At 63.3% G+C, this 56,961-nt stretch carries 53 protein-coding genes, 1 tRNA gene, 1 other RNA gene and 1 pseudogene (1 of these 56 cut by a window edge); 41 read left to right on the forward strand and 15 right to left on the reverse strand.

Annotated elements, in window-relative coordinates; genetic code table 11:
• Positions 1-152: 152 nt before the first annotated feature.
• On the reverse strand, positions 153-1,574 hold the full coding sequence (locus LB555_RS11015) for a coniferyl aldehyde dehydrogenase (RefSeq protein WP_224682878.1): 1,422 nt from the start codon (positions 1,572-1,574) through the stop codon (positions 153-155).
• Between the two features lie 237 nt (positions 1,575-1,811).
• Between LB555_RS11015 and recQ the strand changes: the two genes are divergently transcribed.
• Positions 1,812-3,647: a DNA helicase RecQ gene (gene recQ / locus LB555_RS11020; protein ID WP_224682879.1), complete on the forward strand. Its 1,836-nt coding sequence runs from the start codon at positions 1,812-1,814 to the stop codon at positions 3,645-3,647.
• A gap of 62 nt (positions 3,648-3,709) precedes the next feature.
• Here recQ and LB555_RS11025 read toward each other — a convergent pair whose 3' ends face one another.
• Together LB555_RS11025 and LB555_RS11030 are read right to left on the reverse strand one after the other, a co-directional pair.
• Positions 3,710-5,053 (reverse strand): phospholipase D-like domain-containing protein, encoded by a 1,344-nt coding sequence (locus LB555_RS11025; RefSeq protein ID WP_210241776.1) that lies wholly within the window; start codon positions 5,051-5,053, stop codon positions 3,710-3,712.
• 1 nt (position 5,054) lies between these two features.
• Entirely contained in the window at positions 5,055-5,381 is a 327-nt protein-coding gene (locus tag LB555_RS11030; RefSeq protein WP_015315187.1) for a low affinity iron permease family protein, read from the reverse strand.
• A gap of 785 nt (positions 5,382-6,166) precedes the next feature.
• Here LB555_RS11030 and LB555_RS11035 point away from each other — a divergent pair.
• From LB555_RS11035 to LB555_RS11055, 5 genes are all read left to right on the forward strand, one after another.
• Positions 6,167-7,393 carry a tyrosine-type recombinase/integrase gene (locus tag LB555_RS11035; protein ID WP_224682880.1) on the forward strand — a complete coding sequence of 409 codons (1,227 nt, stop codon included), beginning with the start codon at positions 6,167-6,169 and terminating at the stop codon, positions 7,391-7,393.
• Complete coding sequence (locus LB555_RS11040; RefSeq protein ID WP_224682881.1) at positions 7,390-7,608, forward strand: hypothetical protein; 219 nt, start codon at positions 7,390-7,392, stop codon at positions 7,606-7,608. Before LB555_RS11035 ends, LB555_RS11040 begins: the two co-directional genes overlap by 4 nt.
• A gap of 302 nt (positions 7,609-7,910) precedes the next feature.
• On the forward strand, positions 7,911-8,087 hold the full coding sequence (locus LB555_RS29485) for a helix-turn-helix domain-containing protein (protein ID WP_224682913.1): 177 nt from the start codon (positions 7,911-7,913) through the stop codon (positions 8,085-8,087).
• Positions 8,077-8,526 (forward strand): hypothetical protein, encoded by a 450-nt coding sequence (locus tag LB555_RS11050; protein ID WP_224682882.1) that lies wholly within the window; start codon positions 8,077-8,079, stop codon positions 8,524-8,526. The genes LB555_RS29485 and LB555_RS11050 overlap by 11 nt, the downstream gene beginning before the upstream one ends.
• Before the next feature lie 756 nt (positions 8,527-9,282).
• Positions 9,283-10,641 (forward strand): site-specific DNA-methyltransferase, encoded by a 1,359-nt coding sequence (locus LB555_RS11055; protein ID WP_224682883.1) that lies wholly within the window; start codon positions 9,283-9,285, stop codon positions 10,639-10,641.
• Here LB555_RS11055 and LB555_RS11060 read toward each other — a convergent pair.
• Positions 10,633-11,532 carry a hypothetical protein gene (locus tag LB555_RS11060; protein ID WP_224682884.1) on the reverse strand — a complete coding sequence of 300 codons (900 nt, stop codon included), beginning with the start codon at positions 11,530-11,532 and terminating at the stop codon, positions 10,633-10,635. The genes LB555_RS11055 and LB555_RS11060 overlap by 9 nt on opposite strands.
• A gap of 474 nt (positions 11,533-12,006) precedes the next feature.
• Positions 12,007-12,096: transfer RNA gene (locus LB555_RS11065), tRNA-Ser, on the reverse strand.
• Between the two features lie 326 nt (positions 12,097-12,422).
• On the opposite strand from LB555_RS11065, the gene LB555_RS11070 reads away from it, so the two are divergent.
• From LB555_RS11070 to LB555_RS11080, 3 genes are all read left to right on the forward strand, one after another.
• Positions 12,423-13,094 carry a 50S ribosomal protein L21 gene (locus LB555_RS11070; RefSeq protein WP_015315189.1) on the forward strand — a complete coding sequence of 224 codons (672 nt, stop codon included), beginning with the start codon at positions 12,423-12,425 and terminating at the stop codon, positions 13,092-13,094.
• 100 nt (positions 13,095-13,194) lie between these two features.
• A complete protein-coding gene (gene rpmA, locus LB555_RS11075) occupies positions 13,195-13,464 on the forward strand; it encodes a 50S ribosomal protein L27 (protein ID WP_015315190.1) in 270 nt (89 codons plus the stop codon).
• Between the two features lie 118 nt (positions 13,465-13,582).
• Complete coding sequence (locus LB555_RS11080) at positions 13,583-14,170, forward strand: GNAT family N-acetyltransferase (RefSeq protein WP_140712513.1); 588 nt, start codon at positions 13,583-13,585, stop codon at positions 14,168-14,170.
• 99 nt (positions 14,171-14,269) lie between these two features.
• Here LB555_RS11080 and LB555_RS11085 read toward each other — a convergent pair whose 3' ends face one another.
• Positions 14,270-15,139, reverse strand: a complete 870-nt coding sequence (locus LB555_RS11085) for an endonuclease/exonuclease/phosphatase family protein (protein ID WP_015315191.1) — start codon at positions 15,137-15,139, stop codon at positions 14,270-14,272.
• 132 nt (positions 15,140-15,271) lie between these two features.
• Between LB555_RS11085 and obgE the strand changes: the two genes are divergently transcribed.
• From obgE to LB555_RS11110, 5 genes are all read left to right on the forward strand, one after another.
• On the forward strand, positions 15,272-16,303 hold the full coding sequence (gene obgE, locus LB555_RS11090; protein WP_140616594.1) for a GTPase ObgE: 1,032 nt from the start codon (positions 15,272-15,274) through the stop codon (positions 16,301-16,303).
• Between the two features lie 4 nt (positions 16,304-16,307).
• Positions 16,308-17,444 (forward strand): glutamate 5-kinase, encoded by a 1,137-nt coding sequence (gene proB / locus LB555_RS11095; RefSeq protein ID WP_224682885.1) that lies wholly within the window; start codon positions 16,308-16,310, stop codon positions 17,442-17,444.
• A 3-nt stretch (positions 17,445-17,447) separates the two neighbouring features.
• Entirely contained in the window at positions 17,448-18,734 is a 1,287-nt protein-coding gene (locus tag LB555_RS11100; protein WP_224682886.1) for a glutamate-5-semialdehyde dehydrogenase, read from the forward strand.
• A 72-nt stretch (positions 18,735-18,806) separates the two neighbouring features.
• Positions 18,807-19,394 carry a nicotinate-nucleotide adenylyltransferase gene (locus tag LB555_RS11105; RefSeq protein WP_041163647.1) on the forward strand — a complete coding sequence of 196 codons (588 nt, stop codon included), beginning with the start codon at positions 18,807-18,809 and terminating at the stop codon, positions 19,392-19,394.
• A 69-nt stretch (positions 19,395-19,463) separates the two neighbouring features.
• On the forward strand, positions 19,464-20,762 hold the full coding sequence (locus LB555_RS11110) for an MFS transporter (RefSeq protein WP_015315196.1): 1,299 nt from the start codon (positions 19,464-19,466) through the stop codon (positions 20,760-20,762).
• Here the strand turns inward: LB555_RS11110 and LB555_RS11115 are convergent, their stop codons facing one another.
• Positions 20,763-21,614, reverse strand: a complete 852-nt coding sequence (locus tag LB555_RS11115) for a mechanosensitive ion channel family protein (protein WP_224682887.1) — start codon at positions 21,612-21,614, stop codon at positions 20,763-20,765.
• Between the two features lie 242 nt (positions 21,615-21,856).
• Here LB555_RS11115 and rsfS point away from each other — a divergent pair, with 242 nt between their 5' ends.
• The 10 genes from rsfS to LB555_RS11165 all read left to right on the forward strand — a co-directional run bounded on the left by rsfS (position 21,857) and on the right by LB555_RS11165 (position 31,379).
• Positions 21,857-22,234 carry a ribosome silencing factor gene (rsfS, locus tag LB555_RS11120; RefSeq protein WP_015315198.1) on the forward strand — a complete coding sequence of 126 codons (378 nt, stop codon included), beginning with the start codon at positions 21,857-21,859 and terminating at the stop codon, positions 22,232-22,234.
• Between the two features lie 28 nt (positions 22,235-22,262).
• Positions 22,263-22,745 (forward strand): 23S rRNA (pseudouridine(1915)-N(3))-methyltransferase RlmH, encoded by a 483-nt coding sequence (gene rlmH, locus LB555_RS11125; protein WP_140616598.1) that lies wholly within the window; start codon positions 22,263-22,265, stop codon positions 22,743-22,745.
• Positions 22,746-22,902: 157 nt separating this feature from the next.
• Positions 22,903-24,252: a murein hydrolase activator EnvC family protein gene (locus tag LB555_RS11130; RefSeq protein ID WP_140712529.1), complete on the forward strand. Its 1,350-nt coding sequence runs from the start codon at positions 22,903-22,905 to the stop codon at positions 24,250-24,252.
• Between the two features lies 1 nt (position 24,253).
• Complete coding sequence (locus tag LB555_RS11135; protein WP_015315201.1) at positions 24,254-25,585, forward strand: S41 family peptidase; 1,332 nt, start codon at positions 24,254-24,256, stop codon at positions 25,583-25,585.
• Positions 25,586-25,767: 182 nt separating this feature from the next.
• On the forward strand, positions 25,768-26,949 hold the full coding sequence (locus LB555_RS11140; protein WP_224682914.1) for a divergent polysaccharide deacetylase family protein: 1,182 nt from the start codon (positions 25,768-25,770) through the stop codon (positions 26,947-26,949).
• Positions 26,950-26,986: 37 nt separating this feature from the next.
• On the forward strand, positions 26,987-27,508 hold the full coding sequence (locus LB555_RS11145; RefSeq protein WP_140662582.1) for an RNA pyrophosphohydrolase: 522 nt from the start codon (positions 26,987-26,989) through the stop codon (positions 27,506-27,508).
• A 97-nt stretch (positions 27,509-27,605) separates the two neighbouring features.
• Positions 27,606-28,745, forward strand: coding sequence for an alanine racemase (gene alr / locus LB555_RS11150; RefSeq protein WP_224682888.1), 1,140 nt, complete (start codon positions 27,606-27,608; stop codon positions 28,743-28,745).
• 276 nt (positions 28,746-29,021) lie between these two features.
• Positions 29,022-29,444: a nucleoside diphosphate kinase regulator gene (rnk, locus tag LB555_RS11155; RefSeq protein ID WP_224682889.1), complete on the forward strand. Its 423-nt coding sequence runs from the start codon at positions 29,022-29,024 to the stop codon at positions 29,442-29,444.
• 14 nt (positions 29,445-29,458) lie between these two features.
• Entirely contained in the window at positions 29,459-30,001 is a 543-nt protein-coding gene (locus LB555_RS11160) for a nucleoside-diphosphate kinase (RefSeq protein WP_224682890.1), read from the forward strand.
• Positions 30,002-30,122: 121 nt separating this feature from the next.
• A complete protein-coding gene (locus LB555_RS11165) occupies positions 30,123-31,379 on the forward strand; it encodes a D-amino acid dehydrogenase (protein ID WP_140713257.1) in 1,257 nt (418 codons plus the stop codon).
• 60 nt (positions 31,380-31,439) lie between these two features.
• On the opposite strand, the gene LB555_RS11170 is transcribed toward LB555_RS11165, so the two are convergent.
• From LB555_RS11170 to LB555_RS11180, 3 genes are all read right to left on the reverse strand, one after another.
• Entirely contained in the window at positions 31,440-33,584 is a 2,145-nt protein-coding gene (locus tag LB555_RS11170) for a phospholipase D-like domain-containing protein (RefSeq protein ID WP_224682891.1), read from the reverse strand.
• Positions 33,581-34,024 (reverse strand): hypothetical protein, encoded by a 444-nt coding sequence (locus tag LB555_RS11175; protein WP_224591716.1) that lies wholly within the window; start codon positions 34,022-34,024, stop codon positions 33,581-33,583. Before LB555_RS11175 ends, LB555_RS11170 begins: the two co-directional genes overlap by 4 nt.
• 188 nt (positions 34,025-34,212) lie before the next feature.
• A complete protein-coding gene (locus LB555_RS11180; protein WP_140662594.1) occupies positions 34,213-35,094 on the reverse strand; it encodes a LysR family transcriptional regulator in 882 nt (293 codons plus the stop codon).
• 159 nt (positions 35,095-35,253) lie between these two features.
• On the opposite strand from LB555_RS11180, the gene LB555_RS11185 reads away from it, so the two are divergent.
• On the forward strand, positions 35,254-36,750 hold the full coding sequence (locus LB555_RS11185; protein ID WP_224682892.1) for a CoA-acylating methylmalonate-semialdehyde dehydrogenase: 1,497 nt from the start codon (positions 35,254-35,256) through the stop codon (positions 36,748-36,750).
• A gap of 236 nt (positions 36,751-36,986) precedes the next feature.
• The gene (locus LB555_RS11190) at positions 36,987-37,292 is read left to right on the forward strand and encodes a hypothetical protein (RefSeq protein ID WP_140874737.1); all 306 of its coding nucleotides are present in this window, start codon (positions 36,987-36,989) and stop codon (positions 37,290-37,292) included.
• Between the two features lie 25 nt (positions 37,293-37,317).
• On the opposite strand, the gene LB555_RS11195 is transcribed toward LB555_RS11190, so the two are convergent.
• Positions 37,318-38,010 carry a GntR family transcriptional regulator gene (locus tag LB555_RS11195; protein WP_051041241.1) on the reverse strand — a complete coding sequence of 231 codons (693 nt, stop codon included), beginning with the start codon at positions 38,008-38,010 and terminating at the stop codon, positions 37,318-37,320.
• 69 nt (positions 38,011-38,079) lie between these two features.
• On the opposite strand from LB555_RS11195, the gene LB555_RS11200 reads away from it, so the two are divergent.
• From LB555_RS11200 to LB555_RS11260, 13 genes and pseudogenes are all read left to right on the forward strand, one after another.
• Positions 38,080-38,973 carry a dihydrodipicolinate synthase family protein gene (locus tag LB555_RS11200; RefSeq protein WP_015315214.1) on the forward strand — a complete coding sequence of 298 codons (894 nt, stop codon included), beginning with the start codon at positions 38,080-38,082 and terminating at the stop codon, positions 38,971-38,973.
• Positions 38,974-38,992: 19 nt separating this feature from the next.
• Complete coding sequence (locus LB555_RS11205) at positions 38,993-40,330, forward strand: NAD(P)/FAD-dependent oxidoreductase (RefSeq protein WP_224682893.1); 1,338 nt, start codon at positions 38,993-38,995, stop codon at positions 40,328-40,330.
• A gap of 14 nt (positions 40,331-40,344) precedes the next feature.
• Positions 40,345-41,346: a 4-hydroxyproline epimerase gene (locus tag LB555_RS11210; protein ID WP_224682894.1), complete on the forward strand. Its 1,002-nt coding sequence runs from the start codon at positions 40,345-40,347 to the stop codon at positions 41,344-41,346.
• A 335-nt stretch (positions 41,347-41,681) separates the two neighbouring features.
• Complete coding sequence (locus LB555_RS11215; protein ID WP_015315217.1) at positions 41,682-42,584, forward strand: branched-chain amino acid ABC transporter permease; 903 nt, start codon at positions 41,682-41,684, stop codon at positions 42,582-42,584.
• Between the two features lie 94 nt (positions 42,585-42,678).
• Positions 42,679-44,184, forward strand: a pseudogene (gene livM / locus LB555_RS11220) (high-affinity branched-chain amino acid ABC transporter permease LivM); the annotation flags it as partial.
• Positions 44,184-45,665 (forward strand): ATP-binding cassette domain-containing protein, encoded by a 1,482-nt coding sequence (locus LB555_RS11225; RefSeq protein WP_140822612.1) that lies wholly within the window; start codon positions 44,184-44,186, stop codon positions 45,663-45,665. The pseudogene livM and the gene LB555_RS11225, both read left to right, overlap by 1 nt.
• On the forward strand, positions 45,665-46,393 hold the full coding sequence (locus tag LB555_RS11230; protein ID WP_015315220.1) for an ABC transporter ATP-binding protein: 729 nt from the start codon (positions 45,665-45,667) through the stop codon (positions 46,391-46,393). The genes LB555_RS11225 and LB555_RS11230 overlap by 1 nt, the downstream gene beginning before the upstream one ends.
• 16 nt (positions 46,394-46,409) lie before the next feature.
• Complete coding sequence (locus tag LB555_RS11235; protein ID WP_013892487.1) at positions 46,410-46,757, forward strand: DUF6867 family protein; 348 nt, start codon at positions 46,410-46,412, stop codon at positions 46,755-46,757.
• Between the two features lie 137 nt (positions 46,758-46,894).
• A complete protein-coding gene (locus LB555_RS11240; RefSeq protein ID WP_015315221.1) occupies positions 46,895-48,013 on the forward strand; it encodes a branched-chain amino acid ABC transporter substrate-binding protein in 1,119 nt (372 codons plus the stop codon).
• Positions 48,014-48,298: 285 nt separating this feature from the next.
• The gene (gene pyc / locus LB555_RS11245) at positions 48,299-51,757 is read left to right on the forward strand and encodes a pyruvate carboxylase (protein ID WP_015315222.1); all 3,459 of its coding nucleotides are present in this window, start codon (positions 48,299-48,301) and stop codon (positions 51,755-51,757) included.
• 159 nt (positions 51,758-51,916) lie between these two features.
• On the forward strand, positions 51,917-52,177 hold the full coding sequence (locus LB555_RS11250; protein ID WP_015315223.1) for a DUF2312 domain-containing protein: 261 nt from the start codon (positions 51,917-51,919) through the stop codon (positions 52,175-52,177).
• A gap of 49 nt (positions 52,178-52,226) precedes the next feature.
• Positions 52,227-52,667 (forward strand): hypothetical protein, encoded by a 441-nt coding sequence (locus tag LB555_RS11255; RefSeq protein ID WP_224591703.1) that lies wholly within the window; start codon positions 52,227-52,229, stop codon positions 52,665-52,667.
• A complete protein-coding gene (locus tag LB555_RS11260; protein ID WP_140616614.1) occupies positions 52,668-52,967 on the forward strand; it encodes a hypothetical protein in 300 nt (99 codons plus the stop codon). It abuts the gene before it with no gap.
• Positions 52,968-53,031: 64 nt separating this feature from the next.
• Here LB555_RS11260 and msrB read toward each other — a convergent pair whose 3' ends face one another.
• From msrB to LB555_RS11280, 4 genes are all read right to left on the reverse strand, one after another.
• Complete coding sequence (gene msrB, locus LB555_RS11265) at positions 53,032-53,436, reverse strand: peptide-methionine (R)-S-oxide reductase MsrB (protein ID WP_015315226.1); 405 nt, start codon at positions 53,434-53,436, stop codon at positions 53,032-53,034.
• 103 nt (positions 53,437-53,539) lie between these two features.
• A complete protein-coding gene (locus LB555_RS11270) occupies positions 53,540-54,730 on the reverse strand; it encodes a vWA domain-containing protein (RefSeq protein ID WP_224682896.1) in 1,191 nt (396 codons plus the stop codon).
• Between the two features lie 6 nt (positions 54,731-54,736).
• Complete coding sequence (locus LB555_RS11275) at positions 54,737-55,183, reverse strand: GNAT family N-acetyltransferase (protein ID WP_140712555.1); 447 nt, start codon at positions 55,181-55,183, stop codon at positions 54,737-54,739.
• Positions 55,184-55,266: 83 nt separating this feature from the next.
• Positions 55,267-56,106, reverse strand: coding sequence for an AAA family ATPase (locus LB555_RS11280; RefSeq protein WP_015315229.1), 840 nt, complete (start codon positions 56,104-56,106; stop codon positions 55,267-55,269).
• A gap of 136 nt (positions 56,107-56,242) precedes the next feature.
• Between LB555_RS11280 and ssrS the strand changes: the two genes are divergently transcribed.
• Positions 56,243-56,398, forward strand: a non-coding RNA gene (gene ssrS, locus LB555_RS11285) — 6S RNA.
• A gap of 96 nt (positions 56,399-56,494) precedes the next feature.
• Positions 56,495-56,961, forward strand: partial view of a 5-formyltetrahydrofolate cyclo-ligase gene (locus tag LB555_RS11290; protein WP_041163649.1) — the 5' portion only. It continues 121 nt past the right edge of the window; only the first 467 of its 588 coding nucleotides appear in the window; the start codon lies at positions 56,495-56,497; the stop codon falls past the right edge of the window.

Genomic DNA, 56,961 nt, shown 5'->3' on the forward strand with positions numbered 1-56,961 from the left:
CCGGGTCGCCGACGATTTCTCGGCCAACGAAAAACCCGCGCCTCCAGGGAAGCGCGGGTTGTTGCCTGGGCGCCAATGGCGCCGCGGTACTCAAAACATCACCGCAGAGTGCGAAAGCTGCCGCATCATGGTGAAGATAGACTTAATGCGCGTCAGGTGATGCGCCTGAGCAGGCCGAAAAGCCGTTCGAACGTCTTGCCGTAGGGCGGCCGCAGAAGGCTCCCTGCGCTCAACCGCGACTGCAGGAAGATCGGTTTCTCCTTGCTGAAGGTGCGGAAACCCCATTCGCCATGATAGGCGCCCATGCCGCTGGCGCCGACGCCGCCGAAGGGCTGGTTCTCCTGCACCAGATGCAGCATGCAGTCGTTGATGGTGACGCCGCCGGCGACCGTCTCGCGCAGGATGCGCTGGCGGTTGCCGCTGTCATCGCCGAACCAGTAGAGCGCCAGCGGCCGGTCGGCCTGGTTCACATAAGCGATCGCGTCGTCGAGCGTGGCGTATTCGACGATCGGCAGCACCGGGCCGAAAATCTCCTCGCGCATCAGCTTCAGGTCCGAGCCGGCGTTGCTGACCAGGGTCGGCGGAAGCTTCCGGCCCGCATTACCGAGGTCCTCGCCGGCCGGGTTTATCTCGGTGACATGGGCACCCGCGTCGCGGGCTTCCACGATCATGGCGCGCAGACGCTGGTAATGCCGATCGCTGATGATGGCGGTATAGTCGGGGTTGTCGCGCAGCGAGGGGTAGAGCCGCGCCATGGCGATTGCGAGCTTCGCGGCGACCGTACCTGCTTGTCCCTTCGGCACCAGCAAATAGTCCGGCGCGATGCAGGTCTGCCCGGCATTCAACAGCTTGCCATAGGCGACGCTGGCAACCGCGGTGCCGAGATCGCAGGAGGGGTCGAGGATCGCCGGCGACTTCCCGCCGAGTTCGAGCGTGACCGGGGTCAGGTTGGCGGCGGCGGCGATCGCAACCTGGCGTCCGACCGCCGTCGAACCGGTGAACAGCAGATGATCGAACGGCATCGAGACGAAGGCTTTCCCCGTATCGGCATCGCCGGCGATGACGCTGAGTTCATCCGGGGCGAAATGTTCGCCAGCCAGCCTGGTCAGCAGCCCGGAAAAAGCCGGCGTCAGTTCGGAAGGCTTGACCAGCACGCGGTTGCCGGCGGCAAGCGCGGCCGTAACCGGCGCGACGGCGAGCTGAAAAGGATAATTCCAGGGCGATACGATGCCGACGACCCCGAGCGGCTGCGGGACGAGGCGATTCCGGCCCGGCAGGAACGGCAAGGTGGTGGCAACGCGGCGCTCCCGCATCCAGGCGCCGACATGGGCGAGCGCATGGCGAATGCCGGCGCGCACGACGAACAGTTCGGCCAGGCGGGTTTCATGTGCCGAGCGGCCGCCGAAGTCGGCATCGATCGCAGCGCAGATTTCAGTCTCGTGCCGCTCGGTCAGCGCCAGCAGGCGCCTCAGCCGGTCCTTGCGGACGCCAAGGTCGGGAAAGGGTTGTGCCTTGAAGGCGGCGCGCTGCAGCCGGAACCGCTCGCCCAGCAAATCCTGTCTCACCTGCAGCATCGCGCCCTCCGTGGCGTATCGGCGAGGGCAAGCTTACATCGCAACGCGGCGGAATCCATCAGGAGTGCGTGTGCCGCTGGGGAAGGCGTCGCCGGCGGTGTTGCCGAGGGCATTGACAGGGCGGTTGTGATGGGATGAGCGGTGGGCTACTCCAAGGCCTCACAAGGAGTCGCCCTTGACCATCTTGCCCGATCTCTCCCGTACGCGAAACATCGCTTGCCGCCAGGCGGCTGTCTGATGCCGGCGCAGGCGGCGGGTATCAGGGCCGGGGATCCCAAGCGGCGCGTCCTGAAGGAGGTGTTCGGCTTCGACGATTTTCGCCCCGGCCAGGCCGACGTGATGGATACACTGCTTGGCGGGCGCCATGTGCTGGCCGTCATGCCGACGGGCGCGGGCAAATCGCTCTGCTACCAGGTTCCGGCGCTGGTTCTGGGCGGGCTCACCCTCGTCGTCTCGCCGCTGGTGGCTCTGATGCAGGACCAGGTCGCTGCGCTGCGGCTTGCCGGCGTGGCGGCCGATACGATCAATTCCTCGCTCGACCGCGAGGCGAATGTCGCGGCCTGGCGCCGTGTGGCATCTGGCCAGACGCGGCTGCTCTATCTGGCGCCGGAGCGGCTGATGACCGAGCGCATGCTGGACGCCCTTTCCAGGCTCCACGTCAGCCTGATCGCCATCGACGAGGCGCATTGCATCTCGCAATGGGGTCCGGCGTTCCGGCCCGAATATGAGGATCTGTCCCGGTTGCGAGGCATCTTTGCCAATGTGCCGATCATCGCGGTGACGGCGACGGCTGATGAGAGCACGCGTACCGACATCGCCGCCCGCCTGTTCGCCGAGCAGGTCGAAACGCTGGTGCTCGGTTTCGACCGGCCCAACATCAAGCTGGCCATCGCGCCCAAGCAGGACAGCAAGCGCCAGCTGCTCGGCTTCATCGAGCGCCATGCGGGCAAGAGCGGCATCATCTATTGCTTGTCGCGCAAGAAAACGGAAGAGATCGCGGCCTTTCTGAAGCGCAACGGCGTCACCGCGCTCGCTTACCACGCCGGCATGAGCAAGGAGGCGCGTGAAGCCAATCAAAACGCCTTCATGACCTTGTCCGGCGTCGTCATGGTGGCAACCATCGCGTTCGGCATGGGCATCGACAAGCCTGATGTCGCCTTTGTCTTCCACACCGATATGCCGGGCAGCCTGGAAGCCTATTATCAGGAAATCGGCCGTGCCGGCCGCGACGGACGCGAGGCCGAGGCGCATATGCTTTACGGCCTTGGCGACATCCGCATGCGCCGGCTGTTCATCGACGACGAGGATGCCTCGTCAGAGCACAAGAGGCGGTCACACCGCCGGCTCGACACGCTGATCGGCTATTGCGAGACGGCGCAATGCCGCCGCCAGGTGCTGCTCGGCTATTTCGGCGAAGAGGCCCAGGCCTGCGGCAATTGCGACAACTGCCTCGACCAGGCGCCGCGCGCCGATGGCAGTGCCGAAGCGCGGAAGATCCTGGCGGCGGTCGCAGAGAGCGGCGAGCGCTTCGGCGCGGGCCATGTCATCGATATCCTGCTTGGCCACGAGACCGAGAAGGTGCTGGCGAGGGCTCATCAAACACTCAGCAGTTTCGGCACCGGCGCCGCGCACAGAAAGACAGTGTGGCTGTCGCTGGTCCGGCAACTGGTGGCCGGCGGGTTCCTGATGCCGGATCCCGAGGGCCATGGCGGTCTCGCCATCTCCGAAAGCGGCCGCGCGCTCGGCCGTGGCGAGATTGCATTCCAGTATCGCGTCGAGACGCGGGACCCTCTGGCGCGCGGCAGGAAGCGTTCCGGGGAAGGCGCCGCCGCCGGAGCCGAGGGCGTCGATGCTTCGCTGCTGGCGGCGCTCAAGTCGCTGCGGCTACGGCTCGCCAAGGAGCGACAGGTGCCGGCCTATGTGGTGTTTTCCGACCGCACGCTCATCGACATGGCCGACCGCCGCCCGCGCGACCTCGACGCCTTTGCCGAAGTGAATGGCGTGGGAGGGGCCAAGCTCAAGGAGTTCGGCGCGGTTTTCCTGGCCGCGATCGCCGCGCAACAGCCTGATTGAAAGCTTGATGGCGAGCGGTAGGGCTGATCAGGCTGGTCGAATGAGCAGTAAAAGCCAGGTCATCAAAGTTGGGAGCGCAGCCTGCTGGCCAGCCAGTCTGAAATTTTTTCCCGCAGGGGACGCGCTTCCCATTCGGCCAGGGTAACTTGCCGGGACCTCCCAAGGTCCTGGTTGAACAGGTCGATCTGCGTGTTCGCGAAATCCCTGCCGTAGACGTTCAGACTGGCTTCATCGTTCAGCCGCAAGGAGCGTTCGTCCAGATTGGTGGAACCAAAGCTCGTCCAGATGTCGTCAACGATCAGCAGCTTGGGATGATACATGGTGGGTTGAAACTCGTAGATACGCACTCCAGCCCTAAGCAAGTCGCCCCAGAAATAGCGCGAGCCCTTCCGAACCAAAGGCACGTCGGTGAGCGCGTTCGGAACGATCACATCGACAGACACGCCTCGCTTCCTGGCGTCCAGGATCTGCTGGAGGGCGATGTCGTCGGGGACGAAATAGGCCATTCCGATTCGCAGGTGATCCCTCGCGGCGGCTATCGCGGCCAGCATCATCAATTCCATGTTCTCCGAGCCATTTGGCTGCGAAGAAAGTATCAGCTGGGCGCCGAGCGACCCCGCCGGTTCGGGCGGAGGGTAGAACTTCCGACCCTGCAATGTCTCACCGGTCGTCTCCAACCAATTTTCGGCAAAGGCTGCCTGGAAAGCAGGCACGGCGGTCCCTTCGATCCGATAGTGCGTATCGCGCCATTCATCCGGATTGCGCGCGTCTCCCCGCCATTTGTCGGCGATGCCGACGCCGCCCGTAAAGGCCACCCGTCCGTCGACGATGAGCAGTTTGCGATGGGTCCGGTTGTTCACGCGGTCCAACGTATACCAATGGATCGGCCGGTAGCGCTGGAACCTCACGCCGGCTCCTGTCATGATGTGGATCAGGTTTTCGTCGAAAGGCAGGCTGCCGACCCAGTCGACAAGCACGCGGACCTCCACACCTTGCCGCGCCTTGGCCGCCAATGCTCGTGCGAATTCATATCCAACAGCCCCAGACCAATAGATATAGGTTTCAAAATCGATGGTGGACCGGGCCGCGCCGATTGCCCGGAGCATCGAAGGAAAAATCTCGTCGCCGTTCACAAGGGTCTGCACCGCGTTCGCGTCGGACATCTGTCCCAGCGAGTAGCTGCTCATCGACCTCGCGAACTGCGGATCCGATGCGTCGAAGCGATGCGGGACAATCGTCCGCAAAACCCGCGGTTCAGGGGTCAGGTTTATGGCAGCCAACGTGGCCAGACCGGCGACAACCGCAACGGCCACATAGCTTAATCCCTTGAGCAGCGGGCTGAATTTTCGACCCAACCGCGTTGGCTTCGCGCCCCTCAGGAACGCCACGAGACCGGCAGCGCGCATGTCAGTCGCCCTGCTGCTTGCGATCGCGATGTTTCTCGATGTCCTCGGGCTCTTCATCGTCGATGCGGGTGATGGTCGAAGCCGAACTGTTTGATCTCAGCATTTCGTCCAACTTGGCATGAATGGCCTGGGTATCGCGATGTTCAGCCCGCTGAATGAAGAGCGTCATGGCCCAGGTGAGGAGCGTGGCCGCGCCATGCCAGTTCAAGCTTTGCCGGTCGAAAACGATCCAGAAGATCGCATAGGCCAGCAGGACCAGGAATGCTGCCGGACGAGAGGTCCACGTGCCGATCGAGGTGAGCGCGCCGGTAATGGGGTGATTCGCCATCAGCAGGAACTTTCCACGGTAACGCAGGTTCCCGCGAGCGCGTCGGCGAAGGCTGCCGTGCGGCACAGTTGTCTGCAGAAAGCGCCGTCAGCCCCTGACCATCCGTCTGGGTTGGGCGTTGTCTCGAACGGCCGCAGCGTCAGAGGCTGCAATGGGAGCCTTGCGATCGCGGGCCTGTCTCGGAGCGCCGCAGCGTCGGGACGTCGTCAAGCAGGCAGCCCGGCGAGTACTGCGCCAATACCCTTTCCAGACGCGCGAGAAGGACTTTCCTCGACTTTATCTCGTACCCCAACCGCAATGTGCCTCCCATGCTTTTGCGGTTGGTGGTCAACTCCTGCTGGAGGATGCCGATGCGGATGCGTACCTCATCGGCCTGTGCTCGAAGTGCTGCCTTGATTGGCCCTCGACCTTGCATGCTGAACTCGATCTCCCCTGGAAACGGATATCGAACTTGAGGGACATGCTTTGGTTCCTCGGCATCGCTTCTTATTTTCCGACCCGCGACAGCCGGTCGCGTCCCGCCGCACGCATGTCAGCGCCTGTCGGCGATCATTATCGCCGAGGATGGGGACGAACCCGCGAATTGGCGGTAGCCGATGCCGCCGGCATTTTCTATTTGGGGGAATGGCGGAGAGGGAGACCGCTAAACCCCTGTCCGCCGTTGATTTCGCTCGTCCAATATCTTCTATGTTTTCAACGCTGTCGATGATGTACGTGTCTTCCATTGTTCGCCGGTGTTCGCTAACATCCCTAACCTGAGTTGGGGACAAAGTTAGGGACTGGTAATGGCGCGACCGCTAAATAAGCTGACTGACACCGAATGCAAGGCTGTGTTGAGGCCGGGCCGTCACGGCGATGGCGGGGGGCTCTATCTCGATGTGAAACCCACCGGCGCAAAGTCATGGGTTTTTGTCTGGACGGCAAACATCGTGAAGGACGGGAAGCAAACGCGGCGCTGGAAAGAGATGGGGCTGGGTGCTTATCCAGCAGTGAAGCTCGCGACCGCCCGCAAACTCGCGGCGGAACACCGCGAGGGGGTCGCGCATGGCCGAGACCCGATTGCCGAGCGCCGGAAGGAAGCGGAGCCCACGTTCGGCGAATGTGTCGACAAATTTTTAGGCACGATGGAAAGCCAGTGGCGCAACGCTAAGCACCAGGCGCAATGGCGAATGACGCTAACTGACTATGCCGCGTCAATCACCGCTATGAAGGTCTCCTCAATCACCACCGATGACGTCTTGCGAGTGCTCAATCCCATCTGGCAATCGAAGGCCGAGACCGCCAGCCGCCTTCGTGGCCGCATCGAGCGCGTACTCACCTTCGCTAAGGGCAAGGGGTGGCGATCTGGAGAGAACCCCGCCACCTGGCGAGGCCATTTGGACGGCGTCCTACCGGTGCGCAATCGGCTCACGCGCGGCCATCACAAAGCCATGCGCTATGTCGACGTTCCCGCATTCGTCCAGCGGTTACGCGGGCACGATGCCATGTCCGCGAGGGCGTTGGAGTTCCTTATTCTTACTGCCGCTCGCTCCGGTGAAGTGCTGAACGCGACATGGCGTGAGTTCGATTTCGACGCGGCCCTCTGGACTGTCCCGGCCAGCCGCATGAAGGCCGGTAAGGAGCATCGCGTCCCGCTATCTAAGCCGGCGGTGGTGATCGCCAAGGCGCTCCATGAAGTCCGTATTTCGGAATACGTGTTCCCTGGCCATGCGAGGGGGCGGCCGCTGTCCAATATGGCGTTTGCGAAGCTGATAGAGCGGATGAAGGTCGAGGGCGTGACGCCGCATGGTTTTCGCTCCGCCTTCCGCGATTGGGCAGGTGATGCGACACATTTCCCGCGCGACGTCGCGGAGCAGGCGCTGGCTCACCGCGTTGGCGACGCCACCGAACGGGCGTACCGACGAAGCGATGCCCTCGAAAAGCGGCGCAAGCTTATGGATGCGTGGGCCAGTTATTGCACGGTGGTCCGCAGCGGGAACGTCGTGAAATTGGAAAGCAAGAAGAGCGCATGATCCAGGCGTTTGAAGGTAACTGCGGTGGCCAGATGGATATCCTCTACACCGACGAGCAAGTGCGAGCCGCCATCGCTCGCCACAGGGCGAACGTCCGCGCCGCTTGCGAGATAGTAATCGAAGAGAACGATCCGGACGATTGGCTGGCGGTCGAGGGCGCAAAGGCGACCCTTGCCGAACTCGATCGGATGGAGCGGCGATCGATGCAAGGATAGGACTGCATGCGGCGATGCCCCCGCTGTCCACAGAGGTTATTATGCGCTCCTGGAAAATCCTAATCCTCTGAAATTGAAGGCACTTATTTATCCGTTTGGCCTAAATTTAGGCCATTACTTAGATACACTGAGGCTGACAAAATATTTTGTCTCTAAACAAGTAGTGTTGTTTTCAACGGACCCCGATATATTGCGGCGGTGATTTGCGGACGACCGTGCACGAAGAGCACGGTTCCGCTGAAACCAACGCAGCCGTGATGGGGTGAAAAGTGAATTTGTTCGAAGCCTATATAGACCGTGCCGTGCTGACCGTCCCGGAGGCGGCGCGGTGGGGAGGTGTCTGCCGGACCAAGCTGTACGGGGAGATCAGCTCTGGTCGCCTACGTCCGACGAAAATCGGGCGGAAGACCGTCTTTCGAAAGGAAGACCTATTGATGTGGCGCGACGGCCTGCCGCGTGGAGGCAACCATGCGGCCTGATCAGTCACATGTCATCAAAGGTGCTCTCCCGGTGATCGCGGCGGGAAAAAGCGGCTGTCGCGAGGAAAGCGAAAACTATCCGGCCGTTGTCGTCAAGCTCAACGCCGGCTGGCGCGTCATTGAGTGCAGGGACGGCATCCAATGGATTTTGCAGCGCCTCGCCGGAAAGAGGCATGGACAGGCGCGGTGGGAGGGGCGGAGCTACTGCCGGACCCGGCAAGCGCTTTTGCGCCTCATCCATAGGTGCTGCGGACCGGTGGGAATTGCCGAACTCGCGGTGGTCGAGGCTCTGCCTAATTGGGTCGATGGATCAGGCGTGAAGAACCGTCCATGTCTCTTGGGTGGCAACTCGGACCCTGCCGTGGAACGGGGCACCGCTCGGAGTGACCTGATTGCCGCTGTGCCGAGCAACAACGACGCCGAAGAGCATGCAGCATAGATGTCCCGGAGGAGCAGTATCTCCGGCTTGTTCGCGAAGCTGGCCAGGCAGGATCGGCCGTATTTTCGATCACTTTCGGTGTCGGCGCGGTGGGCCTGCGTCGAGCTAACCTGGGACTACTGGACCGACCGTTGCAACCCGTTGACGATTTCGGAGCGGGGTCTCGCTGACTTGCTTGGTTGCCACCGCAACACGGCAAGAAGCGTGCTGCGGGAACTCTGCGAGGGCCGCTTTCTTGTGCAAGAGCGACGAGGGGCGACTAGTGGTGCGAAAAAAGCGCGCGCTGCTATTTACAGGATGACATGGCTGGAGATCGACGAGATGCCAGGGACCGAGACATTCGACTATCGGAAGAAAACCGATCCCACACCTCCCGCATCAGCCGCACATGAAATGTACCAACAACGGCACGAAAATTGGACCGTTGAGTTGGTTGCGAAGGGAGCATCCGAAACAAGCCTCAACCTCAGGCAGAGCAAGGGGTTGAGAGCGGCGGGAACAAGCTCATCCGAGCCCGAGCCGCAGCCGACGTACTCTTCAGTAGTATCTCTTACGGAAAGAAACTCGCAGACGTCAAGCCTTTAAAGAAGCGGCCGGCAGCGAGGCACATTGCCAACGTTAAGACCCATGACCGGAGCAGTCGCTACCTCCGCATGATAGCACTCGACGTTCTCTGTTGGATCGCGGCAATCCCGCTTTGCCCCATGGCCTAAACACGGTAATGAAATGGTTACCAAAAAAAATTGGAGAAGCGCGTTGGCCACGGGACTATCAAAGAACGAAAAGCTGGGAAAAGACGCAATCACGGCAGCCAGCCCTCATCGCGATCCGCACCCACTGCCGGCCGGAAACGCGACGCCCGTGTTGGAATATGCAAACCGGCTTTCGAAGGGGGACATGGCCAAGCGGCTAGACGCGTCGTTTCAAACCGTTGCGAAGAATGGGATTTCCAAACCAGCGACAATCAAGCCGAACAGCTTGGTGCTTTCCGACAACTTGTTTGCCCTGCACGATATGGCCGCATCGGGTCAGCGGGTCACGCTTTTCTATCTTGATCCGCCATACAATACCGGGATGGACTTCCATTCTCGTGGCCTTGAGCACTCGTACAACGATGATCGCGATGTGGCCGTCTATGTCGAAATAATGCGCCGCCGACTTTTCATGATGCGGGAGGTTATGACAGACAATGGGTCAATTTACGTCCATATTGGCCATCAAATGCTCTTTCACCTGAAAATGGTGATGGATGAAATTTTTGGACCGGAGAATTTCCGGAACATGATTACGCGCCGCAAATGCAGCAGCAAGAATTTCACAAAGCACCAGTTTGCGAACCTCAACGACTATATCCTGTTCTACACAAAGTCTGACGATTACACTTGGAACCAACCAGGCGAGAGGCCCGACGAAGAGTGGATCGCTAAGGAGTACCCCAAGAAAGACGAGAGAGGACGCTACAAGCTCGTGCCAATCCACGCACCAGGTACCCGTGGTGGCGCGACCGGGGGGATGTGGCGAGGCCAAATGCCTCCGCCCGGTAAGCACTGGCAGTACACCCCAGACCGGCTCGAAGATATGGACAAGGCGGGTGAGATACGTTGGTCCCGTACGGGAAATCCCAGGCGCAAAGTCTATCTTACCGACGAGAAGCAGGTGCCTTACACCGACTACTGGAACGATTTCCGCGATGCTCACCATCAGAGTATCCCGATTACCGGATATCCGACCGAGAAGAATTTTGACATGCTGAGAATGATCGTCGGGGCGAGCAGCAATCCAGGGGACCTTGTGGTTGATCCCTTTTGTGGTTCAGGAACCACATTGCACGCCGCCCAGGAACTGGGCAGACGCTGGATCGGGATCGATCAATCCTTCACGGCAGTGAAAACTGCCATCAAGCGTTTCCGTCACGGCGTCGAGGCAATGGGCGACTTCGTCGACAGGAAAAAGGGTGGGGCGGGTCAGATAATTGATCTGTTTGGCAGTCGGGATGCCGACGAGCTTGCCCGTAAGACGCCTAGAAAAGAGACCAACTTCGACTTCGACTTTATGGTCGACGAAGAACTGCTCAACACGTACCCGACCGAAATAGCTGGCTTGGCATCAGGTTGATGCCACTCGCATAAGCCAGTCCGCAGTAACGCGCTGATCTGCGAGTTTCATCGTCGTGACCCGGACGTTGCCCTCCCATTCGCCGTCCAGGTCGACGGCGGCGCGCCACGTGTCGCCATGTGCCAGTCCTGGGCCATCGGCCAGGAACACAATCCGTATCTGGTCGCCGCTCTTCTCGCAGTATTCCCGAGCCTTCGCGACCTTGTAGGCGTTACCCCCGGTGCGATCGTCGGATTGTGCGCCGCCACGGGTTGCGTCGTAGCGGGCGAAACCGACAGCCAAGACCTCCCTGGTTTTTGCTTTCCGGATAACAAAGTCGCAGGGATATTCGCCGACAAAACCTCTGAGAACGGTTGAGAGTTCGATGTCTCTCCCCGCGCCCCGTGGTCCCTCGATAGTCATCAAATTCTCGAACTCGGTTTCGAACCAGTCGAAGAACAAACCCGTCAGAGAATAGCCGATTTGGCCACGCGTATCGTACTCGCCAATCAGTGCGGCTAACGCACCTTTCCCTTCGGGAGAAAGGGCGGCAAACTGCTTCTTGAGAAGCTCGATCGGCTTGAAGGTTGCGCCATAGTTATCAATGAGAGATTTTGTAGGCACGGAACTGACCTTCTTGGCCATTTCGGTGTCAATTACCGGTGCTACCGCGCGGCGGAACATTTTAAGCAGTGCCATGCGCTTCTTGCCGGTGAACTCGCTGCTGCGAATGCGTTCCAGTAGTTCCCCGCTGGTAGCGACCTCTCGGACCAGTTTCGAGAAGTCCTCAATAGCGTCTTTGTATTTCGCCAGTGTGACCTCAAGAATTTCTGGAAAGCGGGTGGCCTTATCAATAGCCATGACGACCGAGTTGGGGTCTTTGATGTTGCTAAGAAACTTATCTTGGGCCACTTGCGGTCCTTCGCGACTTGATCCGATCCAGACGCAACTAAGGGGCAAGTCGGTTAACGACGCGTTAACCCTAAAAAAACTTGTCAGAAAAAGGTAGAAACGGGAAGGCAGGCACTTGGCAAACTGACCTCTTGGACGGTGGGAGGCATTTGCGGAGGTGCGTCTTCCGGGGTCCCGCTTGATCTCGGTAGCGCTACGTCGGAACAGGCGACAAGAGCGCCAAACGAGATCATTTTTAATTTGGATTAAGGATCGCGGCCGCGTCCCTGTTTTATCCTTGTCAGTCAGATGCTTATGTGGATTGTCGGTCTGCCGAAAATTCGGAGTTTCGAACTGAAGATAGCCTCTCGTGACATTGCTGCTTCCACCCTTCCAGGTGCGGGTAGCCAGAGCGCTATGTTAGGGATAAAGTTAGGGTCGCCCGAGCGACCCTGAAAGGTTTCGCTTAAAAAACAAACCCTTGATCTGTGGTGATGGCGGAGAGGGAGGGATTCGAACCCCCGATGGGCTTGCACCCATGCCGCATTTCGAGTGCGGTGCATTCGACCACTCTGCCACCTCTCCGCGGTCATGGTCGGCCGTTGCCGGCGCGGCGCACTAGATAACGGCTGAACGGGCAGGTTACAAGGCCAAATCCACCGGAAATTCAGCTTCCTGTACGGGCCTCGTTCGGAGTGCCACGCTCCGTCCTCGGCAGGAGTCTGGCCCGCATGGCAGGGAACCCCGCCCGTTTGCCTTGACTCCCACGCAACCTTCGGTTAGGGACAGCGCGCAATCGGCGTGGAGGGTTCTTCCACGCCGCTTGTTTTTTGAACCCGCAGACTGACAAAAAGACGGCCGAACCGCCAGAGGCGGTTCATCAAGGCCGACCGAACAGCGAAAGGCAAAAAATGTTCGCAGTCATTAAAACGGGCGGTAAGCAGTATCGCGTTGCCGCCAACGATCTCCTGAAGATCGAAAAAGTCGAAGCCAATGTCGGCGACATCGTCGAGATCGGCCACGTGCTCGCTCATGGCGAGGGCGAGAATGTCACGTTCGGCGCGCCGTTCGTCGATGGCGCCCTGGTGACCGCCGAAGTCGTCGAGCAGGGCAAGAACCGCACGGTCATCGCTTTCAAGAAGCGTCGCCGCCAGAATTCGCGCCGCAAGATCGGCCATCGCCAGCTTTTGACCACCGTGCGGATCTCCGAGATCCTGCTGGGTGGCGCCAAGCCCGCCAAGAAGGCGGCCGTCAAGGCGGAAGCCAAGGCTGAGGTCGCTCCCGAGGCCGCGCCGAAGGAAGCCAAGGCCAAGAAGGACGCCGCCCCCAAGGAAGACGCGAGGGCCGAGGCCGTCGCCGCGCCGCTGTTCAAGGCGCCGAAGGGCGAGCCGGACGACCTGACCGTGATCAAGGGCATCGGCCCGGTCGCCGCCAAGGATCTCGCCGAGCAGGGCATCATCACCTTCGCGCAGCTCGCCAAGCTGACCGAGAAGGACGTTGCCAAGATCGACGAGAACATGCCGTTCAGCGCCGACCAGATCAAGGACTGGCGCGAGCAGGCCAAGGAGCTGGCCAAGAAGTAAGGCGAACCGGCGCGAAACGTCGCCGGATCGGACTTGAAACGGAACGCGAACGCGTTCATAAGACCATTCAAGCGCCCATGGGCGCATCGGAGTTAGTTAGATGGCACACAAGAAAGCTGGCGGCTCGTCGCGCAACGGTCGCGACTCGCATTCCAAGCGTCTGGGCGTGAAGAAGTTCGGCGGCGAAGCCGTCATCCCGGGCAACATCATCATTCGTCAACGCGGCACCACCTGGCATCCCGGCGTCAATGTCGGCATGGGCACGGACCACACCCTTTTCGCGCTCGAAACCGGCGCCGTGACGTTCAACAAAAAAGCCAACGGCCGAACCTACGTATCGGTCAACCCGATTACCAAAGCCGCGGAGTAGCCGGTTCCGCACTAGAACACCGGCGCCCATCTCGGGACCGGTGTCTGGCAAAACCAGGAAAAGGATCAGGGGAGATGGGTTTCCATCTCCCCTTTTTCTTGTGCCTGGAGGACTTCAAATGGTTGCCGAAGCGGAAGATTCAGAAGACGAAAGTTACGCGATAGATTGCCCGGTGCTGGTCACCGAGCGGCTGGTGATGCGCGCTCCCGATGAGCGGGATATCGCGCAACTGGTCGAACTTGCCGACAACCGTCACGTTGCCGAGATGCTGGCGCGCATGCCGCACCCCTATGGGGAGGCCGAGGGACGTGCTTTCCTCGCCATGACCAAGGCGCGGCGCGCCGGCATCGCCTATGCCTTGACGCTGGCCGGCACCGACACTTTCGTCGGCTGCGCCGGGCTGAACACCACCGATCGCGGCCTTGAGCTCGGCTACTGGATCGGCGAGCCCTACTGGAAGAAGGGCTACGCCACGGAAGCCGCGCACGCGCTGGTCGACCTCGCCTTCCAGAAGACGTCGATCCAGGTGCTGCAGGCCTCGACCAGGGTCATCAATCCGGCTTCACGCCGCGTCATCCACAAATGCGGCTTCCAATATGCCGGCCAGGGCATGCTGAATTCGATCGTCGCCGGCCAGGTGCCGGTCGAACGTTATCGGCTCGACAGGAAAACCTGGACGAGCCTGCGCAATTGGATCCACTTCTAGGTGCGTCGATGTTCAGGTGGGGCCGGCCTGACCTGAATATCGGCACACCTTGGCGCGTGGGGCGGAACAGGACAAATCAGCTGGGGACCAGACTTGGGCCTAGCCCAGTTCGACCCAGACCGGCCGGTGGTCGGAACCGACTGACTGTCTATCGACCCACAGGCGCTTCAGCGACCGGGCAAGCGAGGCGCTGGTGAAGATATAGTCGATGCGCTTGTGGCGGCTGGCGTTGGTGGGGTCGTTGGGATCGACCCAGGAGACGAGATCGTCGCCGGCGACATCGAGGCGCAGGGCGGCATCGACGGCGAAGTCGGCGGTCAGCGGCATGCCGAATTCATGGTCCGGCCGGCCGGCGAGTTCGACATATTCGGGCGAGCCGGCCAGCATGTTGAAATCGCCCATGCCGACAAAGGCTTCCGGATGCGGCAGTTCCGGCAGGCCGATCTCGGCGACGCCGGACAGCGCACCGCCTTCGAGCGCATAGTTCAACAGGCGCTGGCGCAGGAACTGGATCTGGCTGGCGCGTTCGACCGGGCTGCGGTGATCGAGATGGATGGAATAGAAGCGGATGAAACCAAGCGGCGTCTCGATCAGGGCTTCCAGCGCGCCGCGCTGGAAGTTCATCATCTCGAAGCTGCGGCTGCGCGGCAGAAGCAGGTTGCGCGACAGATGAATGGGTGTTTTCGACAAGACCATGTTGCCGAGCTGGAAGGTCGTGGTGATGGCGCGGCCGTCCTCGATGCGCGAGCCGATATTGGCCTCGAAATTGCTGCCATAGACGGCGAAATAATCGGGCAGCGCCTCGCCGATCTCGGCCACCATGTCGCGGCTGCCGTTCCGGGGATTGTTGCGGGTGACCTCCTGCAGCGCGATTACGTCGGCGCCGCGCACCGCGTCGGCGATGCGCCCGAGATCGTAGCGTCCATCGAGACCGATGCCGTACTGGATGTTGTAGGTTACAAGCTTCATTCCGACGTCTCTCCGGCCAACCCCGCGCGGCCATCGTCACAAAACGGCCTCGCCCTTCGCCGCGCCTTGGTTTAGAGCAAGGCCCAAGGTTTAGAGCAATGCCGCAAGGCCAATAAAAGAAACTGCAGTCCCATGAAATTTCTCGATCAAGCCAAGGTCTATGTCCGCTCCGGTGACGGGGGCGCCGGTTCGGTGTCGTTCCGGCGCGAGAAGTTCATCGAGTTCGGTGGCCCGGATGGCGGCGATGGCGGCCGCGGCGGCGATGTCTGGCTGGAAGCGGTCGACGGGCTGAACACACTGATCGACTATCGCTACCAGCAGCATTTCAAGGCCAAGACCGGAGTCCACGGCATGGGCCGCAACATGACCGGCGCCAAGGGCGCCGATGTGACGCTGAAAGTGCCGGCCGGAACGCAGGTCTTCGAAGAGGACAATGAGACGCTGATCTGCGACCTCACCGTCGTCGGCCAGCGCTTTCTCCTGGCCAAGGGCGGCAATGGCGGCTTCGGCAACCAGCACTTCAAGACCTCGACCAACCAGGCGCCGCGCCGCGCCAATCCCGGCCTCCCCGGCGAAGAACTCAACATCTGGCTCAGGCTGAAGCTGATTGCCGATGCCGGTCTGGTCGGGCTGCCCAATGCCGGCAAGTCGACATTCCTTGCCGCCGTCACCGCGGCAAAGCCGAAGATCGCCGACTATCCGTTCACGACCCTGCATCCGGGCCTCGGCGTCGCCCGCATCGATGCGCGCGAATTCGTCATCGCCGACATTCCAGGTCTGATCGAAGGTGCCCATGAGGGCGTCGGCATCGGCGACCGCTTCCTCGGCCATGTCGAGCGCACGCGCGTGCTGCTGCACCTGGTCTCCGCGCAGGAGGAGAACCCGGGCAAGGCCTACAAGACCGTGCGGGCCGAGCTCGAGGCCTATGGCCACGGCTTGACCGACAAGGCCGAGATCCTGGCGCTGAGCCAGGTCGACACGCTCGACGCAGACGCGCGCAAGAAGAAGGTTGCTTCGCTGAAGCGTGCCGCCGGCCGCGCGCCGATGCTGCTGTCGGCGGTCACCGGCGAGGGCGTCGAGGCGGTGCAGCGCGCGTTGATGGCTGTCATCGCGGAGGCGCGTGCGCGGATCGTCGCGCCGGTCGAGTCGCGCTGGGAAAAGTAAGGTCATGCAGCCGCTCAGGAAATACCGGCGCATCACCGTCAAGATCGGCTCGGCATTGCTCGTCGATCGCGCGAGCGGCCTGAAGCGCGACTGGCTGGCCTCGCTCGCCGACGACATCGCGGTGCTTGCCCAGGGAGGAGCCGAAATCCTCGTCGTGTCGTCGGGCGCCATCGCGCTCGGCCGCACCATTCTTGGCCTTGGCAAGCGCGCCCTGAAGCTCGAGGAGAGCCAGGCCGCCGCCGCCGTCGGGCAGATCGCGCTCGCCGGCGCATGGTCTGACGCGCTCGGCAAGGGTGCCTTGAAATCGGGCCAGATCCTTTTGACGCTCGGCGATACCGAGGAGCGCCGGCGTTATCTCAACGCGCGGGCCACCATATCGACGCTGCTCAAGATGAAGGCGGTGCCGGTCATCAACGAGAACGACACGGTGGCGACCTCCGAAATCCGCTATGGCGACAATGACCGGCTGGCGGCCCGCGTCGCCACCATGATGGGCGCGGACCTGCTGGTGCTGCTCTCCGACATTGACGGGCTCTACACCGCGCCGCCAGCGTCGGACCCCGGTGCAAAGTTCATTCCGGTGGTCGACCGCATCACACCAGACATCGAAGCGATGGCGGGAGCCGCCGCGTCCGAGCTGTCGCGCGGCGGCATGCGTACCAAACTCGACGCGGGCAAGATCGCCAATGCTGCGGGCACGGCGATGATCATCACCTCCGGCACAAGGCTGTCGCCGCTGATGGCGATCGAGCGCGGCGAGCGCGCGACGTTCTTCAAGCCCAGCGCCAATCCGGTGAAAGGCTACAAGACCTGGATCGCCGGCCAGCTCGAACCGGCCGGGCGGCTGACCGTCGATGCCGGCGCCATCGGCGCGCTCATTTCGGGCAAGTCGCTGCTGCCGGCCGGCGTCAAGCTGGTCAGCGGCAATTTCTCCCGCGGCGACACGGTGGCGATCCTGTCGCCCGAAGGCCGCGAGATCGCGCGCGGGCTGGTTGCCTACGATGCCGCCGATGCCGTAAGGATCGCAGGCCTGAAGACGGCCGAGATCGAGACCGTGCTCGGTTACGAGGCGCGTTCGGCGATGATCCACCGCGACGATCTCGTCGTAAGTCACGCCGGAAGCGACATAAGCGAAGGATGAGCCATGCTGAAGCTGCATGAAAAATCCGGGGACGACACCGTGGCGCTGATGGCCGATATCGGGCGGCGCGCCCGCGCTGCCGCCCGACCGCTGGCCATCGCCACCGCCGCCGCCAAGAACGCCGCGCTTGTCGCCATGGCCGACGCGATCATTTCTCGCGAGCGGGACATTCTCGACGCCAACGCCATCGATGTTTCGAATGGCCACGAATCCGGGCTTTCCGGCTCTTTCATGGATCGGCTGAAGCTCGATCCGGCACGCATTCGCGCCATGGCGGACGGTATTCGCGAAATCGCTGCCCTGCCCGATCCAGTCGGTGATGTCATCGCCGCGTGGGAGCGGCCGAACGGTCTGCACATAGAGCGCGTGCGTACGCCGCTCGGTGTCGTCGGCGTCATCTATGAAAGCCGACCGAACGTGACGGCGGATGCCGGCGCTCTCTGCCTCAAGGCCGGCAATCCGGTGATCCTGCGCGGCGGCTCGGATTCTCTGAACTCGTCGGCGGTGATCCACGCCTGCCTGGTCGACGGCTTGAAGGCGGCCGGCCTGCCGCAGGACGCCATCCAGCTGGTGCCGACCACCGACCGCGCCGCGGTCGGCGAGATGCTCAAGGGGCTTGGCGGCAATCTGGACGTCATCATCCCGCGCGGCGGCAAAAGCCTGGTCGGGCGGGTGCAGAGCGAGGCGCGGGTGCCGGTCTTCGCCCATCTCGAAGGCATCTGCCATCTTTATATCGACCGCTCCGCCGAGCTCGACATGGCGGTGCGGATCGCCGTCAACGCCAAGATGCGGCGCACCGGCGTCTGCGGTGCCGCCGAAACGCTGCTGGTCGACCGTGCGGTCGCCGCCACCCATCTGGTGCCGATCCTCGACGCGCTGCGCGCCGCCGGCTGCGAGATCCATGCCGATCAAGAAGTGATGAAAATGTTCTTCGACGCCAAGCCGGCGACCGACGCCGACTGGGTGACCGAATATCTCGACGCGATCATCGCGGTGAAGCTGGTCGACGGGATCGCTGGTGCGATCGATCACATCGAAACCTTCTCCTCGCATCATACCGAGGCGATCGTCGCCGAGGACGCGAAGGCGGTCGAACGGTTCTTCAACGAGATCGATTCGGCGATCCTGCTGCACAACGCCTCGACGCAGTTCGCCGATGGCGGCGAGTTCGGCATGGGCGCCGAGATCGGCATCGCCACCGGCAAGATGCACGCGCGTGGGCCGGTCGGCGTCGAGCAGTTGACCTCGTTCAAATATCGCGTGCGCGGGTCGGGACAGGTGAGGCCTTGAAGCTTTTGATCGCCAGAGCCTGAAGCGATGCTGGCCTCTTCCGAACCGGCGACACCCTCCAGCTATCTGAAGATGCCGCATGCCGAGAAGGGGCTGGCCGTCGGACTGTTCGGCGGTTCGTTCAACCCGCCGCATGCCGGCCACGCGCTGGTCGCCGAAATCGCTTTGCGGCGTCTGGCGCTGGACCAGCTTTGGTGGATGGTGACCCCAGGCAATCCGCTGAAGAGCACGCGCGAACTGGCGCCGCTGGGCGAGCGCATCGCGCTTTCCGAGAAGATCGCCAAGAACCCGAAGATCAAGGTCACCGCCTTCGAGGCGGCACACAATGTGCGCTACACCGCCGACACGCTGGCGCTGGTCAAGGCACGCAATCCCGGCGTCGACTTCGTCTGGATCATGGGCGCCGATTCCCTGCGGGATTTCCATCGCTGGCAGCGCTGGCGCGAGATCGTCATGACCTTTCCGATCGCGGTCATCGACCGACCCGGCGCGACACTGTCCTTTCTATCGTCGGTTGTCGCCAAGACCTTCGATTACGCCCGCATCGACGAAGGCGACGCGCCAAGGCTTGCGCGGATGAAGGCGCCGGCCTGGACCTTCATCCACGGTCCGCGTTCCTTGCTGTCGTCGAGCGCGATCCGGAAGATGGCGAAGGGTTGAGCGTCGTCCGTCCGGCCATGTCGTTTTTACAGCGGCGTCCGCCTGACCCATGGGCGATGCTGACCAGCCATGGCGATTCACAAGAAAACCCATCCCACGATCGATCCCGACCAGGGCAGCACGCCTGCGCCGCTGATCGCGATTGCCAGTGTCATCGTGTCGATGGCGCTGATTGCCATCGGCAACGGGCTGATGTTCGCCTATATCCCCGTCCGGCTCGGCGTCGAAGGGTTCGATCCGGTCTGGGCAGGGCTGATCGTCACCGGCCTGTCGGCCGGCGGCCTCGCCGGCTGTATCCTGACCGGTCCGCTGGTGCGCCGGGTCGGCCACGCCCGCGCCTTCATGGTGCTGTCGGCGCTGATCGCGCTGTCCAATGCCGCCATCGGCGCCGGACCGCACCCGCTGCTGTGGATCGTGGCGCGCGCGCTTTACGGCTTTGCCATATGCGGCCTGTTCATCGTCGCGCAAAGCTGGCTCAACGACGCGCTGCCGAACGCCGTACGGGGCCGGGTGATGGCCGTGTTCTACGTCGCCTACATTGCCGGTCTTGGGGTCGGCTATGCGACGCTTGCCGTGATCGACATCCACACGGCGGCCGCGTCACTGATCGGCATCGCCTTTACCGCTCTGTCGATCCTGCCCGTCGGCATGACACGCCTTGCCCAGCCGCCGGCGCCGCAGGCGGCTTCGGTGGCGCTGCGCCAAGCCTGGCGGATTTCGCCGGTCGGCGTCGCCGGCATGCTGGCGGTCGGCGGCCTGTCGATGATCATTTCCGGCTTCGCGCCCATCCACGCCACGGCCAAGGGCTACAGCCAAGCCGATGTCGCGCTGCTGCTGTCGGCAATGCCGGTCGGCACGCTGATCCTGCAGATACCGCTCGGCTGGCTCTCCGACCGTACTGATCGGCGCTACGTGCTTGCCGGCGCCGCGGCGCTGGCGGTCGTTGCCAGCGTGCTCGCCATCGCCTTCGACGGCGGTGCGCTGATGGTGCTGGTGGTGATCTATCTGATCTGGGACGGGGCGGCGGAATCGATCTACGCGCTCTCCAGCGCGCATGCCGCCGACCGCGCCAGGAAGGATGAACTGCTGGCGCTGTCGAGCTCGATGCTGTTTGCCTGGTCGCTCGCCGGCTTCATTGTGCCGGGCATTGTCACGGCGCTTTCCGCCGTCTTCGGCACGGCAACCTTCATCTACGTCGGCATCGTCATCGCCTCGGTATTCTGCCTTTTCGTGCTGTGGCGGGTGATCGCGGCGGGCCGCGTTCCGGCGGCCGCCACGGGCAGTTTCGCGCCGATGTCGGCGCAAGCGCCCTTGCCGGTCGAACTCGCCTTCGCGCCGGACGAAGTGGTCCGCCACAGGGGCGACTGATTACTGTTTGCGGGCCTCGGGTGGCGGTGCCTCCGGAGGCGGCTGCGGGATCGAGATGCCCTCGCTGTCGAAGGCCTGCTTGGCGCGTTTCGTCATGTCGATCTGGGTGGCGAAATGGTCCGCCGCCGCGGTCCAGTAGCGCAAGGTGAGCGAAACGGTCGTATCGCCAAGCCCGGCCACGAACGCGATCGGCGCCGGTTCGCGGCGGATGCGCTTCTCGGCACCGGCAATGGCAAGCAATGTCTTTTGGGCGCCGTCTATGTCGTTCCAGGAGCCGATGCTGAGCGTGATGTCGGTGCGGCGCACGCCGTTGCGGGTGAAATTGCGCACCGGCTGATTCCACAGCGTCGAATTCGGCGCCAATATGTAGATGCCGTCGGCGGTCCTGAGCTTGGTGGCGAAAAGGCCGATTTCCTCGACCGAACCGGCAATGGAACCGACCTCAACGGACTCGCCAATGCGGAATGGCCGCAGCGCCAAGAGCATGATGCCGGCGGCGATGTTCTGCAGCGTGCCTTGCAGGGCGAGACCGATGGCGAGGCCGATGGCGCCGATCGCGGCGATGATCGATGCAGTCTGCACGCCGAACTGGCCGAGCACCATGATGACGACGAGGATCAGAATGGCGTAGCGCCCGATCTTTGAAAAGAAATGCCGCAGCGTCGCGTCGAAACCATGGATATGGCCGAGGCCAGCCGAGATCGTGCGCTCGGCAAGGTTGGCAACGATGTAGCCGACCACCAGGAGGATGACGGCGCCGATGGCGGAAAAGGAATAGGAGACGATCAGCGTACTCAGCTGCGCGAGGCCGGTCTGGACGGTGAGAAGGGTGTTTTGCGGGTCGATCGGCATGGCGGGATTCCGGTTGGTCGGTCAGCCGGTAACCGCTGTGGAAAGCCTGGGTTCCGATGTTTTTGCGTCACCCGTGGAACAACATTCCACTCGGCGAGTTCGCGTCCATCGGGGCTCCGTCTTGAAACTGCAACGGAACTCTGCCTATCTAAGTGGTGTCACCTGCTTCAAGGGGTGATTTGGTTGTTCTTGCTGCGAAAGGAAATACACTGAGAACAGCATTGCGGAAGAAGGCCGACATAGTGCCTTCGCCGGCCAGGATCAGCGTAGACGACGCCGTGTCCCGTGCCATCAAGACAGTCCTTGCCAGTCTGGAAGACTCCAAGGCCGAAAACATTGTCTCAATCGACATTCAGGGGAAATCGAGCCTCGGCGACTACATGGTCGTTGCGTCGGGCCGATCGCACCGTCATGTCGCGGCTGTCGCCGACCATCTCCTTAAGGCGCTCAAGGATGCCGGCCTCGGCACCGCGCGCGTCGAGGGACTGTCAGGCGCCGACTGGGTCCTGATCGATTCTGGCGATATCATCGTCCATGTCTTCCGTCCCGAAGTCCGCGAATTCTACAATCTCGAAAAGATGTGGCAGGCGCCGGATCTCGAGGAAGAGACCCTCCACTAAGCCCTTCGCGGGGCTTATAGAGGCGAGGATGAAGATTTCAGTTCATGCCGTGGGCCGAATGAAAGCCGGCCCCGAGCGGGAGTTGGCCGACCGCTATTTCGAGCGGTTCGCCAAGAGCGGACCCGGCGTGGGGCTCGAATTCGCCGGAATCACCGAGATCGTCGAGGGCCGCGCGCAGAGCGCCGCCGAGCGCCAGCGCGACGAAGGTTCGCGGCTGCAGGCACAGCTGCAGCCAGGCACGGCCCTCATCCTGCTCGACGAGCGAGGCAAGAGCCTGTCTTCACAGGATTTCGCCGGCCGTCTGGGACAGTTGCGCGACGGCGGACGCAAGGCGCTGGTCCTCGCCATTGGTGGCGCCGACGGCCACGATCCGTCGCTGCGCGGCCAGGCCGAGCTGGTGATGTCGTTCGGGGCGCTCACCTGGCCGCATCAGCTGGTGCGGGTGATGCTGGGTGAACAACTCTACAGGGTGGCGACGATCCTGTCGGGTCATCCCTACCACAGGTCCTGAAAGCCGCCGGATCGCACCGAATTTGGCCCCAAATGCCGCGCAAGATTCGACGTGGGCCTGTTTTTCCGTTGCATTGCGTTATTGCGAACCCTTTGGGCGACAGGCGCTAACATGGTTGATGATTCGTTAACGAAGGCGCGGATAGAATCGATCGCGAATGTCTGAAGGCTGGAAATCGACGACGGGCCCATCGACGGGGGGCTCCTGGCGCGTGCGCTGCGGTATCGCCGCGGCGGCGGTGCTTCTGTCGCTGCATGCTGTGCGGGCCGAAAACACGCTCGACATGGCACCCGATCCGGACCAGAGCCGTGCCGAATACGAGCAGGTTTCGAAGGAAATAACGCTGTCGTCGGAACGGCTGGCCAAGCTCGCAGCCGATATCGCCGCGGTCAAGAAGGACCACGCCTCGATCACCGCGGCACTCATCCAGTCGGCGATGACCGAGCAGAAGCTCGGCCAGGACATCGAGGACATCGGCGCCAAGCTGGAAGGGCTGAAGGGCCAGCAACAGAAGATCCGTACTTCGCTGGCGGCGCGGCGCGATGTGCTGGCCGAAGTGCTGGGCGCCCTGCAGCGCATGGGGCTCAACCCGCCGCCGGCGATCCTGGTCAAGCCGGAAGATGCGCTGTCGTCGGTGCGCAGCGCCATCCTGCTCGGCGCCGTGGTGCCTGAATTGCGCCAGCAGACCGACAGCCTGCTGGCCGATCTCAAGGAGCAGACCCGGGTGACGGCTTCGATCGAGGCCGAACGGGCGCGGCTGACGGCGGCGGTCGGCGATCAGACGGCGGAGAAGAAGCGGCTCGGCATGCTGCTCGAAGCCAAGCAGAAGCTCGAAACCGACACGAAGGCGCAGATGGCGGCCGAACAGCAGCGTTCCGAGCAATTGGCTGCCAAAGCCAGCAGCCTGAAGGATCTGATCGCCTCGCTCGAAGCGCAGGCGGACAAGAACCGCAAGGCCGCGGATGCCGCAAAGGCAGCCGCCGCTGGCCAGGCCGGCGGCACCGAGCCCGGTGGCGACCAGACGGCATCGCTGCCGGTTCCCGAAGGCAACAGGTTGACCGCCGCGGCGCCTTTCTCGGCACTGCAAGGACAGGTCGCCCTGCCGGTCACCGGCCGCATCAAACTCAGGTTTGGCGCCGACGACGGTAACGGCGCCTTGATGCTTGGGGACATGGTTGCGACACAATCGGGAGCCATCGTTACCGCGCCGGCGGATGGGAATGTGCTTTATGCGGGGCCGTTTCGCTCCTACGGTCAACTCTTGATCCTCAATGCCGGCGACGGTTATCATGTCGTCTTGGCTGGGATGAGCAGAATCAGCGTCGCGACTGGCCAGTCGGTGCTTGCAGGAGAGCCGGTCGGCGCGATGGGAGAAGCCCGGGTGGCAAGCACCTCGGTTTCGAAGAATGGAAATGCCACGCCGGAGCTCTATGTCGAGTTCCGCAAGGATGGAAAACCCGTCGATCCGGCCCCATGGTGGGCGGACCGTTTTTCTGGAAGGACGTGAAATGATGCGGAAACTGTCGCTTCTGTTTGCCGGTGCGCTGATGGGCGCGTCCGCCATGAGCCTTGTCTATGGCGCACCCGGCTCGGCGGCGAACGCTGCGGGGTCGGAGACTTACAAGCAACTGGCGATCTTCGGCGACATCTTCGAGCGGGTGCGGGCGCAGTATGTGACCCCGCCCGACGACAAGTCGCTGGTCGAGAACGCCATTAACGGCATGCTTTCCTCGCTCGACCCGCACTCCTCCTACATGAACGCCGAACAGGCGCAGGACATGCGCGTGCAGACCAAGGGCGAGTTCGGCGGCCTCGGCATCGAGGTCACCATGGAGAACGACCTGGTCAAGGTGATCACGCCGATCGACGACACGCCGGCCGCCAAGGCTGGTGTGCTGGCCGGCGACTATATCGCCAAGATCGACGGCGAGGAGGTTCGCGGCCTGACGCTCAACGACGCGGTCGACAAGATGCGCGGCCTGGTCAACACGCCGATCAAGCTGACCATCCTGCGCCAGGGCGCCGACAAGCCGATCGAGCTGACGGTGGTGCGCGACATCATCAAGGTCAAGGCGGTCAAGTTCCGGGTCGAGAACGATATCGGCTACATGAAGATCACCTCCTTTACCGAGAAGACCTATGACGACCTCGAGAACGCCATCGAGACCATCAAGAAGCAGGTGCCGGACGACAAGCTGAAGGGCTATGTGCTCGACCTGCGCCTCAATCCGGGCGGCCTGCTCGACCAGGCGGTGAGCGTGTCGGACGCCTTCCTCAAGCGCGGCGAGATCGTCTCGACGCGCGGACGCGATCCAAAGGACGTCACCCGCTTCGACGCCAAGCCGAAGCAGACCGACGACATCAACGGCAAGCCGATGATCGTGCTCGTCAATGGCGGCTCGGCCAGCGCTTCGGAAATCGTCGCCGGCGCGCTGCAGGACCTGCGCCGCGTCACGGTGGTCGGCACGCAGTCCTTCGGCAAGGGCTCGGTCCAGACCATCATCCCGCTCGGCGAGAATGGCGCGCTCAGGCTGACGACGGCGCTCTATTACACGCCATCGGGCAAATCGATCCAGGGCAAGGGCATCACGCCCGACATCAAGGTCGACCAGCCCCTGCCGCCCGAACTGCAGGGCAGGGACCTGACGCGCGGCGAATCCGATCTCAAGGGCCATATCAAGGGCGCCGACGAGAGCAAGACCGGCTCGGGCTCCGCGGCCTATGTGCCACCGGATCCGAAGGACGACCTGCAGCTCATCTATGCCGAGCAGCTGCTGCGCGGCCAGAAGACCGATCCGGCCTTCCCGCCCAATCCGGAAAAGGCCGTGCTCAACCAGTAAGGCAACCGGTCTGGCCGGTTGAACGAAGCAATGCGATGCTGCCGGGACCGAAAGGTTCCGGCAGTTTGATTCGGGGGGCAGGACCAGGCCTCCAGATATGGCGCCCAGGCGCCAGGATTGATGAATTCGTGCATGTGTTGCCGAAGGAGGTCGCCTTCGGAACCGTGCATCGGGGACAGGGCTTGGCTGATATCGGCAAGGACATCGAACGCCCGCTTGGACAGGCCGTCCGGGCGCCTCGCGGCGCCGGCAAGATCAGCGTCGGTGTGATCGCGGCGAGCGCGATCGTGCTTGCCGTGGTCGGCGTCTCGGCCGTGATCGCGTTCAGGGAAAAGCCGTTTCGAAAGCCGCAGGAAGTCGCCGTCTCGACGCCGAAAGTGACCGCGGCGGCCGAGCCCGCCGCGTCGCCTCCCGCATTGGCCCCGGCGGCGACGCCAAAGGTGGAGATGCCAGCCAAGACGGGCGGTCCGCAGATCATTCATGTGCAGACCGAAGAAGGCGATGGCCCGCCAAAGGCGGCAATCGTCATTCGCGATCCATCGACCGTCGGCCAGAACCTCAAGATCGCGCATATTCCCGACAAGGCGCTGATCGAAACCAGTGAAACCGGGCCCTTGCCGATGCGCTCCGCCGACGGAAGGCGACCGTTCGACGTCTATGCGCGGCCATGGTCCGGCACGCGTGGCGCGCGTGTGGCGATCATCATCGGCGGGCTCGCGGTTTCACAGACTGGCACCCAGGCGGCGATCGCCAAGCTGCCGGCGGAAGTGACGCTGGCCTTCGCGCCACAGGGCAACAGCATCGGCCGCTGGATGCAGGCTGCAAGGCAGAGCGGCCACGAGGTCGTCATGCAGGTGCCGCTCGAGCCGTTCGACTATCCCAAGGTCAACCCCGGCCGCAACACGCTGACGGTGGCGGCGAGCGCGGAAGAAAACCTGAAGAACCTGCACTGGGCGCTGTCGCGGACGACGAACTATACCGGTGTCATGAACTATATGGGCGCGCGGTTTTCCGCCGACTCCGCGGCGATGGAGCCGTTCATGGCCGAACTTGGCAAAAGGGGCCTCGCCTATATCGACGACGGCTCGTCGGCGCGCAGCTTGGCTCCGGACATGGCGCTGAGGAATGGCGTCCCTTTCGTCGCCGGCGACACGGCGATCGATGCGGTGCAGGATCGCGGCGCCATCCTGAAGAAGCTCGACAGCCTCGAAGCGACCGCGCGTGCCAAAGGCACGGCCGTCGGCATCGGCTCGGCTTTCGACCTGACGGTCGACACGGTCTCGTCATGGGTGGCCGAGGCCAAGAAGCGCGGCATCGAGATCGTGCCGATTTCAGCGGTGGCCGTCGATCCGCAAAAGGGTTAGCCAAGGCCTTCGGAAAGGCGACTGGAGAGACTGAGTGATGCCGCAGACGAAAAAAGTCGACCGCGAAACGCTGCCCTACCGACCCTGTGTCGGCCTGATGATCCTCAATGGCGAGGGGCTGGTCTGGGTCGGGCATCGCATTGCCGAACCCGACAGCGAGTTCGCCGGCACGACGCAGCTCTGGCAGATGCCGCAAGGCGGCATCGACAAGGGCGAGGAGCCGTTGCAGGCCGCCGAGCGCGAGCTCTACGAGGAGACCGGCATGCGCAGCGTCTCGCTGTTGGCAGAAGCGCCGGACTGGATCAACTATGACCTGCCGGACCACCTGGTCGGTATCGCCTTCAAGGGGCGGTATCGCGGCCAGACGCAGAAATGGTACGCCTTCCGCTTCCATGGCGATGCCAGCGAGATCCAGATCAATCCGCCGCCGGGCGGCCACACAGCCGAATTCGACAAATGGTCATGGCGGCCGATGCAAGACCTGCCCGACCTGATCGTGCCGTTCAAGCGCAAGGTCTATGAAGAGGTGGTGGGAGCGTTCCGTCACCTTGTGCCATAGCTGGACGGGCTCCGGCCGCGGTTCAAACGCCCGCGGTTGCCGCGCCGGTTCGACCGCCTTATTGATTTGATGTCTGTCCGTCACAAGAAGGGCCGCCATGTACGACGCCCCCAAAAGATCACTGCCCGAGGAAGCCGACGCCCCGAGCGAGGCTGCTGCCGGGGCCATCCTCACCATCGATCTTGGCGCGATCCGTGAAAACTACCGGCGACTGAAGGCGCGGCTGGGCGGCGTGCGCTGCGCGGGCGTGGTCAAGGCCGACGGCTACGGTCTGGGTGCGAGCCAAGTGGCATCGACGCTGATGAAAGAAGGCTGCGACATCTTCTTCGTCGCTCTGCTGGCCGAAGGAATCGCGCTCCGCAAGGCGATCGGGGCAGGACCCGAGATCTATGTGCTGAACGGTCTGCCGCCAGGCTCCGAGGGGGAAGCGGTCGCGTATGGTCTCTGCGCGGTCATCAACAGTGGCGCACAGTTGAGAGCCTGGCGCGCGGCGGCACATCGCGTTGGCCAAAGACTTCCGGCCGCGATCCAGGTCGACAGCGGCATGTCGCGACTTGGCATGGCGCCGCCCGAAGTCGAGGCCATGGCCGGCGACACCGCCGCGTTCGATGGCATCGCCATCAGGTATGTAGTGAGCCACCTGGCCTGCGCCGACGAGCCGCACCATCCCGCCAACGAACAGCAGCGGCGGGCCTTCGAGCGGTTGCGTGCCATGCTGCCCGGGGCACCCGCCTCGCTCGCCAATTCCTCCGGCATCTTTCTGGGACCGTCCTACCATTATGATCTCGCCCGCCCTGGCGCCGCGCTCTATGGCATCAATCCGACGCCTGCCGAACCCAACCCGATGCTGCCCGTGGTGCGGCTGCAGGCCAAGGTGGCGCAGACGCGCAGCGTCGAAAAGGGCACCGGCATCGGCTATGGCCACACCTACCATGCGGAAGGGCCGCTCAGCCTGGCGACGATCTCGTTCGGCTACGCGGATGGCTGGCTGCGCCGGTCCGCGTCGGCCGCCTGGTTCGAGGGCGCGCGCCTGCCCTTCCTCGGACGCGTGTCGATGGATTCGATCATTCTCGACATCTCGGCCTTGCCGCCCGGCAGGCTCCGCGAAGGGGATCTCGTCGAACTGCTCGGCCCTTCACAGAGCGTCGACGATGCCGCCGGCCATGCCGGCACCATCGGCTACGAAATCCTGGCCAGCTTCGGAACGCGGTTTCACCGGCGCTATGTCGGCGGCTGAGCGGTTTGGCCGCGCTTGACAAGCGGACGCCTGTCGGCAAGGTTCGGCGCATGAGCAACCTCGCTTATAGCACAACCTTGTTCAGGGTCTGCCCGATCGCGGGATCGTAGCCCCGGCGCGGCCGCCTTCCGGCGTCCGTCCGTACCGGGGCATCCATACATCCACAATCGCCATCGAGCCGAACAGCCCTTCGCGGCTGCCGGCCTTTCATCACGCCGCCGCCAGTGCGGCGGCAGGCGCGCATCCGTTCGATGCGCCGATCCCATGAGGTTTGCCATGCAACATGCAAAAGAACTGCGTCCAAACAGCCATATTCTGATCAGCGAAGCCGACCATGACAGGCTGACCGGCCTGGCGAGGGCGTTGCTCGATCGCGCGCCCGAGACGGCCGAGGAGCTGCTTTCGGAAATGGACCGGGCCGTCGTCACGAACGCGGCGGCGATGCCGGCCGGTGTGGTGCGAATGGGTTCGACGGTTATGGTGCGTGGCGAAAGCGGGGACATCCAGCGCATCATGCTGGTCTACCCGGGCGAGGCCGACATAGCCAAGAATCGGATCTCGGTGCTGACGCCGATGGGAACCGCGCTCATCGGCGCGAGCGTTGGGCAGGCGGTTTGCTGGAACGGTCGTGGTGGTCGGGAACTGTCCGTGACCGTCGAAGCCGTCGATACGCCGGCTTCCGGCCCGCAACGAACTTGATGGCGGAGGCGGTGATGACGAGCACGAATTGCTGCCTGACGACGAAGGACTTTGCCGTTCTCGAAGTCATGCTGGAGCGCCGGCGGGCATTCGCGGATCCGATCGTGCGCATGCTCGAACACAAGCTTTCATGCGCCGATGTCGTGCCGATCGATTCGGTCGGCCCCGACATCGTCACGCTGAACAGCAGGGTGGTGTTCGGCGTCGATACCGGTCCCGCGGAGACGCGAACCCTGGTGCAGCACGAGGTGCGCGGGCCGGTCGGCTCCAGCCTGTCGGTCGCAACGAGGCGCGGGCTCTGCATGCTTGGCATGGCGCAAGGCCAGACTGCAATGGTCGAACACGCCGACGGCCGGCGGGAGTCGATCCTGATCCGGGCCGTGCTTTACCAGCCGGAGGCTGCCCGGCGCACGGTCAGGCAGAAACACCAGGCTGACGCGCAGCGACCGCACGGGCTCAGGCTTGTCTACAGTGCCGCAGCCGATTGGAGGCCTCTTGGCGAGACGGCCGGAATGCGGCAGACAGACGACGACGACCCCGGTCCCTCGGCGGCGTGAATGGGCAACAGCGCGTGGTCTCGAAGATCGGCATCGATTTTCGCTCGGGATCATGCGCAAATCGAAAAATACGGCTGCGTCCATGGGCGTCCTGAGGACGCTCGGCGGCAAGGAGTGAATGATGAAAATCATGGTGCTGGGCAGTGGCGTGATCGGGGTGACCACGGCCTATTATCTCGCCGAGGCCGGCCACGAGGTGACCGTGATCGACCGCCAGAAAGGGCCGGGGCTGGAAACCAGCTTTGCCAATGCCGGCGAGATTTCGCCCGGATATGCCTCGCCTTGGGCCGGCCCCGGCATCCCGCTCAAGGCGATCAAGTGGCTCTTGATGAAGCATGGTCCGCTGGTGGTGCGGCCAGCCTTCGATCCGCACATGTGGACGTGGCTGGTCAAGATGCTGCGCAACTGCACCACCGAGCGCTACGCGATCAACAAATCGCGCATGGTGCCGCTGGCGGAATACAGCCGCGACACGCTGAAGGCGCTGCGCGAGGCGACCGGCATCGCCTATGACGAGCGGATGCAGGGCACGCTGCAGCTGTTCCGGACGCAAAAGCAGCTCGACGGCACCGGAGGCGATGTCGAGGTGCTGAAGAAATATGGCGTGCCCTATGAGGTCCTTGATCCCAACGGCTGCATCGCGGCGGAACCGGCGCTGGCGGGGGTGCGTGAAAAATTCGTCGGCGGCCTGAGACTGCCGGGCGACGAGACCGGCGACTGCAAGATGTTCACCGACAGGCTGGCCGAGCTCTGCGTGGCGCGCGGCGTCAAGTTCGAATACGACACGACGATATGGCGCGTCATCCGCAGCCGCAACCGCGTCAACAATATGAGCACCAGCAAGGGCTGGCTGACCGCCGACGCCTATGTGATGGCGCTGGGCAGCTATTCGGCTGGTTTCATGCGCCGGATGAAGCGACCGATCCCGGTCTATCCGGTCAAGGGCTATTCGATCACGGTGCCGATCAAGGACGCCGCCGCCGCGCCCGTGTCGACCGTGATGGACGAAACCTACAAGGTCGCGATCACCCGGCTCGGCGACCGCATTCGCGTCGGCGGCACGGCCGAGATTTCCGGCTTCGACCTCAGGCTGCATGAATCGCGCCGGCGCACGCTCGAACACTCGGTCGGCGACCTGTTTCCGGGAGCCGGCGCGATGCGCGATGCGACGTTCTGGTGCGGGCTGCGGCCGATGACGCCTGACGGACCGCCGTTGATCGGCCGCACGGAGCTGTCCAACCTCTATCTCAACACCGGCCATGGCACGCTCGGCTGGACCATGGCCTGCGGCTCGGCCAAGGTTCTGGCCGACATCATCTCCAACCGGGTGCCCGATATCGACGTGCGTGCCTTGGCCCAGGAGCGTTACCTGAAATAGCCGCCGCGCGTCTCGCGCTTTGTTCTTTGCTTATGTCGTTGCCCCGGAACCGGGGCGATATCAGAACGCCTGCCTGACCCACGCCTCGTCGAACAGCAGCCGGTAGGCCCACGGGATCGTCACATTGGTGGCGACCGGGTTCGAGTGGACGAGATAGTCGTCATAGACCGGCTTCATCCTGGCGTAGAAGGCGGGGTCGAGCACCATCATGCCGTTCTCCGAATCGTGGAAGAAGCTGCGGTTGTTGAGGTTGACCGAGGAGATGGCAACCAGCCTTTCATCGATCATCATGATTTTGGAATGCAGCACCACGTCAGGCGCCTTGAACTCGCGGATATCGATACGGTCGCCATATTTCTCGACGAACAGCTTGTTGAGCGCGGTGAGAAACCTGCCCCCGATATCGCCCTTGAGGTCGATGCGGCCGACAACGTCGATCCTGACGCCGCGGGCGAGCGCCCGGTCAAAAGCCTTGGCGAGGCTCGGCGTCAGATTGAGGTAGGGGTTGACGATCTGGATATGGTGCCGGGCGGCATCGACCAGTTCGACGAAATAGGCCTCCAGCGCATGGTCATCCTCATAGGGCATCGAGATGAAATGCCGGGCATTGCCCCGGGGGCCATCTCCGCGGACCGGGATGGAGAAGGGGCGCGCCAGGTTGGTGTCGGCGTCGCGCAGCCATATCGTCGACAGCTGCGCGGCGAGCGTCTCGACCGTCGCCCGGTCGGCGAACTCGATGTCGAAGTCGCTCCAGTTCGAGTAGTAATTCAGCGAAAACCCGTCGGTCTTGCCGTATTGCTCGAGGTCCGGATAGCGCGACAGATCGATCGGCTGGTGGAACAGGAAACCGTCATGGATGTTGCGGCCGCCGATGATGACGCGCGAGCGCGCGGGGTCCTGCGCCAGCGTGGCCAGCATCTTGACATGATGGACCTTGTGCAGTTGTGAAATCTGCTCGTCGATCGGCGCGCCGTGGTCCGCCCGCCAGCGATATTCCTGCAGCTCCACATTGGGGAATTCGGCGGCCAGCCGGTGCAGCATGGCGTCGTCCTTTTCGCGCTCCAGCACGTCGGTGACTATGATGCGCACCTTGGCGCCAAGCGCTGCATGATGGCGGATCAGCCGTTCGATGACGCGCCCGGAAAAGTCGGCCTTGAATTCCAGCGAGGACAGATAGATCAGCTTCAGCCTTGGCGCCTTCGAGAAATCGAGCGGCAGTTCCGGATCGCCCCTGTCTATTGCCGCATCGGGCAGCGGCGCGCCCATCAGCGCCTCGACCTTGGCGTTGAAGCCGTCGCGCGACTTGCGCAGCAGCCTGGGCTCGCCGATCGGCATGGCGCAGGTCTGCGACAGCCAGCGGCTGGCATAGAAGGCGCGCTCGAGCGCATCGAGGCCGGCACCGCCGGGGACTGGGCAGCGCTGGTAGCGGCTGTCCAAGCTGGCAAGCGCCGGATCCGCGGTTTCTTCGCGCCGGATGGTGAGCGGTGTACCGGTGGGCGCAAGGCTGGAGCGGATCCTCGCCGTGCACCGGTTCAGGCTGTCGCCCGGGAACAGGCTGACCGTGTCGTCCTCGCCGGAGAGGTGAAAGCGGAATGCCGCGCCGGCGGCGATGGTGCGTGAGGCTCCGCCAGCGCGGAGCGCCAACGCGCCGTCGCAATTGCCTTCGATGTCGGCCGGCTGTTTGCCCGCCTGTCGCACGACGATCTCGGTGCTGCGTGCCTGCAAGCCGGAGAAATCGAAAATCCTGGGGGCCGAGGGCCGCGCCGCCGCATCGATATAGAGCGTCTGCCGCGACACCCGCCAGCGGCCGTCGAAATGACCGTCACCGCTGCCCCCACCGACCGGCGGCAGATGAGCGTTGGCGACCGGTCCGGCCAGGTGCTGGAGCGTCGAATAGGTCGCCTGGAAATCGCGGTTCTGGACATCGAGGCGGTTGCGCCCGAAGGGGCCCGTGCCGTTGGCGCGGTCCATGGCGCCGAGCTGGTGGTGGGCGAGCAGTGCCAGGAACCGTCTTTCATAGTCGCTGCCGCCGTCATTGCCGAAGAACTGCTCAGTCGCGACCCGCGACCCGGGCGTGCCAGCCGACAGCGAGGGCCGTGCGCAAGCCTCCTGCCCGGCCGATAGGTCGCAGGCATTGCGGCCCGCACCGCAGCCGGCAAGGGCGACCAGCCCGAACAGGGCGAGGATGGCCGTGCGGATGTTCACCCCGTCGCCCCGGCCTTCATGACGCTCAACTGCGCCGGGTCGCGGGGCGGCATGAAACCTTGCGGGAAAACCTTGCAGACAGGGATGGCGAAGGTGGCGATCAGCAGTTCCGCCTCGCCGCGCATCTTGCGGGGCGCCGTCATGTCATCGCGGATCGCCCTCGCCGAGGCGACAAGGGCGCCGTCGCAGTCGCAATGGTTGCGGCGGGCGATGTAGCAGGCATCATGGGTTCGGCAAACGGCGTCGAGGCGATCGACAGGCCGGGCCGACAGATCGCCGGTGCGGGTGCCGGGACCGCAGTAATTGCCGATGACGAAAGGCGAGGGACGCGCCATGGCGTAGCGGATCGGTTTCGGCAATTCGGCTTCCGGCACTTTTGTCCACGGGTTGGCGCATGCGGAGACGAACAGCAGCGGCAGGATGGCAAGAACGGCTCGCATGTCTATCCGCGCCAGCTTTCTGAAAGATTTCCCCACCCGACCTGTCCCATGGCCGGCGACCGCACGCCTGATGCCACACTGGTCGGTTTTGTGGCAAGGAAAAGGCGGCGTGCGTGATCCAGGCCCGCGTTATTGTGATGTCGGCACCCTGCCTGAAGGGCGCGAAACCCGCAGGCATCTGGGCGAAATCAGGTAAACAACCCCCGCTCCCGTTCCACCGCCTTGGTGATGAAGGAGGCAACGATCTGGACGCGGCGCAGCGGTCTCACCGATTCGTGATAGACCAGCCAGTAGGCGCGGCGGATGGGCGCGACCACATCGACGGCGACCAACTCCGGCATCGAGCGGGCGACGAAGGTGTGCAGGATGCCGATGCCGGCGCTCGAGCGCACCGCTTCGGCCTGACCAAGTGCGGAGGAGATGGCAAAGCTGGTCCGCCAATCGGCGCTGAATTCGGCGGCGTAGTCGAGCGACGGGCTGACGATCAGGTCAGGCACATAGCCGATGAGGGTGTGCTGGCCAAGTTCGGCGGCGGTTTTGGGCAGGCCATGCGCGTCGACATAGCCGCGGGAGGCAAACAGCCCGAGCGAGTAGTCGACCAGTTTTCCCGCCACCAGCCGGCCTTCGGTCGGCCGCTCGACGGTTATGGCAATGTCGGCCTCGCGTCGCGACAGGGAGAAGGAGCGCGGCACCGGGACGAGCTGGATGGTGAGTTCGCGGTGCTGGGCGGTGAGTTCGCCCAGCCGCTTGGCCAGGAAAGCGACGCCGAAGCCGTCAGGCGCGCCGATGCGCACGGTTCCGGACACGTCGTCGCCTTCGCCCGATATGGTCGAGCGGGCGGCGATCATGTCGCCCTCCATGCGCTCGGCGATGTCGAGGAAGCGCTCGCCGGCCGGGGTCAGTTCGCTGCCGGTGGTCAGCCGGCGGAAGAGTTTCGTGCGTAACGCGTCTTCAAGGGCCGCGATGCGGCGCGAGACCGTGGCGTGGTTCAGCTCCAGCCGCCTGGCGGCGCCAAGGATCTGGCCGGCCCGCGCCACGGCGAGAAAGATGCGGACGTCATCCCAGTTCATGGCGTTCCCCTGATGGAGATCTCGGGCGAGTATTTGCGAGAATTGATGCTCACGCGTCAATCGATATCTATTTTACGCACAACGGTTGCGTTCTCCCTCGCGTTGCCATCGGCCGGCCAAAGGCGGACAATGCGACATCACAACCCAGGGAGAGAAATCATGATCGACTACGGTCATTTCATCGGCGGCAAGCGTGTCGCCGGCACCAGCGGCCGCAAGCAGGACGTCATGCAGCCGATGGACGGCACTGTGCGCGGCACGGTGGCGCTGGCCTCGCAGGCGGAATTGCGCGCGGCGGTCGAGAACGCCAAGGCCGCACAGCCCAAATGGGCCGCGACCAATCCGCAGCGCCGCGTGCGCGTGCTGATGAAGTTCCTCGAACTGGTCGCCCGCGACTATGACGAACTGGCCGAGATCCTTGCGCGCGAACATGGCAAGACCATCGCCGACGCCAAGGGCGACATCCAGCGCGGCCTGGAAGTGGTCGAGGTCTGCATCGGCGCTCCGCACATGATGAAGGGCGAGTTCACCGACGGTGCAGGCCCCGGCATCGATGTCTATTCGATGCGCCAGCCGCTCGGCGTCGTCGCCGGCATCACGCCGTTCAATTTCCCGGCGATGATCCCGCTGTGGAAGATCGCGCCGGCGATCGCCTGCGGCAACGCCTTCATCCTGAAGCCTTCGGAGCGTGATCCGGGTGTGCCGATGCGCATTGCCGAACTGTTCATCGAGGCCGGTCTGCCGGCCGGCATCCTCAATGTCGTCAACGGCGACAAGGATGTCGTCGACGCCATCCTCGACGATCCCGACATCAAGGCCATCGGTTTTGTCGGCTCGACGCCGATCGCGCACTACATCTATTCGCGCGGCACGGCGGCCGGCAAGCGCGTGCAGTGCTTCGGCGGCGCCAAGAACCACATGATCATCATGCCCGACGCCGACATGGACCAGACCGTCGACGCACTGATCGGCGCCGGTTACGGCTCGGCCGGCGAGCGCTGCATGGCTATCTCGGTGGCCGTTCCGGTCGGCAACGACACCGCCAACCGGCTGATGGAAAAGCTGATCCCGCGCGTCGAAAGCCTGAAGGTCGGTCCCTCGACGGATTCGGCAGCGGATTTCGGCCCGCTGGTTACCGCTCAGGCGCTGGAGCGCGTCAAGGGTTACGTCCACACCGGTGTCAAGGAAGGCGCCAAGCTTGTCGTCGACGGCCGCGGCTTCAAGATGCAGGGCTATGAGAACGGCTACTATATGGGCGGTTGCCTTTTCGACAATGTCACGGCCGATATGCGCATCTACAAGGAAGAGATCTTTGGGCCGGTGCTCTCGGTGGTGCGCGCGCCGACCTATGAGAACGCCATCAAGCTCGCCAACGACCATGAGATGGGCAATGGCGTCGCCATCTTCACCCGCGATGGCGACGCCGCGCGCGACTTCGCCAGCCGTGTCCAGGTCGGCATGGTCGGCGTCAACGTACCGATCCCGGTGCCGATCGCCTATTACACTTTCGGCGGCTGGAAGGCGTCTTCCTTCGGCGACCTCAACCAGCATGGCCCGGACGCGTTCCGCTTCTACACCAAGACCAAGACGGTTACCTCGCGCTGGCCGTCCGGCATCAAGGACGGCGCCGAGTTCGTTATCCCGACGATGAATTGACCGGACGCTTTTTTATCTGGTCTTCCTCGCTGCAGGGCGGATGAGAAGATCGATTGAACCTGAGGCCTAAGTCCCCGGACTTGGGCCTTTTGTTTTTGCAAACGCTAATGTGATGGAACCGGTGGGGGATTGCGCGACTTAGGGCTGCAATCCTGCCGTGGAGGAGGCGCGGCAGACAACCAGGGCGCTGACGGCGGGCCGGTGGCATTGCATCGTCCGGCGCAAGGAGGTGTCAAATGACACGACGTCTTACGGCGACAATGTTCGTTGCGGCGATGGCGATGTGCTCGGGCGCTGCTCAGGCAAATGCAGCTGGGCAATGCGCGCCACGCGCCGATATCGTGAAAGCGCTCGGCGAGAACTTCCACGAAAGCGAAGCCGGGCGCGGCCTGATCAACCCCAATGTGGTCCTCGAGGTCTTCGTTTCGGAACAAGGCAGCTGGACGGTCCTGGCTTCCGACACGAAAGGCCAGAGTTGTATCCTGTCGGTTGGCGAAGGCTGGGACAGCCCGACACTCAAGGCGGCCTTGCCGGGCGCCTGAGCGATTTGCCTTCGCGCTCTTGCAACTAGCGCGTGGCGGCGACCTCGGCATGGCCGCGCAGCAGTGCCATCAGTTTCTTGGCGTCCTTGGCGGCGCCTTCCTCATCGCCGTCCAGGATCGAGCGGATCAATGCAACATGGTGCTCGGCGGACTCCGCCAGCCCGGTGTCGGCCTTGTAGCGGAACCAGAAGCGGCGGCTGTGGGTCTGCAGGGGGGCGGCCAGCCGGGCGGCGAACGGGTTGTCGGCGGCCAGCGCCAGCGCCTCGTCGAGCGCCTTGTCGGCCTGGATGAAGGCGAGCACATTGCCTGATATCACTGCTTTCTGCATGGCGAGCGCCGCCTCGTGGAACAGGTCGGCGGCCTCGCGGGTGACGAAGCGTGCGGCCGAACGGGCGAGCACCACCTCGACGCCGCGCCTTGCGTCGAGCACGCGCAGCCAGTCGCCGGGGTGCAGTGGCGCGATCGCGATGCCGGCGCGGGGCCTGACGTCTAGCAATCCCTCCCAGGCCAGCCGCTGGATCGCCTCGCGCACCGGCGTGCGGCCGAGCGCCAGCCGCTCGATCAGGGACCCCTCGGTGACAAAACTCGCCGGGGCCAGTTCGAGCGTGACGATCATGTTTTCGAGGACGCGATAGGCCTTGGTCGCCGCGGGCTCCGACACGATGCTTGCTTCCATGGATATCAAAGGCTCTCTCCTGATATATCTAGAATATATCATAACAGATTCCGCATTGACAGCAGCTTTCCTAACAGATATACGGCTGATATATCAGATGGAGAGGTAGCTATGTGGACCGGAGTTTTCCCCGCCGTCACGACCAAATTCACCGCCGACGACCGGCTCGATCACGCCGAGATGGAGCGCTGCTTCGGCCTGCAAATGGATGCCGGCTGCGATGGCATCATCGTCTGCGGCTCGCTGGGCGAGGGACCGATGCTGTCGCCTGACGAGAAGATCGAGGTGCTGAAGACCGCGCAGAAGATCGCTGGCAAGAAGCCGGTGCTGCTGACGGTCAACGAGGCCGGCACCCGCGAGGCCGCCAGTATCGCCAAGCGCGCCGCCAAGGAAGGCGCCAATGGCCTGATGGTGGTGCCGAGCCCGATCTACCACACCAACGCGGAAGAGACGGTGGCGGCGCTGCGCGCAGTGGCGGAAGCCGGCGACTTGCCGGTCATGATCTATTCCAACCGACTCGCCTACCGCGTCGATGTAAGCGTCGACCAAATGGAGGAGCTGGCGTCGGACAAGCGCTTCGTCGCCATCAAGGAATCCTCTGACGACATCCGCCGCTCGACCGAGATCATCAACCGCCTGGGCAGCCGCTACGACCTGTTCACCGGCGTCGACAACCTGGCCTTCGAGGCGCTCTCCGTGGGTGCCATCGGCTGGGTGGCCGGTCTGGTCACCGCCTTCCCGCGCGAGACCGTCGCCATCTACCAGCTTATGAAGCAGGGGCGCCGCGAAGAGGCGCTCGCCATCTACCGCTGGTTCCGGCCGCTGCTCGACCTCGATGTCTCGACCTATCTGGTGCAGAACATCAAGCTTGCCGAAGTGTTCGCAATCAACACCAATGACCGCGTGCGCATGCCGCGCATGCCGCTGTCGGGCGAACGCCGCAAGGCTGTCGAGAAGATCATCAAGGATGCGCTGGCGGCGCGGCCGACACTGCCGCAGTTCTAAAGAGGGTGGCGGCAGCCAGATGAGAGGCAGCGCCCAGGTGCAAGGAAAGTCCAAATCGACAGACAAGGGGCGGCGCTCCTCATCCGCCCTGCGGGCACCTTCTCCCCGTGAACGGGGAGAAGGGAGAGACATCGCCATCGTCGGTGGCGGCATCATCGGCATTTGCGCGGCTGCCTTCCTTGCCGAGGCGGGACTGGACGTCACGCTCTTCGACCGCACGGGCATCTGCGAGGAGACGAGCTCCGGCAACGCGGCCGCCTTTGCCTTCTCCGACGTGCTGCCGCTGGCGCACAAGGGCATGATCCGGCAGCTGCCAAAATGGCTCGCCGATCCACTCGGCCCGCTCAGCATTCCGCCCGCCTACCTGCCGAAGCTGCTGCCCTGGCTGATCCGGTTCTGGCGCGCCGGCGCGCCTGGAAAATATGAGGCGAGCCTGACGGCGCAGGCCGGCATGATGAAGCTTGCCGAGGCCGAATGGATGGATCTGCTCGATCGTTCCGGCACCCGGCCGATGCTGCGCGAGGACGGTTCGCTCGAACTCTACGAAGGCGAGGCCGAGTTCCGCGCCTCGCTGTCGGGCTGGGCGGCGCGCGAGCGCTTCGGCATCGGCTTCCGCCATGTCGAGGGCGAGAACCTAGCGGACCTGCAGCCGGGGCTGTCACCGCGCTTCGTCAAGGGCACTTTCGTGCCTGGATGGAAGACCGTCGCCGATCCAAAACTGCTCGGCAAGGCGGTGTGGGCGTACGCGCAGTCCAAGGGCGCCCGCTTCGAGATGGCCCGCATCGACCGCGTCGCGGCGGATCAGGATGCCGTGACGCTGACGCTGGCCGACGGCACGAGCAGGCAAGCCAGGCGCCTTGTCATCGCGGCGGGCGCCTGGTCGCATCTGCTGGCGCGGCAACTCGGCGATCGCATTCCGCTGGAGACCGAACGCGGCTACAACACGACGCTGCCGACGAGCGCCTTCGACCTGAGGCGACAGTTGATCTTTTCCGGCCATGGCTTCGTCATCACCCCGCTCGAAACCGGCCTGCGTGTCGGCGGTGCCGTGGAACTCGGCGGCATCGAGCGGCCGCCCAATTTCAACAGGTCGAAAGCGCTCTTGCGGAAGGCGCGGGAATTCCTGCCGGGGCTCGATCCCTCGGGCGGGCGCGAATGGATGGGGTTCCGGCCCTCCCTGCCGGATTCGGTGCCCGTCGTCGGCAAGGCGGCGCGAAGCCAGTCCGTGATCTACGCCTTCGGCCACGGCCATCTCGGCCTGACGCAGGCCGCGGCAACCGGGCGGTTGATCAGGGAATTCGTTCTGGGGCAGACTTCATCCGTTGATCTGGCCCCCTTCAGTCCACAACGGTTTTGATCTCGAGGAGCGACATGGCCAAGAAATCCTTCTTCTGCATCGACGGCCACACCTGCGGCAACCCGGTGCGGCTGGTCGCCGGCGGCGGCCCGCTGCTGCAGGGCTCGACCATGATGGAGCGACGGGCGCATTTCCTGGCCGAATACGACTGGATCCGCACCGGCCTGATGTTCGAACCGCGCGGCCATGACGTGATGTCCGGCTCGATCCTCTACCCGCCGACCCGTGAGGATTGCGACATCGCCATCCTGTTCATCGAGACGTCCGGCTGCCTGCCGATGTGCGGTCACGGCACCATCGGCACGGTGACGATGGCGGTCGAACATGGGCTGATCAAGCCGAAGACGCCGGGTGTGCTGCGGCTCGACACGCCCGCCGGCCTGGTCATCGCGGAATACAAGCAGGTCGGCGAGTATGTCGAGGAGGTGCGCATCACCAACGTGCCGTCCTTCCTTTATGCCGAAGGGTTGACGGTTGAATGTCCGGGGCTCGGCGAGATCACCGTCGATGTCGCCTATGGCGGCAATTTCTACGCCATCGTGGAGCCGCAGGCGAACTATCGCGATATGGCCGACTATTCCGCCGGCGACCTCATCGCCTGGAGCCCGGTGGTGCGGCGGCGGCTCAACGAGAAGTATTCCTTCGTGCATCCGGAGAATCCCGGGATCACCGGGTTGTCGCACATGCTGTGGACCGGCAAGCCGACGGTCGAGGGAGCCGATGCCCGCAATGCCGTCTTCTACGGCGACAAGGCGATCGATCGCTCGCCCTGCGGCACCGGCACCTCGGCACGCATGGCGCAACTCCATGCCAAGGGCAAGCTCAAGGCGGGGGATGCGTTCGTCCATGAATCGATCATCGGCTCGCTGTTCAAGGGCAAGGTTGAAAAGGACGTCACCGTCGCCGGCAAGCCGGCCATCATCCCTTCGATCGGCGGCTGGGCCCGCATGACTGGACTGAACACGATCTTCATCGACGACCGCGATCCGTTCGCGCTGGGTTTCGTGGTCAAGTAGGAGAATCCTGACCCTGCGGAAAGGAGTGTGACGAAAAAACGAACCGTGTCAGGAACGCAACAATTCCTCTCATCACCTAATTTTGACGGTGATTTCTTCGAAACGGAGCGCATGATGCGGCTCAATCGTCAAAGACATTGCGTTATGCCAATGATAGGGTCCGCGATAGTCCAGGGGCTGGGTGCGAAAAACGGGCGATCGGGAAGACGTGACTTGCAAACACGCGGAGCGGTCAAAAAAATCACGTTGCAATCCGGGCTCGAAACTTTACGACTAGGGGAAATACGAAAAGGAATGCGTCTGCATGGGCGACATTCCAGGGGAGCCATGTACACATGCAGTACTTTGTCCAGCAGCTTATCAATGGGCTGACGCTGGGATCGATCTATGGGCTGATCGCGATCGGCTACACGATGGTCTACGGCATCATCGGCATGATCAATTTCGCCCACGGCGACATCTTCATGGTGGGCGCTTTCACGGCGCTGATCGTCTTCCTCATCCTCGGCGCGCTGTTTTATTCGGTGCCCGTGGTCATCGCGCTGCTGGTCATGATGATCGTGGCGATGCTGCTCACCAGCCTCTACAATTGGACGATCGAGAAAGTGGCCTACCGGCCGCTGCGCGGTTCGTTCCGGCTGGCGCCGCTGATCACCGCCATCGGCATGTCGATCGCGCTGTCGAACTTCGTCCAGGTGACGCAAGGCCCGCGCAACAAGCCGATCCCGCCGATGGTCAGCCAAGTCTACAACATCAACGGCGTCAGCGTTTCGCTGAAGCAGATCATCATCGTCATCGTCACGGCTTTGCTGTTGGCGCTGTTCTGGTACCTGGTCAACAAGACCTCGCTTGGCCGGGCGCAACGCGCTTGCGAGCAGGACCGCAAGATGGCCGCACTGCTGGGCATCGACGTCGACCGCACCATCTCGATCACCTTCATCATGGGCGCCGCTCTTGCCGCCGTCGCCGGCACGCTGTTCCTGATGTACTACGGCGTCATCGCCTTCTCGGACGGCTTTACCCCCGGGGTCAAAGCATTCACGGCGGCGGTTCTTGGCGGCATCGGCTCATTGCCAGGTGCGGTGCTGGGCGGCCTCCTGATCGGCTTCATCGAGAGCATGTGGTCGGCCTATTTCTCGATCGACTACAAGGACGTCGCCGCGTTCTCGATCCTGGCAATCGTGCTGATCTTCCTGCCTTCCGGCATATTGGGCCGGCCAGAAGTCGAAAAGGTCTGAGACCATGGCCGTGACCGTATCTCCAGAGCGCGACACCGTCGCCAGCCCCATGCAGCGCGCGCTGCGCGAGGGCTTCTATGCCGGCGCCATCTCGCTTGGCCTGTTCGTGCTGTTCATCGGCCTCAAGACAGACCAGAACATCTCCAATGAACTGGTCCTGGTGAAGCGCTGGGGCCTCTTGGCCGCCGTGGTGATCGCCACGGCTATCGGCCGTTTCCTTTATGTCGCCTATGGTCAACCCTTCATGGCCAACCAGAAGATCGCCGATGTCGCCACCGGCCTGTTGCCGGCCAGTGCGGCGTCGCGCTTCTTCCTGTTGCCGGCGTTTGTCGTGGCGATGATCGCGGTGGTGCTGCTGTTCGTGTTCAACGGCTCGCTTCCCGGATGGATAGGAGCAGAGGCGGCCGGCTATCTGCAGTTCCTGCGCGCGCTCGCAATCATTTATGCGCTGGCCTGCGTGATCTATTATTACCGCGGCTTCATCCACGCCAACTTCACCAAGCTCGGCATTGCCGCGCTGGTGCTCTATCCGATCCTTGTCATCGTCGTGCTGTCGCTGATGTCGTGGTCGGTCGCCACCGGATTGCAGGGCTCGCTGAAATGGGTCGACAATTTCGGCATCCAGATCCTGATCTACGTGATGCTGGCCTGGGGGCTGAACATCGTCGTCGGCCTCGCCGGCCTGCTCGATCTCGGCTACGTCGCCTTCTACGCCGTCGGGGCCTACGCCTATGCGCTGCTTGGCACAACCTACGGCCTGTCGTTCTGGATCCTGCTTCCGGCGGCCGGCGCCATGGCCGCGTTCTGGGGCGTGCTGCTCGGCTTTCCGGTGCTGCGCCTGCGCGGCGATTACCTGGCGATCGTCACCCTTGCCTTCGGGGAGATCATCCGCCTGGTGCTGATCAACTGGCGCGATGTGACCAACGGTTCGGCCGGTATCTCCGGCATCCCGAAAGTCACCTTTTTCGGCTTGATGACCTTCAACGTCTCGGACCCCAACTACATCGCCAAGGTCCTGCACCTCGCGACATCGAGCGCCTACTACAAGATCTTCCTCTATTACCTGATCCTGGCGCTTTGCATGCTCACCGCCTTCGTCACCATCAGGCTGAGGCGCATGCCCGTCGGGCGTGCCTGGGAAGCGCTGCGCGAGGACGAGATCGCCTGCCGCTCGCTCGGCATCAACACCACCACGACCAAGCTGACGGCCTTTGCCACCGGTGCCATGTTCGGCGGTTTTGCCGGGGCATTCTTCGCCGCGCGGCAAGGCTTCGTCAGCCCGGAATCCTTCGTCTTCCTGGAATCGGCCATCATCCTGGCCATCGTCGTCCTTGGCGGCATGGGGTCGCTGGTCGGCATCGCCGTCGCCGCGATGGTGATGATCGGCGGCACCGAGGCGCTGCGCGAGCTCGACTTCCTCAAACAGGTCTTCGGGCAAGATTTCACCCCCGAACTCTACCGCATGCTTCTGTTCGGCATGGCCATGGTCATCGTCATGCTGTGGAAGCCGCGGGGCTTTGTCGGCAGTCGTGAACCGACAGCCTTCCTCAAGGAGCGAAGGGCTGTCTCAAGCTCCTTCACCAAGGAGGGTCACGGCTGATGAATGCGAACGCACAAATGAACGACGCCATCCTGCAGGTCGATCATCTGTCGATGAAGTTCGGCGGCCTAGTCGCCATCGGCGACCTGTCCTTCACTGCCAGGCGCGGCGAAATCACCGCGCTGATCGGCCCCAACGGCGCCGGCAAGACCACCGTGTTCAATTGCATCACCGGCTTCTACAAGCCGTCGGAAGGCATGATCACGCTCAACCGGGCCGATGGCTCCAGCTACCTGCTGGAACGGCTGCCCAACCATGAGATCCCGGCGCGCGCCAAGGTGGCGCGCACCTTCCAGAACATCCGCCTGTTCTCGGGCATGACGCTGCTGGAGAACCTGCTCGTCGCCCAGCACAACAAGCTGATGAAGGCCTCCGGGTATACGATCCTGGGCCTGTTCGGCTTCAGCGGCTACCGCAAGGCCTCGGCCGAATCGGTGGAGCTTGCCAAGCACTGGCTGGAAAAGGCCGATCTCGTCGATCGCGCCGACGATCCGGCCGGCGACTTGCCCTACGGCGCACAGCGGCGGCTCGAGATCGCGCGCGCCATGTGCACCGGTCCCGAGCTTCTGTGCCTCGACGAACCGGCGGCCGGTCTCAACCCGAAGGAATCGGCGGCTCTCAACGAACTGCTGATGGGGATCAAGCACACGACAGGCACCTCGATCCTCCTGATCGAGCACGACATGTCGGTGGTCATGCAGATCTCCGACCATGTCGTTGTGCTGGAATATGGCCGCAAGATCTCCGACGGCAATCCGCAGTCGGTGCGCACCGACCCGCGCGTCATCGCTGCCTATCTTGGCGTCGACGACGAGGAGGTCGAGACCGTACTTACCGAAGTCGGCGACGAGGACGTCATCGAACAGCTCGACATCGGTCCCGACTCCGCGCATGGCCCGGGGACATCGTCGTCGTATCTGGCCGGGCCGGTGAGCGACACCGTCGGCCATAGCCAAGGCGAACGCGTAACCGTGTCGAAAGGCGCCTCGAAGGCAGCGCAGGTCGATGCCCGCGTCGCCAGCGTGGCAAGCAGGCCTGTTGCCCCGACACCGGCGCCGGCCAAGCCCGCCGCGAAGAAAGCGGCACCACGGAAAACGGCCGCCAAGGCGCCTGCCGCGAAGGCCGAAGGCGTTTCGAACCGCCTCGCTGCCCCCCGTGGCGGCAAGGCCGACAATCTGACCCGCATCAAGGGCATCGGCACGGTCAACGAGAAGAAGCTCAACGAACACGGCATCTTCCACTTCGACCAGATCGGCGCCTGGAAGAAGGCCGACGTCGAGGCGGTCGAGGCCTACCTGGCCTTTGACGGACGCATCGCGCGCGAGGAGTGGGTCAAGCAGGCCAAGCTGCTCGGCCAAGGCAAGGATACGGAATTCTCGCGCCGCGTCGATGCCGGCAAGGTGGCGACCAGTCATGTGTCCGGCAAAGCCAAGGCGAGCACAGCCAAGCCCGTTCAGGGCAAGCGTGGAGGGGGCAAGTGATGGCCACGACAACGCTGCTCGATATCAAGGGCGTGGAGACCTATTACGGCAATATCCGTGCGCTGAACGGCGTCAATGTCAGTGTCAAGCAAGGTGAGATCGTGGCGCTGATCGGCGCCAACGGCGCCGGCAAGTCGACGCTGATGATGACCATCTTCGGGGCTCCACGCGCCCGCACGGGCACCATCACCTTCAACGGGACCGATATCACCCAGTTGCCGACACACGAAATCGCGCGCATGCGCATTGCCCAGTCGCCCGAGGGCCGGCGCATCTTTCCGCGCATGACGGTGATGGAAAACCTGCAGATGGGCGCCAGCCTCGACAACCTCAAATATTATGGCGAGGACGTCGAGAAGGTGTTCACGCTGTTTCCCAGGCTGAAGGAGCGCATCGCCCAGCGTGGCGGTACGCTGTCGGGCGGCGAACAGCAGATGCTGTCGATCGGACGCGCACTGATGGCGCGGCCGAAACTGCTTCTGCTCGACGAGCCGTCGCTGGGTCTGGCGCCGCTGATCGTCAAGCAGATCTTCGATGCCATTCGTGAGTTGAACCGCACCCAAGGGCTGACCGTGTTCCTGGTCGAGCAGAACGCGTTCGGCGCGCTCAAGCTCGCCACGCGCGGCTATGTCATGGTCAACGGCAATGTGACGATGAGCGGCACCGGCAAGGAGCTGCTCGCCAATCCGGAAGTGCGCGCCGCCTATCTCGAAGGCGGACATCACTAAGTTCAGGAGACTTCCCATGCAAGGCATTCTCTACGAGGAACCGTCGATCTGGCAGTTCTTCTTCGTCACCTGCCTGCTCGGCGGATGGGCGGCATGGATGACCGGCAAGGCCAGTGCCCAGACATGGCGCAGCTTCATCCAGCTGTTTGCCTATCTGCTCGGGCTCGGCATTGGAATCCGCTTCATCCATCACGCGCTGTTCGACGGCACGATGTTCTCGCTGCATTACTATATCGTTGACACCATCGTGCTGATGATACTGGGCTTCGTCGGCTATCAATACACGCGAACCAACCAGATGGTCACACAGTATAATTGGCTCTACGAAAGAGCTTCAATCTTGAGCTGGAAACCGAAAGGTTGACGTTCATCATTAACGCCGCGTCAGGGATGAATCGGCGTGACAAGTGCCTGAAAATCGGCAAACTATGCTTTCTGCGATAAGGGTGGGCATCGCATGAAAGCTTCATCCACGCCCACTCCGTTAATGGGAGCGTTTAAATGAAAAAGTCACTTTTGTCCGCCGTGGCCCTGACCGCGCTCGTCGCGTTCGGCGGCAACGCGTGGGCTGATGTAATGTTCGCCGTCGCCGGGCCGATCACCGGTCCGAACGCGGCCTTCGGCGCACAGTTGCAGAAGGGCGCCGAAGCGGCGGTCGCCGAGATCAATGCCAAGGGCGGCATCAATGGCGAGCAGATCAAGCTCGAAGTCGGCGACGATGTCTCCGATCCGAAGCAGGGCATCTCGGTCGCCAACAAGTTCGTCGGCGACGGCGTCAAGTTCGTGATCGGCCACTTCAACTCGGGCGTGTCGATCCCGGCCTCCGAAGTGTACGCCGAAAACAACATCGTCGAAATCACGCCGGCCGCAACCAACCCGAAGTTTACCGAGCGCGGCTTGTGGAATGTGTTCCGTACCTGCGGACGCGACGACCAGCAGGGCAGCATCGCTGGCGCCTATATCGCCGCGAACTTCAAGGATGCCAAAGTCGCCGTGATCCATGACAAGACCCCTTATGGCCAGGGCCTCGCGGACGAAACCAAGAAGGCGATGAACGCCGCCGGCATCAAGGAAGTGATGTATGAAGGCGTCAATGTCGGCGACAAGGACTTCTCGGCGCTGATCGCCAAGATGAAGGAAGCCGGCGTCACCCTGATCTACTGGGGTGGCCTGCATACCGAAGCCGGTCTGATCATCCGTCAATCGGCGGACCAGGGCCTCAAGGCCCCGATGATGTCGGGTGACGGCATCGTGACGGACGAACTCGCCGCCATCGCGGGCGACGCTGTCGCCGGCACCCTCAACACGTTCGGCCCCGACCCGCGCCTGATCCCAGCCAATAAGGAACTCGTCGAGAAGTTCCGCGCGCAGGGTTTCGAGCCGGAAGCCTACACGCTCTACGCCTATGCCGCCGTGCAGGTGGTCGCCGAGGCGGCCGCTGCCGCCAAGACGAACGATCCGCAGGCCGTCGCCAAGGCGATGCATGAAAGCGGACCGTTCCCGACCGTTCTGGGCGATCTCGCCTATGACGCCAAGGGCGATCCGAAGCTGCCAGGCTACATCATGTACGAATGGAAGAAGAAGGACGACGGGAAGTATTCCTGGTTCCCGAAGTCGTAATCCATTCGGATCCGAAACCAACGATGCCCGGCGCCTCGCGCCGGGCATTTTCTTTTGATGCGCCCCGGCAGCCGGGTTACGTCACGGCGAGCCTTCCTTACGAAGATCGCATCCAGGATCGAAATTGTCGCCATTGTTCCGTCCGTTCGAACCGATGCGTGCGAGTGTTGGCCGGATAATCGATCTAAATCGGTTTAAATTAGCGTCGATTTTGTTTGCACTGCAGCATTTTCGCGCTAATCATTGCCCCGATTTCCCGTTCCTTCCGCTGCTGGAGCCCAGTCCTTGGCCATCACGAAGATCCTCGTCGCCAACCGGTCAGAAATCGCCATCCGCGTCTTTCGCGCGGCCAACGAGCTGGGCCTCAAAACCGTGGCGATCTGGGCCGAGGAAGACAAATACTCGCTGCACCGCTTCAAGGCCGATGAGAGCTACCAGGTCGGGCGCGGCCCGCATCTCGGCAAGGACATGGGTCCGATCGAGAGCTATCTGTCGATCGAGGAGGTGATCCGCGTCGCCAGGCTTTCAGGCGCCGATGCCATCCACCCCGGCTACGGGCTGCTGTCGGAAAGCCCCGAATTCGCCGAGGCCTGCGCGCAAGCAGGCATCACCTTCATCGGTCCCAAGCCCGACACGATGCGCCGGCTGGGCAACAAGGTTGCCGCGCGCAATCTAGCCATCGAGGTCGGCGTGCCCGTGGTGCCGGCGACCGATCCGTTGCCGGACGATATGGAGGCGGTCAAGGAACTCGCGAAGACGGTCGGTTATCCGGTCATGCTGAAAGCCTCGTGGGGTGGCGGTGGCCGCGGCATGCGCGCCATCCGCTCCGAGGCCGACCTCGCCCGCGAGGTCATGGAAGGCAAGCGCGAGGCGAAGGCCGCCTTCGGAAAGGACGAGGTCTATCTCGAAAAGCTGATCGAGCGCGCCCGCCATGTCGAGGTGCAGGTGCTTGGCGACACACACGGCAATGCAGTGCACCTGTTCGAGCGCGACTGCTCGATCCAGCGCCGCAACCAGAAGGTCGTCGAGCGCGCGCCGGCGCCCTATCTTAGCGAGGACCTGCGCCAGGAGCTTTGCGGCTACGCGCTGAAGATCGCGCGCGAGACCAGCTATATCGGCGCTGGCACCGTCGAATTCCTGCAGGACGCGGATACCGGCAAGTTCTACTTCATCGAGGTCAATCCGCGCATCCAGGTCGAGCACACCGTCACCGAAATGGTGACCGGCATCGACATTGTGAAGGCGCAGATCCACATCCTCGACGGTTTCGCCATCGGCACGCCGGAATCGGGTGTGCCGGCGCAGAGGGACATCCGGCTGAACGGCCATGCCTTGCAGTGCCGCATCACCACGGAAGATCCCGAACACAATTTCATTCCGGACTACGGCCGCATCACCGCCTATCGCGGCGCCACCGGCTTCGGCATCCGCCTCGATGGCGGCACGGCCTATTCCGGCGCGGTCATCACCCGCTTCTACGATCCGCTGCTGGAGAAGGTCACGGCCTGGGCGCCGACGCCGGCCGAGACGATCGCCCGCATGAACCGCGCGCTGCGCGAGTTCCGCATCCGCGGCGTCGCCACCAACCTCACCTTCCTCGAAGCGATCATCAATCACCCGAGCTTCGCCGACAATTCCTATACGACCAGGTTCATCGACACGACGCCGGAGCTGTTCCAGCAGGTCAAGCGCCAGGACCGCGCCACCAAGCTGCTCAACTACCTGGCCGACGTCAGCGTCAACGGCCATCCCGAGACGCGCGGCCGACCGACGCCAAAGGCCGACGCGGCTCCGCCCGTGGTGCCCTATCTCAACGGCAATGTGCCGAGCGGCAGCAAGCAGAAGCTCGACGTGCTCGGGCCGGAAAAGTTCGCCGCCTGGATGCGCGAGCAGAAGGAAGTGCTGGTCACCGACACGACGATGCGCGACGGCCACCAGTCGCTGCTCGCCACCCGCGTGCGCACGCATGACATTGCCGGCATCGCCGGCACCTATGCGCGCGCCTTGCCGCAGTTGCTGTCGCTCGAATGCTGGGGTGGGGCCACTTTCGACGTCGCCATGCGCTTCCTCACCGAGGATCCATGGGAGCGGCTGTCGCTGGTGCGGGAAGCCGCCCCCAACCTGTTGCTGCAGATGCTGCTGCGCGGCGCCAACGGCGTCGGCTATACCAATTATCCCGACAATGTCGTGCAGCATTTCGTCAAGCAGGCGGCGTCGGGCGGCGTCGACCTGTTCCGCGTCTTCGACTGCCTGAACTGGGTCGAGAACATGCGCGTCGCCATGGACGCGGTCGGCGCCGAGGGCAAGCTGATCGAAGCGGCGATGTGCTATACCGGCGACATCCTCGATCCGGCGAGGGCCAAGTACGACCTGAAATACTATGTCGGGCTCGCCAGGGAATTGCAGGCCGCCGGCGCCCATATCATCGCCGTCAAGGACATGGCCGGCCTGTTGAAGCCGAGTGCTGCCCGCGTGCTGTTCAAGGCGCTGCGCGAGGCGACCGACCTGCCGATCCATTTTCACACCCACGACACATCGGGTCTGTCGGCGGCAACCGTGCTGGCGGCCGTGGAAAGCGGTGTCGACGCCATCGACGCGGCGATGGACGCCTTCTCCGGCAACACCTCGCAGCCGTGCCTGGGTTCAATCGTCGAAGCGCTGAAAGGCACCGAGCGCGATCCAGGCCTCGACCCGCAATGGATCCGAAAGATCTCGTTCTACTGGGAAGCCGTTCGCAATCAGTACGCTGCTTTCGAGAGCGACCTGAAAGGCCCGGCTTCCGAGGTCTACCTGCACGAAATGCCGGGGGGGCAGTTCACCAATTTGAAGGAACAGGCGCGTTCGCTGGGGCTGGAGACACGCTGGCACGAGGTGGCGCAGACCTATCACGACGTCAACCTGATGTTCGGCGACATCGTCAAGGTGACGCCGTCCTCCAAGGTCGTGGGCGACATGGCGCTGATGATGGTGAGCCAGGATCTGACCGTTGCCGATGTCGAGAACCCGGCCCGCGACATCGCCTTCCCGGACTCGGTGGTTTCGATGCTGCGCGGCGATCTTGGCCAATCCCCTGGCGGCTGGCCGCAGGCGTTGCAGAAGAAGGCACTCAAGGGCGACAAGCCGATCACGGCGCGGCCCGGCTCATTGCTCAAGCCGGCCGACCTCGAGAAGAGCCGCAAGGAGATCGAGGACAAGCTCGAGCGCAAGCTGTCGGAATACGAGTTCGCCTCGTGGCTGATGTATCCGAAGGTGTTTTCCGACTTCGTCGCCGCGCAGGAGACCTACGGCCCGGTCAGCGTTCTGCCGACGCCGACCTATTTCTACGGCATGAAATCGGAAGACGAGATTTTCGTCGATATCGAAAGGGGCAAGACCTTGGTCGTGCGCTGCCAGGCGTTCGGCGATGTCGACGACAAGGGCATGGTCACGGTGTTCTTCGAGCTCAACGGCCAGCCGCGGCGCGTGAAGGTGCCCGATCGCGCGCATGGCGCGTCGGCGGCCAAGGCGCGTCGCAAGGCGGAGCCCGGCAACGAGGCGCATGTCGGGGCGCCGATGCCGGGTGTGGTCTCCGCACTTTCGGTCGCCGCCGGCCAAGCGGTCAAGGCCGGCGACGTGCTGCTCTCCATCGAAGCGATGAAGATGGAGACGGCGCTGCACGCCGAGCGCGACGGGACGGTCGCCGAGGTGCTGGTGAAGGCCGGCGACCAGATCGATGCGAAGGATCTCCTGATCGCCTTCAACTGAGAGCTCGCAAGGAACGGGCAGGCTGTCGGCTCATGACGGCAGGCCTTGGCGAGCTGTTCGATAACGGCTTGACCCGCCGGCTCCGGTCGGGCATCGAACCGCTGAAATTCGTCGCGGCACGTTCCCCGAGTCGCGGCGCGGAACCGATTTGGAGAAAACATGGCCGACGATATCACCGAGACCAGCCAGACTGTTGCCGCCGGCCAGCTGCGTGCCTTGATCGAGCGCATCGAGCGGCTCGAGGAAGAAAAGAAGACGATCTCCGACGACATCAAGGAAGTCTTCGCCGAAGCCAAGGGCACCGGCTTCGACACGAAGGCAATCCGCACCATCATCCGTCTGCGCAAGAAGGACCAGGCCGAGCGCCAGGAGGAGGACGCCATCCTCGATCTGTACATGGCCGCGCTCGGAATGGTGTAAGACTAACCGGCCGGTGCCCGACGCGGTTGCCGGTGATACGGTTCGAACCATGAGCGAATTCGACTTCGGCGGCCGCCGCGCCTCGGAATTCCGCCATCGCGGCTTCTGGTCGCTGTTTGCCGAACGGCATCCGGAAGAAAGAGCCCGGCTGGCGCGACGCGGACCCTGGTTCTGGCAGCGCGGACTGCCCGATTTCGCTCTGGTGCTTTCCATGTATGTCGCGCCGGCGCAGAACCATGTCGGTGTCTTCTTCGGCCGCAACGAGAAGTTCGGCGCCACGCAAAGCTGGTCGCGGCTGGAGCCGTTCCGGCCGGCGATCGAAGACAGGCTGAAGCTCAGGCCGGAACAAAGCTGCGAGGGCCTTGGCATCAATTCGATGTGGCGCGTCAATTGCTTTGCCGAGGACAACTGGCCTGCCATGACCGACTGGCTGGTGACGGAATGCTCGCGGGTCGAGTGCGCCGTGACCGAAGTGCTGAGGCAGGGGTAAGTGATCGCGGATTTCTTCCGCTCGCGTTGGCTTGGCGAGGTGCCGATCGACCGGCTGTTCTGGCGCGACATGATGCTTGTCGGAACCGCGATCAATATTGCGTCGTCTGCCGGGGCGCTGATCTTGCTTGGGCTGAAGATGCCGCTCGGCCTTGTCCTTGCGGTGCATTTCGCACCGGTGCCCTACAGCATCTTCCTGGCTTTGGCGGTCTGGCGCACGGCTGAGAAGGCCGGTGGTGCCAGGGCTTCCCTCTTCATGCTGGGATCAGCGCTCTGGCTGATCGCCACGATCGTCGTCTGACGAAGCTGCCCGCACGAAAAAGGGCGGCCGGAGCCGCCCTTGGCAAGCATTCACGACGCGTTGTTCAGCCGGCCGGCTCGAATTTCAGCGCCACGCCATTGATGCAGTAGCGCAGGCCGGTCGGCGGCGGGCCGTCCTCGAAGACATGGCCGAGATGGCTGCCGCAACGGGCACAATGGCATTCGGTGCGGACCATGCCGTAGCTGCGATCGACGGTGTTCTCGACCGAGCCCGGCACGGGATCGTTGAAGCTCGGCCAGCCGGTGCCGCTCTCGAATTTCAGCGTGGATTGGAACAGCGGCTGGTCGCAGCCGACGCAGGAAAAAGTACCGGCGCGCTTCTCGTACAGCAGGGCACAGCTTCCCGGCCGCTCGGTGCCATGGTTGCGCATGACGGCGTATTGCTCCGGCGTCAGCCGGGCGCGCCATTCGGCGTCGGTGCGGGTGACGGGGTAGGTGTGGGTGTCCATTTGATCTCCTCAGCCTTGGCGGCTCGTTCTTGGTTGCAACCGGATATTCGCAACAAGATAGGGGTTTGTTACAGACCTGCCCAGTCCGACCGCTCCGGATATCTCAATGTTTGCCCGACAATTGCCTCGTGGCGCCCTCCAGTCCGGCCAGTGTCAACGGGAACATGCGGCCGCCGAAGATGTCACGGATTATCGCGATCGAATGAGTAAAGCCCCAGTTCTTCTCGTTCTCGGGGTTAAGCCACACCGCGTTCGGCCATTGCCGCAGCAGCCGGCCGAGCCAGACGGCTCCGGCCTCGGGGTTCCAGTGTTCCACCGAGCCGCCTGGGTGGGCGATCTCGTATGGGCTCATCGAGGCATCACCGACGACGATGACCTTGTAGTCGGGGCCATATTTGTGGATGAGATCGAAGGTCGAGATCGTCTCGGCATGGCGGCGGCGATTGTCCTTCCACACGCCTTCGTAGAGGCAGTTGTGGAAATAGAAATATTCGAGCTGGCGGAATTCGGCGCGGGCGGCGGAAAACAGCTCCTCGACGCTCTTGATATGATCGTCCATCGAGCCGCCGACATCGAAGAACATCAGGAGCTTCACCGCATTGCGGCGCTCGGGCCGTGTCTGGACGTCGAGATAGCCGTGCTCGGCGGTGGCGTGGATGGTACCGGGCAGGTCGAATTCTTCCTCGGCGCCCTCGCGCACCCAGCGGCGCAGGCGCTTCAGCGCGATCTTGATGTTGCGGGTGCCGAGTTCGACCGCATCGTCGAAATTCCGGAACTCGCGCTTGTCCCAGACTTTCACCGCGCGACGGTTGCGGCTTTCGTTCTGGCCGATGCGCACGCCTTCGGGGTTGTAGCCATAGGCGCCGAAGGGAGAGGTGCCGCCGGTGCCGATCCATTTCGAACCGCCCTGGTGGCGGCCCTTCTGTTCCTCGAGCCGCTGCTTCAGCGTCTCCATCAGCCTGTCGAAACCGCCCAGCGCCTCGACCAGCTTTTTCTCTTCCTCGGTCAGGTGCTTTTCGGCGAGCCGGCGCAGCCATTCCTCGGGAATATTGGCGACGTCGACCGCATCCGGCCCGCCCAGTGCCTCGACGCCCTTGAAGACATGCGCGAAGACCTGGTCGAAGCGGTCGATATGGCGTTCGTCCTTCACCAAAGCGGCACGGGCGAGATAATAAAAACCCTCGACGTCGTAATCGACCAGCCCGGCGTCCAGCCCCTCCAGCAGAGAGAGGTATTCCCTGAGCGAGACGGGAACGCGCGCTGCCTTCAGCTCGAGGAAGAAGGGGATGAACATGGCCGGTTACAGTAAATCATACTCGATAAAGCCCGTCCTGCGCGCGACATGGTCGTAGAGCTTGCGGGCGGTGGCATTGGTTTCGTGCGTCATCCAGTAGACGTTCTTCACGCCGATTTTGCCGGCCTCCTGCTTCACCGCCTCGATGAGGGCCGCGCCGATGCCCTTTCCGCGCACATCCGGGTCGGCGAACAGATCCTGCAGGTAGCAGTTGTTTTTCTCGGACCAGCCGGAGCGGTGGTAGAGATAATGGGTGAGGCCCACGGCCTTGCCGTCCGATGTGGCGATAAAACCCTTCGGCTCGAACTCGCCTTCGGTGAATAACCGCTTCCAGGTGATGGCATAGACCTCTTCCGGCAGCTTGGTTTCGTAGAAGGTCAGATAATCGGTCCACAGGCGGTGCCAGTCGGCGTGGTCGGATTGCGCGAGCGGGCGGACAACGATCTCAGACATTTTTATCTCCTCCGAAGGGTTCTGGCCGAAGCTGACCTTCTCTTCGGCCCGCGGCAACGGTCCACAGCCGGGAAAGCGCTGCCCTATTGCTGTCTTCTCGCCATGAATGCCAGCCGCTCGAACAGATGCACGTCCTGCTCGTTCTTCAACAGGGCGCCATGCAGTTTGGGCAATGCGTTCTTGGGGTCGGCGCGCAAATCCTCCGGCGCGATGTCGTCGGCGACCAGCAGGCGGATCCAGTCGAGCGCCTCGGAGGTCGATGGCTTCTTCTTCAAGCCTGGCACGTCGCGGATTTCATAGAACTGGGTGAGGGCCGCGCGCACCAGGTTCTGCTTGATGCCAGGATAGTGCACGTCGACGATTCTGTGCAGCGTGTCGACGTCGGGAAAGCGGATGTAGTGGAAGAAGCAGCGGCGCAGGAAAGCGTCCGGCAACTCCTTCTCGTTGTTGGAGGTGATGATGACGATCGGGCGAACGGCGGCGCGGATGGTCTCGCCGGTCTCGTAGACGAAGAACTCCATCCGATCGAGCTCCTGCAGCAGGTCGTTGGGGAATTCGATGTCGGCCTTGTCGATCTCGTCGATCAGAAGCACGACCTTCTTGTCGGCCGCGAATGCCTCCCAAAGCTTGCCGCGCTTGATGTAGTTCTTGATATCGTTGAACCTGACATCGCCGAGCTGGCTGTCGCGCAGCCGCGACACCGCATCGTATTCGTAGAGACCTTGCTGCGCCCGCGTCGTCGATTTGACGTGCCACTCGATCAGCTCGAGGCCGAGTGCCGCCGCCACCTGGCGGGCGAGTTCCGTCTTGCCGGTGCCGGGCTCGCCCTTGACCAGCAAGGGCCGCTCCAGCGCGATCGCCGCGTTGACCGCCACCATCAGATCCTTGTCGGCGACATAGGCCGCCGTGCCTTCGAAACGCATTTTTGCTCCTTGGTTGGTCGTCGCGACCGTAAGGACGCCGCCGCGGCTGTGCAAGGGTTGCGCCGGATGGCGAATAAAGCCGCCGTGACTGCCTGCGTCACTGGCGCTTGAGCCACCAGCGGCCTATATTGGGCAGGACGGTCTGTGCTTCCCGGCAGGAGAACATTTTCCCCGGGGCCTTAACGATCCTTAGGGAGCTGTCCCTGGGAAGACCCGTGGGTTTTCTCACACGGCGCCCACCTACTTTGTAGGTTCCCGGGATCGCTCTCTCCACCGGTTGTGTGGATCGTCACTTGTCGCAAGGCGTCCACGCATCTTGGTGGATGATGCGGTGGAAAACGTCGCACTTGAGACCCCGCACAGCTCTGACCTTTTCTACCTTGGCCGCATGACCTCTCCTAAAGACCTGAAAAAGAAGCTGCGCCTCGAGGCACTCGCCCGCCGCGACGGCCTCGATGCATTCTGGCGGGTGGAGGCTGCGCTCGAAATGGCGGAGACGGCGCGCGACCATCTGGAGATCGGGCCCGGTCAGATCGTCTCCGGCTTCTGGCCGATGCGCTCGGAGGTCGATGTCAGGCCGCTGATGTTCGCCTTGCGAGAGAAGGGCGCACGGCTCTGCCTGCCTGCCATTCTCGACAAGACCACCATCGTCTTTCGCGAACTGGTTCGCGGCGCGCCGATGGTCGACATGGGCTTTGGCACGGTCGGGCCGCATGCCGAGGCCGAAGTTCTCGATCCTTCGGTCGTGCTGGTGCCGCTCGCCGCCTTCGACGCGCGCGGTCACCGCATCGGATATGGCGCTGGCTATTACGACCGGGCGATCGCGAAGCTCGTCGACAAGGGACTCGCGCCCCG

It is taken from the genome of Mesorhizobium sp. BR-1-1-10, assembly GCF_020165595.1.
Classification (GTDB): Bacteria; Pseudomonadota; Alphaproteobacteria; order Rhizobiales; family Rhizobiaceae; genus Mesorhizobium; species Mesorhizobium australicum.

Coding starts and splice junctions, on each gene's coding strand:
- LB555_RS11105 (WP_041163647.1), top strand. CDS start 18,807: ATGCCGCATGCCGAGAAGGGGCTGGCCGTCGGACTGTTCGGCGGTTCG.
- LB555_RS11145 (WP_140662582.1), top strand. CDS start 26,987: ATGCCGCAGACGAAAAAAGTCGACCGCGAAACGCTGCCCTACCGACCC.
- LB555_RS11210 (WP_224682894.1), top strand. CDS start 40,345: ATGGCCAAGAAATCCTTCTTCTGCATCGACGGCCACACCTGCGGCAAC.
- alr (WP_224682888.1), top strand. CDS start 27,606: ATGTACGACGCCCCCAAAAGATCACTGCCCGAGGAAGCCGACGCCCCG.
- LB555_RS11165 (WP_140713257.1), top strand. CDS start 30,123: ATGAAAATCATGGTGCTGGGCAGTGGCGTGATCGGGGTGACCACGGCC.
- LB555_RS11100 (WP_224682886.1), top strand. CDS start 17,448: ATGCTGAAGCTGCATGAAAAATCCGGGGACGACACCGTGGCGCTGATG.
- LB555_RS11080 (WP_140712513.1), top strand. CDS start 13,583: ATGGTTGCCGAAGCGGAAGATTCAGAAGACGAAAGTTACGCGATAGAT.
- LB555_RS11180 (WP_140662594.1), bottom strand. CDS start 35,094: ATGAACTGGGATGACGTCCGCATCTTTCTCGCCGTGGCGCGGGCCGGC.
- LB555_RS11035 (WP_224682880.1), top strand. CDS start 6,167: ATGGCGCGACCGCTAAATAAGCTGACTGACACCGAATGCAAGGCTGTG.
- LB555_RS11110 (WP_015315196.1), top strand. CDS start 19,464: ATGGCGATTCACAAGAAAACCCATCCCACGATCGATCCCGACCAGGGC.
- LB555_RS11025 (WP_210241776.1), bottom strand. CDS start 5,053: ATGCGCGCTGCCGGTCTCGTGGCGTTCCTGAGGGGCGCGAAGCCAACG.
- LB555_RS11135 (WP_015315201.1), top strand. CDS start 24,254: ATGATGCGGAAACTGTCGCTTCTGTTTGCCGGTGCGCTGATGGGCGCG.
- LB555_RS11255 (WP_224591703.1), top strand. CDS start 52,227: ATGAGCGAATTCGACTTCGGCGGCCGCCGCGCCTCGGAATTCCGCCAT.
- LB555_RS11270 (WP_224682896.1), bottom strand. CDS start 54,730: ATGTTCATCCCCTTCTTCCTCGAGCTGAAGGCAGCGCGCGTTCCCGTC.
- LB555_RS11280 (WP_015315229.1), bottom strand. CDS start 56,106: ATGCGTTTCGAAGGCACGGCGGCCTATGTCGCCGACAAGGATCTGATG.
- LB555_RS11250 (WP_015315223.1), top strand. CDS start 51,917: ATGGCCGACGATATCACCGAGACCAGCCAGACTGTTGCCGCCGGCCAG.
- LB555_RS11130 (WP_140712529.1), top strand. CDS start 22,903: ATGTCTGAAGGCTGGAAATCGACGACGGGCCCATCGACGGGGGGCTCC.
- LB555_RS11015 (WP_224682878.1), bottom strand. CDS start 1,574: ATGCTGCAGGTGAGACAGGATTTGCTGGGCGAGCGGTTCCGGCTGCAG.
- recQ (WP_224682879.1), top strand. CDS start 1,812: ATGCCGGCGCAGGCGGCGGGTATCAGGGCCGGGGATCCCAAGCGGCGC.
- LB555_RS11275 (WP_140712555.1), bottom strand. CDS start 55,183: ATGTCTGAGATCGTTGTCCGCCCGCTCGCGCAATCCGACCACGCCGAC.
- LB555_RS11240 (WP_015315221.1), top strand. CDS start 46,895: ATGAAAAAGTCACTTTTGTCCGCCGTGGCCCTGACCGCGCTCGTCGCG.
- LB555_RS11050 (WP_224682882.1), top strand. CDS start 8,077: ATGCGGCCTGATCAGTCACATGTCATCAAAGGTGCTCTCCCGGTGATC.
- LB555_RS11160 (WP_224682890.1), top strand. CDS start 29,459: ATGACGAGCACGAATTGCTGCCTGACGACGAAGGACTTTGCCGTTCTC.
- proB (WP_224682885.1), top strand. CDS start 16,308: ATGCAGCCGCTCAGGAAATACCGGCGCATCACCGTCAAGATCGGCTCG.
- rlmH (WP_140616598.1), top strand. CDS start 22,263: ATGAAGATTTCAGTTCATGCCGTGGGCCGAATGAAAGCCGGCCCCGAG.
- LB555_RS11230 (WP_015315220.1), top strand. CDS start 45,665: ATGGCCACGACAACGCTGCTCGATATCAAGGGCGTGGAGACCTATTAC.
- LB555_RS11235 (WP_013892487.1), top strand. CDS start 46,410: ATGCAAGGCATTCTCTACGAGGAACCGTCGATCTGGCAGTTCTTCTTC.
- LB555_RS11205 (WP_224682893.1), top strand. CDS start 38,993: ATGAGAGGCAGCGCCCAGGTGCAAGGAAAGTCCAAATCGACAGACAAG.
- rpmA (WP_015315190.1), top strand. CDS start 13,195: ATGGCACACAAGAAAGCTGGCGGCTCGTCGCGCAACGGTCGCGACTCG.
- LB555_RS11200 (WP_015315214.1), top strand. CDS start 38,080: ATGTGGACCGGAGTTTTCCCCGCCGTCACGACCAAATTCACCGCCGAC.
- LB555_RS11190 (WP_140874737.1), top strand. CDS start 36,987: ATGACACGACGTCTTACGGCGACAATGTTCGTTGCGGCGATGGCGATG.
- LB555_RS11040 (WP_224682881.1), top strand. CDS start 7,390: ATGATCCAGGCGTTTGAAGGTAACTGCGGTGGCCAGATGGATATCCTC.
- LB555_RS11215 (WP_015315217.1), top strand. CDS start 41,682: ATGCAGTACTTTGTCCAGCAGCTTATCAATGGGCTGACGCTGGGATCG.
- LB555_RS11195 (WP_051041241.1), bottom strand. CDS start 38,010: ATGATATATTCTAGATATATCAGGAGAGAGCCTTTGATATCCATGGAA.
- LB555_RS11225 (WP_140822612.1), top strand. CDS start 44,184: ATGAATGCGAACGCACAAATGAACGACGCCATCCTGCAGGTCGATCAT.
- LB555_RS11070 (WP_015315189.1), top strand. CDS start 12,423: ATGTTCGCAGTCATTAAAACGGGCGGTAAGCAGTATCGCGTTGCCGCC.
- rnk (WP_224682889.1), top strand. CDS start 29,022: ATGCAACATGCAAAAGAACTGCGTCCAAACAGCCATATTCTGATCAGC.
- LB555_RS11185 (WP_224682892.1), top strand. CDS start 35,254: ATGATCGACTACGGTCATTTCATCGGCGGCAAGCGTGTCGCCGGCACC.
- LB555_RS11030 (WP_015315187.1), bottom strand. CDS start 5,381: ATGGCGAATCACCCCATTACCGGCGCGCTCACCTCGATCGGCACGTGG.
- LB555_RS11175 (WP_224591716.1), bottom strand. CDS start 34,024: ATGCGAGCCGTTCTTGCCATCCTGCCGCTGCTGTTCGTCTCCGCATGC.
- obgE (WP_140616594.1), top strand. CDS start 15,272: ATGAAATTTCTCGATCAAGCCAAGGTCTATGTCCGCTCCGGTGACGGG.
- LB555_RS11115 (WP_224682887.1), bottom strand. CDS start 21,614: ATGCCGATCGACCCGCAAAACACCCTTCTCACCGTCCAGACCGGCCTC.
- LB555_RS11085 (WP_015315191.1), bottom strand. CDS start 15,139: ATGAAGCTTGTAACCTACAACATCCAGTACGGCATCGGTCTCGATGGA.
- msrB (WP_015315226.1), bottom strand. CDS start 53,436: ATGGACACCCACACCTACCCCGTCACCCGCACCGACGCCGAATGGCGC.